Annotated in this window: 54 protein-coding genes and 1 riboswitch (1 of these 55 cut by a window edge); of the genes, 30 read left to right on the top strand and 24 right to left on the bottom strand. The window is 64.7% G+C overall.

Features of this window, described 5'->3' with window-relative positions; genetic code table 11:
* Positions 1 to 184: 184 nt before the first annotated feature.
* The gene (galE, locus tag ACH488_RS03005; protein WP_397322173.1) at positions 185 to 1201 is read right to left on the bottom strand and encodes a UDP-glucose 4-epimerase GalE; all 1017 of its coding nucleotides are present in this window, start codon (positions 1199 to 1201) and stop codon (positions 185 to 187) included.
* A gap of 80 nt (positions 1202 to 1281) precedes the next feature.
* Between galE and ACH488_RS03010 the strand changes: the two genes are divergently transcribed.
* Together ACH488_RS03010 and ACH488_RS03015 are read left to right on the top strand one after the other, a co-directional pair.
* Complete coding sequence (locus ACH488_RS03010; protein ID WP_397322174.1) at positions 1282 to 1908, top strand: TetR/AcrR family transcriptional regulator; 627 nt, start codon at positions 1282 to 1284, stop codon at positions 1906 to 1908.
* 90 nt (positions 1909 to 1998) lie between these two features.
* On the top strand, positions 1999 to 2610 hold the full coding sequence (locus tag ACH488_RS03015) for a hypothetical protein (protein ID WP_397322175.1): 612 nt from the start codon (positions 1999 to 2001) through the stop codon (positions 2608 to 2610).
* 7 nt (positions 2611 to 2617) lie between these two features.
* Here the strand turns inward: ACH488_RS03015 and ACH488_RS03020 are convergent, their stop codons facing one another.
* Positions 2618 to 3460: a hypothetical protein gene (locus tag ACH488_RS03020; protein WP_397322176.1), complete on the bottom strand. Its 843-nt coding sequence runs from the start codon at positions 3458 to 3460 to the stop codon at positions 2618 to 2620.
* A gap of 13 nt (positions 3461 to 3473) precedes the next feature.
* A complete protein-coding gene (gene dapD, locus ACH488_RS03025; protein ID WP_397322177.1) occupies positions 3474 to 4499 on the bottom strand; it encodes a 2,3,4,5-tetrahydropyridine-2,6-dicarboxylate N-succinyltransferase in 1026 nt (341 codons plus the stop codon).
* A gap of 107 nt (positions 4500 to 4606) precedes the next feature.
* Between dapD and dapE the strand changes: the two genes are divergently transcribed.
* On the top strand, positions 4607 to 5731 hold the full coding sequence (dapE, locus tag ACH488_RS03030) for a succinyl-diaminopimelate desuccinylase (RefSeq protein ID WP_397322178.1): 1125 nt from the start codon (positions 4607 to 4609) through the stop codon (positions 5729 to 5731).
* Positions 5732 to 5808: 77 nt separating this feature from the next.
* Here dapE and ACH488_RS03035 read toward each other — a convergent pair whose 3' ends face one another.
* The 4 genes from ACH488_RS03035 to ACH488_RS03050 all read right to left on the bottom strand — a co-directional run bounded on the left by ACH488_RS03035 (position 5809) and on the right by ACH488_RS03050 (position 9175).
* Positions 5809 to 6723 carry an amino acid ABC transporter permease gene (locus ACH488_RS03035; protein ID WP_397322179.1) on the bottom strand — a complete coding sequence of 305 codons (915 nt, stop codon included), beginning with the start codon at positions 6721 to 6723 and terminating at the stop codon, positions 5809 to 5811.
* Positions 6720 to 7370, bottom strand: a complete 651-nt coding sequence (locus ACH488_RS03040; RefSeq protein WP_397322181.1) for an amino acid ABC transporter permease — start codon at positions 7368 to 7370, stop codon at positions 6720 to 6722. Before ACH488_RS03040 ends, ACH488_RS03035 begins: the two co-directional genes overlap by 4 nt.
* A 95-nt stretch (positions 7371 to 7465) precedes the next feature.
* Positions 7466 to 8344 carry a glutamate ABC transporter substrate-binding protein gene (locus ACH488_RS03045; RefSeq protein WP_397322182.1) on the bottom strand — a complete coding sequence of 293 codons (879 nt, stop codon included), beginning with the start codon at positions 8342 to 8344 and terminating at the stop codon, positions 7466 to 7468.
* A gap of 75 nt (positions 8345 to 8419) precedes the next feature.
* Positions 8420 to 9175, bottom strand: a complete 756-nt coding sequence (locus tag ACH488_RS03050) for an amino acid ABC transporter ATP-binding protein (RefSeq protein ID WP_397322184.1) — start codon at positions 9173 to 9175, stop codon at positions 8420 to 8422.
* A gap of 163 nt (positions 9176 to 9338) precedes the next feature.
* Between ACH488_RS03050 and ACH488_RS03055 the strand changes: the two genes are divergently transcribed.
* The 4 genes from ACH488_RS03055 to ACH488_RS03070 all read left to right on the top strand — a co-directional run bounded on the left by ACH488_RS03055 (position 9339) and on the right by ACH488_RS03070 (position 12142).
* On the top strand, positions 9339 to 10172 hold the full coding sequence (locus ACH488_RS03055; protein ID WP_397322186.1) for a TIGR00730 family Rossman fold protein: 834 nt from the start codon (positions 9339 to 9341) through the stop codon (positions 10170 to 10172).
* An 18-nt stretch (positions 10173 to 10190) separates the two neighbouring features.
* Complete coding sequence (locus ACH488_RS03060) at positions 10191 to 10532, top strand: DivIVA domain-containing protein (protein ID WP_397322187.1); 342 nt, start codon at positions 10191 to 10193, stop codon at positions 10530 to 10532.
* Positions 10529 to 11791 carry a hypothetical protein gene (locus ACH488_RS03065; RefSeq protein ID WP_397322188.1) on the top strand — a complete coding sequence of 421 codons (1263 nt, stop codon included), beginning with the start codon at positions 10529 to 10531 and terminating at the stop codon, positions 11789 to 11791. Before ACH488_RS03060 ends, ACH488_RS03065 begins: the two co-directional genes overlap by 4 nt.
* 183 nt (positions 11792 to 11974) lie before the next feature.
* Positions 11975 to 12142: a DUF3117 domain-containing protein gene (locus ACH488_RS03070; RefSeq protein ID WP_064721643.1), complete on the top strand. Its 168-nt coding sequence runs from the start codon at positions 11975 to 11977 to the stop codon at positions 12140 to 12142.
* Between the two features lie 102 nt (positions 12143 to 12244).
* Here the strand turns inward: ACH488_RS03070 and ACH488_RS03075 are convergent, their stop codons facing one another.
* Positions 12245 to 12877: an O-methyltransferase gene (locus ACH488_RS03075; RefSeq protein ID WP_397322190.1), complete on the bottom strand. Its 633-nt coding sequence runs from the start codon at positions 12875 to 12877 to the stop codon at positions 12245 to 12247.
* Between the two features lie 246 nt (positions 12878 to 13123).
* Between ACH488_RS03075 and sigE the strand changes: the two genes are divergently transcribed.
* The 3 genes from sigE to ACH488_RS03090 are packed head-to-tail and all read left to right on the top strand — an operon-like array spanning position 13124 to position 15090.
* Complete coding sequence (sigE, locus tag ACH488_RS03080; protein ID WP_397322191.1) at positions 13124 to 13747, top strand: RNA polymerase sigma factor SigE; 624 nt, start codon at positions 13124 to 13126, stop codon at positions 13745 to 13747.
* A 7-nt stretch (positions 13748 to 13754) separates the two neighbouring features.
* Positions 13755 to 14660, top strand: coding sequence for a hypothetical protein (locus ACH488_RS03085; protein WP_397322192.1), 906 nt, complete (start codon positions 13755 to 13757; stop codon positions 14658 to 14660).
* Between the two features lie 31 nt (positions 14661 to 14691).
* The gene (locus ACH488_RS03090) at positions 14692 to 15090 is read left to right on the top strand and encodes a Sec-independent protein translocase TatB (RefSeq protein ID WP_397322193.1); all 399 of its coding nucleotides are present in this window, start codon (positions 14692 to 14694) and stop codon (positions 15088 to 15090) included.
* Positions 15091 to 15102: 12 nt separating this feature from the next.
* Here ACH488_RS03090 and ACH488_RS03095 read toward each other — a convergent pair whose 3' ends face one another.
* From ACH488_RS03095 to ACH488_RS03105, 3 genes are read right to left on the bottom strand one after another with little or no spacing between them, the layout of a single operon-like run.
* Positions 15103 to 16230, bottom strand: a complete 1128-nt coding sequence (locus ACH488_RS03095; RefSeq protein WP_397322194.1) for an Mrp/NBP35 family ATP-binding protein — start codon at positions 16228 to 16230, stop codon at positions 15103 to 15105.
* Positions 16231 to 16234: 4 nt separating this feature from the next.
* A complete protein-coding gene (locus ACH488_RS03100) occupies positions 16235 to 16963 on the bottom strand; it encodes a DUF1003 domain-containing protein (protein WP_397322195.1) in 729 nt (242 codons plus the stop codon).
* Positions 16944 to 18227, bottom strand: coding sequence for a magnesium transporter MgtE N-terminal domain-containing protein (locus ACH488_RS03105; protein WP_397322197.1), 1284 nt, complete (start codon positions 18225 to 18227; stop codon positions 16944 to 16946). The genes ACH488_RS03100 and ACH488_RS03105 overlap by 20 nt, the downstream gene beginning before the upstream one ends.
* A 76-nt stretch (positions 18228 to 18303) precedes the next feature.
* Here ACH488_RS03105 and ACH488_RS03110 point away from each other — a divergent pair, with 76 nt between their 5' ends.
* Positions 18304 to 19095, top strand: a complete 792-nt coding sequence (locus tag ACH488_RS03110) for a general stress protein (RefSeq protein ID WP_397322198.1) — start codon at positions 18304 to 18306, stop codon at positions 19093 to 19095.
* Positions 19096 to 19158: 63 nt separating this feature from the next.
* Here ACH488_RS03110 and ACH488_RS03115 read toward each other — a convergent pair whose 3' ends face one another.
* Positions 19159 to 20733 carry an aminopeptidase P family protein gene (locus tag ACH488_RS03115; protein ID WP_397322199.1) on the bottom strand — a complete coding sequence of 525 codons (1575 nt, stop codon included), beginning with the start codon at positions 20731 to 20733 and terminating at the stop codon, positions 19159 to 19161.
* A gap of 80 nt (positions 20734 to 20813) precedes the next feature.
* On the opposite strand from ACH488_RS03115, the gene ACH488_RS03120 reads away from it, so the two are divergent.
* Entirely contained in the window at positions 20814 to 21659 is an 846-nt protein-coding gene (locus tag ACH488_RS03120; RefSeq protein WP_397322200.1) for a PHP domain-containing protein, read from the top strand.
* Positions 21660 to 21712: 53 nt separating this feature from the next.
* On the opposite strand, the gene ACH488_RS03125 is transcribed toward ACH488_RS03120, so the two are convergent.
* The 3 genes from ACH488_RS03125 to ACH488_RS03135 all read right to left on the bottom strand — a co-directional run bounded on the left by ACH488_RS03125 (position 21713) and on the right by ACH488_RS03135 (position 26092).
* Complete coding sequence (locus ACH488_RS03125) at positions 21713 to 22636, bottom strand: DNA-methyltransferase (RefSeq protein ID WP_397322202.1); 924 nt, start codon at positions 22634 to 22636, stop codon at positions 21713 to 21715.
* Positions 22637 to 22644: 8 nt separating this feature from the next.
* On the bottom strand, positions 22645 to 24348 hold the full coding sequence (locus ACH488_RS03130) for a DEAD/DEAH box helicase (RefSeq protein WP_397322203.1): 1704 nt from the start codon (positions 24346 to 24348) through the stop codon (positions 22645 to 22647).
* A 277-nt stretch (positions 24349 to 24625) separates the two neighbouring features.
* Positions 24626 to 26092, bottom strand: a complete 1467-nt coding sequence (locus ACH488_RS03135; protein ID WP_397322205.1) for an RNB domain-containing ribonuclease — start codon at positions 26090 to 26092, stop codon at positions 24626 to 24628.
* Between the two features lie 41 nt (positions 26093 to 26133).
* On the opposite strand from ACH488_RS03135, the gene ACH488_RS03140 reads away from it, so the two are divergent.
* Entirely contained in the window at positions 26134 to 26802 is a 669-nt protein-coding gene (locus ACH488_RS03140) for a ferritin-like fold-containing protein (protein ID WP_397322206.1), read from the top strand.
* Here the strand turns inward: ACH488_RS03140 and thiE are convergent.
* On the bottom strand, positions 26799 to 27464 hold the full coding sequence (gene thiE / locus ACH488_RS03145; protein WP_397322208.1) for a thiamine phosphate synthase: 666 nt from the start codon (positions 27462 to 27464) through the stop codon (positions 26799 to 26801). The two genes, ACH488_RS03140 and thiE, sit on opposite strands and share 4 nt — an antisense overlap.
* A gap of 27 nt (positions 27465 to 27491) precedes the next feature.
* A riboswitch (TPP riboswitch) is annotated at positions 27492 to 27611 on the top strand.
* Here thiE and thiO point away from each other — a divergent pair.
* From thiO to ACH488_RS03160, 3 genes are all read left to right on the top strand, one after another.
* Positions 27604 to 28863 carry a glycine oxidase ThiO gene (gene thiO / locus ACH488_RS03150; protein WP_397322209.1) on the top strand — a complete coding sequence of 420 codons (1260 nt, stop codon included), beginning with the start codon at positions 27604 to 27606 and terminating at the stop codon, positions 28861 to 28863. (Overlaps the previous riboswitch by 8 nt.)
* Positions 28860 to 29096: a sulfur carrier protein ThiS gene (thiS, locus tag ACH488_RS03155; RefSeq protein WP_397322210.1), complete on the top strand. Its 237-nt coding sequence runs from the start codon at positions 28860 to 28862 to the stop codon at positions 29094 to 29096. Before thiO ends, thiS begins: the two co-directional genes overlap by 4 nt.
* Before the next feature lie 3 nt (positions 29097 to 29099).
* Complete coding sequence (locus tag ACH488_RS03160; protein ID WP_397322211.1) at positions 29100 to 29897, top strand: thiazole synthase; 798 nt, start codon at positions 29100 to 29102, stop codon at positions 29895 to 29897.
* Positions 29898 to 29971: 74 nt separating this feature from the next.
* On the opposite strand, the gene ACH488_RS03165 is transcribed toward ACH488_RS03160, so the two are convergent.
* Genes ACH488_RS03165 through ACH488_RS03175 form a run of 3 tightly spaced genes read right to left on the bottom strand, consistent with a single transcriptional unit; the run spans position 29972 to position 31319 of the window.
* On the bottom strand, positions 29972 to 30274 hold the full coding sequence (locus ACH488_RS03165) for a hypothetical protein (protein ID WP_397322212.1): 303 nt from the start codon (positions 30272 to 30274) through the stop codon (positions 29972 to 29974).
* A 35-nt stretch (positions 30275 to 30309) separates the two neighbouring features.
* A complete protein-coding gene (locus ACH488_RS03170; protein ID WP_397322213.1) occupies positions 30310 to 30534 on the bottom strand; it encodes a DUF3107 domain-containing protein in 225 nt (74 codons plus the stop codon).
* A 50-nt stretch (positions 30535 to 30584) separates the two neighbouring features.
* On the bottom strand, positions 30585 to 31319 hold the full coding sequence (locus ACH488_RS03175; RefSeq protein ID WP_397322214.1) for a TetR/AcrR family transcriptional regulator: 735 nt from the start codon (positions 31317 to 31319) through the stop codon (positions 30585 to 30587).
* A gap of 6 nt (positions 31320 to 31325) precedes the next feature.
* Here ACH488_RS03175 and moeB point away from each other — a divergent pair, with 6 nt between their 5' ends.
* Positions 31326 to 32525 carry a molybdopterin-synthase adenylyltransferase MoeB gene (gene moeB, locus ACH488_RS03180; protein WP_397322216.1) on the top strand — a complete coding sequence of 400 codons (1200 nt, stop codon included), beginning with the start codon at positions 31326 to 31328 and terminating at the stop codon, positions 32523 to 32525.
* 135 nt (positions 32526 to 32660) lie between these two features.
* Here the strand turns inward: moeB and ACH488_RS03185 are convergent, their stop codons facing one another.
* On the bottom strand, positions 32661 to 33983 hold the full coding sequence (locus ACH488_RS03185) for a glutamyl-tRNA reductase (protein ID WP_397322217.1): 1323 nt from the start codon (positions 33981 to 33983) through the stop codon (positions 32661 to 32663).
* A gap of 158 nt (positions 33984 to 34141) precedes the next feature.
* Here ACH488_RS03185 and hemE point away from each other — a divergent pair, with 158 nt between their 5' ends.
* From hemE to ACH488_RS03235, 10 genes are all read left to right on the top strand, one after another.
* Complete coding sequence (hemE, locus tag ACH488_RS03190) at positions 34142 to 35257, top strand: uroporphyrinogen decarboxylase (RefSeq protein WP_397322218.1); 1116 nt, start codon at positions 34142 to 34144, stop codon at positions 35255 to 35257.
* A 5-nt stretch (positions 35258 to 35262) separates the two neighbouring features.
* Entirely contained in the window at positions 35263 to 36717 is a 1455-nt protein-coding gene (gene hemG, locus ACH488_RS03195; RefSeq protein ID WP_397322219.1) for a protoporphyrinogen oxidase, read from the top strand.
* A 73-nt stretch (positions 36718 to 36790) separates the two neighbouring features.
* The gene (gene hemQ, locus ACH488_RS03200) at positions 36791 to 37492 is read left to right on the top strand and encodes a hydrogen peroxide-dependent heme synthase (RefSeq protein ID WP_397322221.1); all 702 of its coding nucleotides are present in this window, start codon (positions 36791 to 36793) and stop codon (positions 37490 to 37492) included.
* Positions 37489 to 38712 carry a ferrochelatase gene (locus ACH488_RS03205; protein WP_397322222.1) on the top strand — a complete coding sequence of 408 codons (1224 nt, stop codon included), beginning with the start codon at positions 37489 to 37491 and terminating at the stop codon, positions 38710 to 38712. Before hemQ ends, ACH488_RS03205 begins: the two co-directional genes overlap by 4 nt.
* Positions 38709 to 39707, top strand: a complete 999-nt coding sequence (gene hemC / locus ACH488_RS03210; protein WP_397322224.1) for a hydroxymethylbilane synthase — start codon at positions 38709 to 38711, stop codon at positions 39705 to 39707. Before ACH488_RS03205 ends, hemC begins: the two co-directional genes overlap by 4 nt.
* A 4-nt stretch (positions 39708 to 39711) precedes the next feature.
* Positions 39712 to 40572, top strand: a complete 861-nt coding sequence (locus ACH488_RS03215; protein ID WP_397322225.1) for a uroporphyrinogen-III synthase — start codon at positions 39712 to 39714, stop codon at positions 40570 to 40572.
* A complete protein-coding gene (hemB, locus tag ACH488_RS03220; RefSeq protein WP_397322226.1) occupies positions 40569 to 41549 on the top strand; it encodes a porphobilinogen synthase in 981 nt (326 codons plus the stop codon). The genes ACH488_RS03215 and hemB overlap by 4 nt, the downstream gene beginning before the upstream one ends.
* Positions 41549 to 42640, top strand: coding sequence for an LLM class flavin-dependent oxidoreductase (locus tag ACH488_RS03225; protein ID WP_397322227.1), 1092 nt, complete (start codon positions 41549 to 41551; stop codon positions 42638 to 42640). The genes hemB and ACH488_RS03225 overlap by 1 nt, the downstream gene beginning before the upstream one ends.
* Before the next feature lie 53 nt (positions 42641 to 42693).
* Complete coding sequence (gene hemL / locus ACH488_RS03230) at positions 42694 to 44013, top strand: glutamate-1-semialdehyde 2,1-aminomutase (RefSeq protein WP_397322228.1); 1320 nt, start codon at positions 42694 to 42696, stop codon at positions 44011 to 44013.
* A gap of 113 nt (positions 44014 to 44126) precedes the next feature.
* Positions 44127 to 45407 (top strand): glycoside hydrolase family 3 N-terminal domain-containing protein, encoded by a 1281-nt coding sequence (locus ACH488_RS03235; protein ID WP_397322230.1) that lies wholly within the window; start codon positions 44127 to 44129, stop codon positions 45405 to 45407.
* Positions 45408 to 45484: 77 nt separating this feature from the next.
* Here the strand turns inward: ACH488_RS03235 and ACH488_RS03240 are convergent, their stop codons facing one another.
* From ACH488_RS03240 to ACH488_RS03255, 4 genes are all read right to left on the bottom strand, one after another.
* Positions 45485 to 46222, bottom strand: coding sequence for an amino acid ABC transporter ATP-binding protein (locus ACH488_RS03240; RefSeq protein WP_397322231.1), 738 nt, complete (start codon positions 46220 to 46222; stop codon positions 45485 to 45487).
* Positions 46219 to 46983 (bottom strand): amino acid ABC transporter permease, encoded by a 765-nt coding sequence (locus ACH488_RS03245; RefSeq protein WP_397322232.1) that lies wholly within the window; start codon positions 46981 to 46983, stop codon positions 46219 to 46221. Before ACH488_RS03245 ends, ACH488_RS03240 begins: the two co-directional genes overlap by 4 nt.
* Before the next feature lie 12 nt (positions 46984 to 46995).
* Positions 46996 to 47946, bottom strand: a complete 951-nt coding sequence (locus ACH488_RS03250; RefSeq protein WP_397322233.1) for an ABC transporter substrate-binding protein — start codon at positions 47944 to 47946, stop codon at positions 46996 to 46998.
* A gap of 324 nt (positions 47947 to 48270) precedes the next feature.
* The gene (locus ACH488_RS03255) at positions 48271 to 48981 is read right to left on the bottom strand and encodes a 3'-5' exonuclease (RefSeq protein WP_397322235.1); all 711 of its coding nucleotides are present in this window, start codon (positions 48979 to 48981) and stop codon (positions 48271 to 48273) included.
* 65 nt (positions 48982 to 49046) lie between these two features.
* On the opposite strand from ACH488_RS03255, the gene ACH488_RS03260 reads away from it, so the two are divergent.
* The 3 genes in view from ACH488_RS03260 to ACH488_RS03270 are tightly spaced (each overlapping or abutting the next) and all read left to right on the top strand, a layout consistent with a single transcriptional unit that may run on beyond the window.
* Positions 49047 to 49463, top strand: coding sequence for an MGMT family protein (locus tag ACH488_RS03260; RefSeq protein ID WP_397322237.1), 417 nt, complete (start codon positions 49047 to 49049; stop codon positions 49461 to 49463).
* A complete protein-coding gene (locus ACH488_RS03265) occupies positions 49460 to 52852 on the top strand; it encodes an ATP-dependent helicase (protein WP_397322238.1) in 3393 nt (1130 codons plus the stop codon). Before ACH488_RS03260 ends, ACH488_RS03265 begins: the two co-directional genes overlap by 4 nt.
* On the top strand, positions 52849 to 56277 hold the 5' portion of the coding sequence (locus ACH488_RS03270; RefSeq protein WP_397322240.1) for an ATP-dependent helicase. It continues 81 nt past the right edge of the window; 3429 of the gene's 3510 nt are visible here — the first part of the coding sequence; its start codon is at positions 52849 to 52851; the stop codon falls past the right edge of the window. Before ACH488_RS03265 ends, ACH488_RS03270 begins: the two co-directional genes overlap by 4 nt.

Below are 56277 nucleotides of genomic sequence, written 5' to 3' on the forward strand. Positions count from 1 at the left end.
CGGCGCTCCCACCCCCCGCCCAACTTAACGGGGTGTTTCCCCGCGCCCCCCCCCCCCCCGGGGGGGGGGGGGGGCCCCGACGTCGTTAATCGCCGCGGGGCAAAAGGCGCAGAACAAGCATCGCGGGGTCACTTACGGCCCATCAGGCGGCCCGAAATGGGCTCTAAGTGACCCCGCGTTGGTCTTAGGACGCGTTGTACCCGTAGGGGTTGTTCTTCTGCCAACGCCAGTGGTCCTCGCACATCTGGTCCACGGTTTTGGTGGTGGACCAGCCGAGGTCGGCCAGCGCCGAAGAGGCGTCTGCCCAGAAGGCGGGGAGGTCGCCTGCACGGCGCCCGGTGATCTCGTAGGGGATCGGCTGCCCAACGGCCTTCTCGAAGGAGCGCAGGACTTCCAGTACGGAGGAACCCATGCCGGAACCGAGGTTCCAGCGGCGTACTCCGGCGCGGGTGGCGATGTGGTTGAGCGCCGCGACGTGTCCATCGGCGAGGTCCACCACGTGGATGTAGTCGCGCTGGGCAGTGCCGTCCGGGGTGTCGTAGTCGCCACCAAAGACCATGAGTTTCTCGCGGCGGCCCACGGCTACCTGGGCGATGAACGGCACGAGGTTGTTCGGGATGCCCTGGGGGTCTTCGCCGATCCGGCCTGAGGGGTGCGCCCCAACCGGGTTGAAGTAGCGCAGCAGTGCTATATGCCAGCGGTCATCAGCGTTGCCAAGGTCGGAGAGGATGTCCTCGATTTGTTCCTTGGTGCGGCCGTAGGGGTTGTTGGCGCCGATCTCCATTTTTTCGATGTAGGGGATGGGGTTGTGCTCGCCGTAGACGGTGGCCGAGGAGCTGAAGACGATGGAACGGACGTTGTGCTTGTCCATGGCGCGGAGCAGGTTCAGGGTGCCCACAATGTTGTTGTAGTAGTAGGCGAGCGGTTCCTGGACGGACTCACCGACGGCCTTGAGGCCGGCGAAGTGGATCACGGCGTCGATCTGGTGCTGGTCGAACACGGCCTCGACGGCGGGTTCGTCCACCAGGTCCACCTCGTGGAAGGCGGCGGTCTTGCCGGTCAACTCGGTGACCCGGCGCAACGACTCTTCGCTGGAGTTCACGAGGTTGTCGAGGACGACGACGTCGTGGCCGGCTTCCTGGAGGGACAGAACGGTGTGCGAACCGATGTAGCCGGTGCCACCCGTGACAAGAATCTTCATGGTGTCTACGCTATCCGAAAGTAGAGGCACGCCGCTCAGTGTTGAGCGGTGTTGAAGCACGTTCGTGCTAGAAAATACTGGTGCCCAAAATTGTTGATGCCGAAGCCCGGCGCCAGGAAGTCGTCCAAGCAGTGTTCCGCATCATAGCCAGCGACGGCTTGGAAAGGGCGTCCCTCCGGGAAGTAGCCGATGAGGCAGGGCTCGCCGTGGGCTCCGTACGGCACTACTTTTCCAGCAGCGACGAACTCCTCGTGTTCTCTTTTGGAACCGCCATCGACCGCATCACGGCCCGTCTGGAGGCGGCCCTGGATACTGTCCGTGATCACGCCGCAGGCAGCCCGGAGCGCCATGCCTCGGTCCTCAATCTCCTGGGCCAGTTCCTGCCCCTGGACGAGGAATCGGCCGTCGACGCCTGTGTGTGGATGGCGTTCCGGCATGCTGCCCGCATCAACCCCGTGTTTGCCGGCGAAGCAGAACGCAGCCACCGGTCCGTCGCCGCTGTCGTGGGCCAGCTCATTGTCCTCCTGAGCCCGGGGGAGGCCGGAGCGCCGCAGAACCTGGTGACGGAGGCCGAACGGCTGCTCGCCACCCTGGACGGACTGTGCATGCACGCGTTGCTGCAGCCGGAGTGGATGACGGCGGAAATGTGCAGTGACGTGTTGACGGCCCACCTGGCAGTCTTTGACGCCGTTCCAGCCGCCGGCTAGGCCAAAGCGGTTGCGCCTCCGCCGTTAACGTCGCGGCGCTTCGGGAATAGACTGGGACATGTCGGGAACCTGCCCAAGGGAGGAATTCGGATGCACGAGTCAGGCGGCCCGGGGTGGCGCATCACCATGGACACGTCCGGGCCGATGCTCATCGCGTTGTATTTGCGTGATGTAGCCGGACTCGACGGCGCCGGAAAACCGATGCTATCCCATGCTTCTCCCAAGGTCCGCCACGCCGACCACAGCCACCTCACCTCGGACGTTGGCGGCATCAGTGCGTTGAAGACGGAGTGGGAGGCCTGGTGGGAGAAGCTCGTGAAGTCCTATCCGAAACCCGCACTGGAGTTGGCGCCCCCGAGCTTCAAGGCTTTCGGAAATTCCCCTGCCCTCCAGCGCGTCCTGCAAGCCCATTTCGGTTCGGCGCTGGGTTGGGCCACCGACAGGATCGATGAATACGCGGACATGGAGGCTGCCCGAGAAGCGAATGGGATCACGAGCGTCCTCAATGAGATGGTGGAGGACCGGCTGCTGGAAGTTGGCCGGAGCTCACGCGATTTCGACCTCACCATCATCGAGCTGCCGCTCAACGAGCCGCGCGCCTGGTACCTCGAACCCAGCACCATGATCATGAGCCACCGGCTGTTGTCCCAGCCGGATGTGTTCCGCAGTTACGTCCAACCGGTGGTTGAGCTGCTCGCCTGATCCGCCGCTACGTGGTGGGGGCTGAAACCGTGATGGTCACGGTATCCGAAGGCGCCGCCGCGTCGGTCCAGCCGTTGCGCCTCTCCCTGTTCCAAGTGTGCCCGGCAACGTCCACTTGGGTAATGGACAGTTCCTTGGCATTCGCCACGGCCCAGTGCCCGATGGCCCAGGCCTGGGTCCCCGTCACATCCAGATGCACCGAGCGTCCCTCGACGCTGCCCGCCTGGGCGCCGAACGCCGTCGTAAGTTCATTCACGACGGCGGCAGGGTCACCTGCCGCGTCGGGCATCCGGAGTTCGCAACTCAAAGCGGACTCGGAATGGCCCGTCAGTGCAGACGCAAAGGCGCGGCCCATGGACTCATGCTGCGCGTAGGCGCGGGGAAAGGCGGATCGTTGGACGGCCTGGGCAGCCTGGGTTACTTCCATGCTTTCGTAGCCCGGGATCTTGACCAATCCGTCGTAGAAGGCGTTGGCTGCGTAGACCGGGTCCATGACCTGGGCCTCGGTGCCCCAGCCCTGTGATGGCCGCTGTTGGAAGAGGCCACGGGAGTCCGGCCCGGCTTCGTCACCGTAGTTGATGTTCCGCAACCGGGATTCCTGCATGGCCGTGGCAAGGGCGATGCTGGCAGCACGGGGAGGCAGGCCGCGGCGGACGGAGATGGCCGTGATCAGTGATGCGTTGGCGGTTTGGTCGGTGGCGAGTTCGTAACTCCCGGACCCCACCACAGCGACGCAGCGCTCCGAGACGAGGGTCTCGGAGCGCTGCAGCACTGCGACTATTGCGTAGATGGCGCCTGCCACGAGGGCCAAGGCCAACACCGCCACAATGGCGCGGCGCAAGCGGCGCATGGTCTCTCTCCCGCTAGTTGGCGTGCAGTGCCTCGTTCAGTTCCACGGTCTGGCCTGCCCGCGGCAGGACCTCCACACCACCGGTAGTGGAGTTACGGCGGAACAGGAGGTTCGGAACGCCGGAGAGTTCCACTGCCTTGATGATCTTGCTGGTGTCCTCGCCGTTCTCGTCCTTCGGGCCCGGAACGCGGACTCGGGTGCCTGCCGTGACGTACAGGCCGGCTTCGACGACGGAATCGTCGCCGATGCTGATGCCAACGCCGGAGTTGGCGCCGAGCAGCACCCGCTCACCGAGGGCAATCTTTTCCTTGCCGCCACCGGAGAGAGTGCCCATGATGGACGCTCCACCGCCAACGTCCGTGCCGTCCCCCGCCACCACACCTGCGGAAATGCGGCCTTCAACCATGGATGTGCCCAGGGTTCCGGCGTTGAAATTCACGAAGCCTTCGTGCATGACGGTGGTGCCCTCGGCGAGGTGCGCACCCAAGCGGACACGGTCTGCGTCGGCAATGCGAACGCCGGTGGGAACTACGTAGTCCACCATGCGCGGGAACTTGTCCACGCCGTAGACAACCACATTGCCGCGCTTGCGCAGGCGGGCGCGCGTCAGTTCGAAGCCTTCCACGGCTGCAGGGCCGAAGTTGGTCCACACGACGTTGGGGAGCTTTCCGAAGACGCCGTCCAGGTTGATGCTGTTCGGCTTGACCAGGCGGTGCGAAAGCAAGTGCAGGCGGAGGTAGGCGTCGGCGGTGTCTGCCGGGGCGGCGTCCAGGTCGATCTGCGCGAAGACAACCTTCTGCTCCGTGCCGCGGTCGGCGTCCTTGCCTTCGTCGGCAAGGGCGGTGAGGGCCGGGTCGGCGTTTTCAACGTCACGAAGCGTCTCCGCGGCTACGCCCAGCGACGGGGCCGGGTACCAGACGTCCAACACGGTTGCTTCCCCGGAGGCCGAGGTGGCGATCGTGGCGAGGCCGAATCCGTAGGCCGATCGGTCGTTAACGGGCGCGTTTGCGGGCACAGCAGAGGAAGCAGTTTCAGTCATGGGGCCAAGTGTATCGACCACGTGCAGCGCGGCTGAAACCCGTTCCACGGACTGGGAGGTCGCATTTCCCGTCGAAAGGGTGAAAGCCATGGCGTTAAGGTGGAAGGGTGACCCTGAACCCTGCACCTGCCCTCCTTGACCTGCGCCAGGACGTCGCTTTACTGACGGCCGCGCTCATCGACGTGAACAGCGTCTCCGGGAACGAAACCGAACTCGCCGACGCCGTGGAATCCGCCCTGCGTGCCATCACGCAGTACACGGTGGTGCGCGACGGTGACGCTATCATTGCGCGAACTGAACTGGGCTGCTCCGAGCGGGTCATCCTGGCCGGCCATCTGGACACGGTTCCGCTGCCCACCGTGCCGGGCTCGCTGGGGACCGTTCCGGCCACCTGGGAGTCGGGCATCCCGGGCGAGGGGGTGCTCTACGGCCGCGGGACCACGGACATGAAGGGCGGCGTGGCGGTCCAGCTGGCCCTCGCTGCGACACTGTTCGACGGCGGTCGGCAGCCGGACAAGGATGTCACCTTTGTCTTTTACGACCACGAGGAAGTGGAAGCGGTGAAGAGCGGTTTGGGCCGCTTGGTACGCAACCATGGGGATCTGCTGGATGGAGATTTCGCAATCCTCCTGGAACCGACGCACGGAACCGTGGAGGGAGGCTGCAACGGAACCAGCCGTTTCGAAGCCACCACGGTGGGCGAGACGGCCCACTCGGCCCGTGCCTGGATGGGCAGCAACGCGATCCACGCCGCGGCGCCCATCCTCGCCCGGCTCGCCGCGTATGAGCCACGGACCATCAACGTTGACGGCCTGGACTACCGGGAAAGCCTCAACGCCGTGAAGATCAACGGCGGTACTGCCGGCAACGTGATCCCGGACCGCTGCGTGGTGGAGATCAATTACCGCTTCGCACCGGACAAGACACCGGACCAGGCCGAGGCACACGTCCGCGAACTCCTGGAGGGCTTCAACGTCGTCCGCACCGACGCCGCAGCCGGAGCGCGCCCGGGCCTGAACCACCCTGCCGCGGCGTCCTTCGTTGCCGCAGTGGGAGCCGAGCCCAAGCCCAAATACGGCTGGACCGACGTCGCGCGTTTCAGCGAGTTGGGCATTCCGGCGGTGAACTTCGGGCCCGGCGATCCACTGTTGGCGCATAAAGACAACGAACACGTCGACGCCGACGCCATCCGTGAGTGCCTGCGCGCACTGCGGACGTGGCTGGGGCAGTAGACACCTGACAGCTGAAAAACAAGGAGGGGTCCCTAGCCATTGCGGCTGGGGACCCCTCCTTTCTGCCCGAGTGGCTGCTATTTGTTTGGACCCGAAGTATCTTTGTGCTCCGGCGCCGGAACCACATTCTGGGCAACGGGATCGTTGCCGGTGCCTTCAAGGCCCGTGCGGATCGTCGCGGGGGCCACCCCACCCGCCGCTTTCCTGGACCCGCGGCGTTCAATCCAGATGGCGATCCGGGACACCGTGAGGTTGATCAGGATGTAGATGGCGGCACCCACGAAGAACGCGGGGAACAGGAAGTCGGGGCCAAGGAAGTCGGCCATGATCTGGATCTTGCGGAGCAGTTCCTCGTAACCGACGATGTAGCCGAGCGAGGTGTCCTTGAGGAGCACCACGAGTTGGGCCACCAGGGACGGAAGCATCCGCCGGGTAGCTTGCGGGAACTCGATGATCATCCGCGACTGGAAGCTTCGCAGGCCGATCGCCAAACCGGCCTCACGCTGTCCCTTGGGAAGCGACTGGATACCGGCCCGGAGGATCTCCGCGAAGATGGCTGCGTTGTAAAGGACCAGGCCCGCAACGACTGCGACGAACTGGCCGGTGGCGAAAACCAGCAACACGAACAACATCATGAGGACCACGGGCATGCCGCGGAGGAACTCCAGGACAACCTGCGTGGGAACCCGGATCCAGGAAATGAGCGAAATCCGGAGCAGGCAGAGGGCAATCCCGAGGGGGAACGCGATGACGGCGGCCACTGCGGCTGCCACCAGCGTGGACACGATGCCTTGGCCGATCAGGTTCCAGACGTCCGGAGCCATGGGGCCGTAGAAGATTTCCCAACGGTCGGCGTCGAAAATTCCCTGCTGCGCAAGCGTCGTGACCGCCAGGGCAAGGACGCCCAGGATGATCAGGATGCCGGCAGCGGATCCGAGCAGCGAATAGAGGCGGGCCTTGGGGCCGGGGACGTCGTACAGGACCGATGTCATCGGGCAATCGCCACCTTTCGTTCGACGAAGTGCGCAAGGAGACCAAGTGGCACGGTGATCAGCAGGTAGAAGAACGCGACGCCGAGCAGGATCCACAGGACCTGGTCGCCGTAGTCATTGGAGAGCTTGCGGCCGTAGCCGAAGAGTTCAAGGACAAAGAAGGCGCCGGCTACCGAGGAGTTCTTCACCAGGGCGATCACAATGTTGATCAACGGCGGAACCACCGTCCTGAGGGCCTGCGGGAGGACGATGAACCCCAGGACCTGGGTGAAGGTCATTCCGATGCTTCGGGCCGCTTCGGCCTGGCCCACGGGAACGCTGTTCACACCGGAGCGGACGGCTTCGGCGACGAACGCTGCGGTGTACGAGCTCAGGGCAATGATGGCCGCGACCTCGAATTGGTCGAATTTGATGCCAAGCCGGGGAAGGACAATGGCGGAGAAGAAGAAGATGATCGTCAGCGGAGTGTTTCGGGCGACTTCCACGTAGAACATGCTGAAGCCGCGTAGTGCAGCGACAGGCGAAACCCTCATGGCGGCGAGGATGGTGCCCACGACGAGGGCGATGACTCCGGAAATGACGGAGAGATAGAGGGTACGGAGAAATCCGTCCCAGTATTGGGGGAGGCTTGCTATGACGGCGTCCATGGCTTCCTTTGGCTGCAGCTAATCACGGAACAGGGTCCTTGGTTTCAATAACTGCCGCCGCCCTGTGAGGAGCGGCGGCAGTTACCGGACACCGACTAGTAGCGGTTGATGGCAGGAAGTTCAGGCGTGGTCTTGATGACCTTGCCTGCCGTTGCTTCCCAGGCCTTCTTGTAGTCGCCATCCTTCTGGAGGGCTTCCAGCTGGTCGTTGATCCAGTTGCGGAAGGTGGTGTCGTCCTTCTTCAGGCCGATGCCGTAGGGCTCCTTGGTGAAGGTTTCATCCGAGGCGAGCTTGAAGGCGTCCGGTTCCTTATCCACGTAACCGGCCAGGATCACGTTGTCCGTGGTCACGGCGACAACCTGCTTGTTGCGCAGCGGCTCCAGGCATGCGGTGTAGGTAGCGGCCGGAACAACTTCAGCACCGTACTTTTCGGCGATGGTCTTGGCAGGGGTGGATCCGGTCACGGAGCATACCTTCTTGCCCTTGACGTCCTCCGGCTTGGTGATGGAGTTGTCATCCTTGTTCACCAGCAGCGCCTGGCCTGCCTCGTAGTACGGTCCGGCGAAGGAGACCTTTTCCTTGCGGGCGTCGTTGATGGTGTACGTGGCGATGACAAGATCCACACGGCCCTGCTCGATGAACGATTCGCGGTTCTGCGAAACGGTCTCGACCCATTCGATCTTGTCCGCCGGGATGCCCAGCTTGGCTGCAATGGCCTTGCCGATTTCAACGTCGAAACCAACAGGCTTGCCGTCCAGGCCCTTCTGGCCGAAGAGCGGCTGGTCGAACTTGGTGCCGATGGTGATCTTCTGGGCCTTGTTGAGCTTCTCCATGGTGGTGCCGGCTTCAAAGCTCGCCGAGGCAACCGGGGGAGTGGTGGAGCTCCCGCCACCACCGCAGGCGCTGAGCGAGAGGGCCAGCGCAGCTGACGCGGCGACCAGGAGGGACTTCCTCCGGGTGAACAGAGACTTCATGACGTTCCTTTCATTGATAGGCCGCTATACGGCCGGGTGCGTTTCCTTGCAGCCTGGGTGCGGGCCGGCAGGGAGCTAGTGGGTCAGGAGTTTGGACAGGAAGTCCTTGGCGCGGCTGCTCTTCGGATTCGTGAAGAATTCCTCGGGCGCCGCGTCCTCGACGATTTGGCCGTCTGCCATGAACACCACGCGGTCAGCCGCTTTCCGGGCAAATCCCATCTCGTGGGTGACCACGATCATGGTCATGCCTTCCTTGGCGAGCTGGATCATGACGTCCAGGACCTCATTGATCATTTCGGGGTCCAAGGCCGAGGTGGGTTCGTCGAAAAGCATCACCTTGGGCTTCATGGCCAGCGCGCGGGCGATTGCGACACGTTGCTGCTGGCCGCCTGAGAGCTGGGCGGGAAGCTTCGGTGCCTGATGCCCAACGCCTACGCGCTCCAGGAGTGCCATGGCTTCCCGCTCTGCGGTCCCTTTGGCTACGCCCTTGACCTTGATGGGGCCCAGGGTGACGTTCTCCAGGATCGTCTTGTGGGCGAACAGGTTGAAGGACTGAAAGACCATTCCGACGTCGGCTCGCAGGTGGGCGAGTTCCTTGCCTTCTTCGGGAAGCTTCTTTCCGTCGATCGAGATGTCGCCGTCGTCGATCGTTTCCAAACGGTTGATGGCACGGCACAAAGTGGACTTACCGGAACCGGACGGTCCGATGACCACTACAACCTCACCCTTCTTGACCTGAAGGTTGATGTCTTTGAGGACGTGCAATTGACCGTAGTGTTTGTTGACGCTGTTCAGGGAGACGAGCGCATCGCCGGACACTTGAGTAGTCATAGCTCGAATCTAGCGAACAAGTAAGTAAATATGACCACGGTCACGGCAAGTTCTTTCAGATCGTGACTGAACAGAAACCTGCTTTCCAGCGATATATCAGACTGCAATGCAAACACACGGGTCAACGGGCAGTGCACCCCTGCAATAGCGCTAGCCTTGGGCAATGAGTATCAGCCAGCACCCAGTTCCCAGCCCCGACGCGAACGGTCGCGTGGGGAGCAGCGCACCACTTCCATCGCCGGTTGCGCCAGCTAAACACAAAGGCCCACTGGAACTGCGTCGGAAACAGGCTGACACCGGTATGTCCGACCAGCACTTGCTGGACACCAGCGGCGCCGGACAGTTCATTCATACGGACCCGTGGCGCGTGTTGCGCATTCAAAGCGAATTCGTCGAGGGCTTCGGTGCGTTGGCGGACATTGGTCCCGCGGTGAGCGTTTTTGGCTCTGCCCGGACACGCCCCGGAACCGAGTACTACGAGATGGCCGTGGATGTAGGCCGGAAATTGGCTGAAGCCGGGGTGGCTGTCATCACCGGTGGCGGACCGGGTTCCATGGAGGCGGCCAACAAGGGCGCCGTCGAAGGCAATGGCGTCTCAGTGGGCCTCGGTATTGAGCTGCCCTTCGAACAGGGACTGAACCAATGGGTGGACCTGGGTATCAACTTCCGTTATTTCTTCGCCCGGAAAACGATGTTCGTGAAGTACGCGCAAGGCTTCGTGGTCCTCCCCGGCGGACTGGGCACCCTCGACGAGCTCTTCGAGGCCATGGTCCTGGTCCAGACGCGGAAGGTCACGTCGTTCCCGATCGTGCTCCTGGGGGTCCGTTTCTGGGGTCCGATGATCGAATGGATCCGCGACACGCTGGTTGCCGAAGGCATGGTGTCCGAGAAGGACCTGGATCTCATCCAGCTCGTGGACGATCCTGAGGACGCCGTGCATCGGGTGCTCCACGGAACGCCTTTGCCGACGCCCACGGGGGAACAACGCCCGGAGTAGGGATTCCTTTCTGGCACGATGGTCCCTGTGAGCTTTTTCCTCGTGTTTCTCGCAATCGTCCTCGTCGGGGCGGCGTTGTTCTTCGGCGCAGGGATTGTCCGCGGCCGTTCCTTGGGAGCCGGCCTTGACGATCCCACGCCCAATCTGCCTCCGGTCCTCCTTCCAGGCCAGGCCGTCGCCGCCGACGTTGACGAGCTGCGTTTTGCCCTGGGGCTGCGGGGCTACCGCATGGACCAAGTGGACCAAGTGCTCGACGAGCTCCGCGACCAGTTGCTCGCCAAAGACCGTGAGATAGAGCGGCTCAAGGGCCTCCTGCGCACAGATCCGGACGGCGATGGATCTGTGCGGGCGGCGCAATGAGTCTCCCCCTCCCGCCTGCGCCCGCCGCGGAGGGTGCCACAGCCCGTCTCGGCAAGGTCGTGTTGCGGGCCGGCAACCGGGTTGCCGGCTGGCCGTGGTGGGTCCAGGTGGCCTTGGTGTACGTGGCCGCACGGTTCGTCAGTGCAGCGATCTTTGCGGCCGCCGCGATCCACCAAGGGACCAATCCGTGGTTCCCCCCGGCACCGGATTACTGGAAGTTCATCACCATTTGGGACGGTCGCTGGTATCAGCAGGCCGCCGACAACGGCTACCCGTCGGAGCTGCCTGTTGACCAGAACGGCGTGGTCAAGGAAAACGCCTGGGCGTTCTACGCGCTGTTCCCCTTCCTGGCGCGGGGCCTTGGCGCTATCACCGGACTTGGCACACTGCAGTCCCTGACCGCGATCGCGATGGTCGCGGGGTTGTTTGCCGCTTTGGTGATTTTTAAGCTGTTCAGGGAAGTGACGGGCCGGCGTGCCGCCATGTGGGGTGTGGTCTTCGTTTCCACGTTTCCCATCTCTCCGATCCTCCAGGTCCCCTACGCGGAATCGTTGAACCTGCTCTTGCTGGCCGCTTCGCTCCTGCTGGTGGTGCGGCGCCGCTACGTTGCGGCCATCCCCGTGGTGGTCCTCATGTGCTTCTCGCGGCCAACGGGTGTTCCCTTTGCCGCGATGCTTGGGCTGCTCCTGGTGTGGCGGCTATGGCAGCGGTTCGGTCCAACACGGCAAAGCGACGCGGCCTCGTCGAAAGGGTCGCTGTGGTCCCTGGCTGTCCTGGTGTGCTTCACCGGCGCTGCCGCGCTGGCCTGGCCGGTGATTGCCTGGGCCGTGACGGGCGATCCCGCAGCGTACACCCGTACTGAGACCGCTTGGCGGGGCGATGAACTGGTGCCCTTCAAGCCGTGGTTTGATACGGGACGCATGCTCTTCGGCCCTGTCCTGGGCGTCCTTGCCCCGTTCGTCTTTGCCGGCCTCTTTGTGCTGGCCATGATGTCGAAGCCCGTCCGGTCCTTGGGAATGGAACTGCGGCTTTGGTGCGCGTGCTACATGGGCTACCTGTTGGTATTCCTGCACCCGCAAACCAGTACGTTCCGGATGCTGCTGCCCCTTTTTCCGTTGGCCCTGGGGGCCGCACTGCTTTCTAAATCAAAGGCATACCGCGGCACCGTTGTGGTCATGTTCCTGCTCCTCCAGATCGTCTGGGTGGTGTGGCTTTGGGCCTGGGCCCAATTGCCCGGCGGCGGGGACTACCCGCCGTGAATTAGTCCATTGATTCGCTACGGGCGGGTAAGTACGGGATAATGGAATACGAGCAAGGACAAAAGCACCGAAAAGTGCCCGGCCAAGGCGGCCTCCCAAGCGTTGCCGCCGGCTGCAATTGCGACGCGGATCCAGCCCGGCCGGGTTGGGCGTGACTTGGGACAAATGGAGGGGATTTTCCTAATGGCGGCTATGAAACCACGTACTGGCGACGGCCCTATGGAAGTGACCAAAGAGGGACGCAGCCTGATTATGCGTGTGCCGCTCGAAGGCGGTGGGCGGCTTGTCGTCGAGCTCAATGCCGCCGAAGCGGAGAACCTCAAGGAATGCCTTGTGGGCGTTACCGAATAGATGCACCAAACAAGGCCCGGCGCATGCCGGGCCTTGTTTTTGTTTAAGCATGGTCAGTTTGTTTTTGCCGGGCGGTAATCAACGCCCCAAAAAGCCGAATTGCTATTTTTTGACGGCCACTAGCAGGCCGTCGCCGGTGGGAAGCATGGACGAGACCAGGCGGTCGTCATCGCGAATGGTTTTCCCGACCTGTCGCAGGACTGCGGTGGTGGCCTCGCGTGCAGCGGGATTGGAGACCTTGTCCTTGTCCAAGGCATCGTTGATTACCAAGGTGCCCCGGGACTTGAGGAGCCGCACGGCTTGGTCCACGTAACGCGGGAAATTCGGCTTATCCGCATCGATGAAGACCAGGTCATAGGCGTTGTCGGTCAGCCGGGGGAGAACATCGGCGGCCCGGCCGGAGATGGTGCGGATCCGGTTTGCCGGGGATCCGGATTCCAGGAAGGCCTCACGGGCGGCCTTGAGGTGTTCGACGTCGACGTCGATGGTGGTCAGCACAGCTTGCGGCCCCAGCCCGCGCAGGAGGCAAACACCGGAAACGCCAGCGCCCGAGCCAACTTCCACCACTGTCTGCGCTTTTGATGCCGCGGCCAGGACCGTCAGGACGGCTCCCACGCCCGGGCTGACCGGGCTGACGCCCAGTTCAAAGGACCGTTCGCGGGCACGCAGCAAGACCTCGTCCTCAGCAGGCAGGTTTTCTGCATAGGACCAGCTGGTTGACTTGTCGGCACTCATGAAGGGATCCGCTTTCCGCGTGGAGGGGTTTTCCCTACCAGACTACTGTGTTCCGGCCTGTAAACCCGGCGGTCGTGGTCCGGTGCAGGCTGTGTCCGGGCAGGAGGCCGGGCCCGGATTACGCCGCGTGGGAAATGTGTAGCCCGATCAGGAAATTCCCAGACAACCCTGACATGATATTTATCCGTTCACCACGCGTTGGGCGGCACCGGACTCCGGTGAACCACAGTTTGAGGGGAGTGGACGATGCCGGCATCGCATGCTGCGCCAGTCCAAACATCGGAAAGCCACGAGGCCACTGCTGAATGGGTCATGCCCAGCTGGGAGGAAGTGGTCACCAACCACTCCGCCAAGGTGTACCGCCTCGCCTATCGCCTGACCGGCAACAAGTTCGACGCCGAAGACCTCACCCAGGAAGTCTTCGTCCGGGTCTTCCGCTCGCTGGAGAACTTCAAGCCCGGGACCCTGGACGGTTGGTTGCACCGCATCACCACCAACCTGTTCCTGGACCAGGCCCGTCGCAAGAGCCGCATCCGCTTCGATGCCCTTGCCGAAGACGCTGAATCGCGGCTTCCCGGCCGTGAGCCGGGACCCGAACAGAGCTTCGAGCACAACAACCTGGACCTTGATGTGCAGCGCGCCCTGGAGGAATTGCCGCCGGACTTCCGCGCCGCCGTCGTCCTGTGCGATCTTGAAGGCTTGTCCTACGACGAGGTGGCCGAGGCGCTGGGCGTGAAGCTGGGCACCGTCAGGTCCCGGATCCACCGCGGCCGGACCATGCTGCGCGAGAAGCTCGCCCACCGCGACCCGAGGTCGGCGGGGGCACGCAAGCCGCGCTTGAAGATGCCCCGCATCGCCGGCATCCTCTAGGCAGTCGATGCCCGAACGCCACTCGGTACCGGGGCCCCCGCCCCGGCGCAAAATCGCTGACCTTCGCCATTCCCGGAACCCCGGGCACCTGGACCAATGCACGGATTGCCGCCTGGCACTCAGGCGTGAGCAGCAATATCTGGAGCGCCTGCGGGACTCCGCTGTGCCCCAAGCCAGCGAGGACCTAACGCAGCGGCTCCTGCAGCGGACGCAGCACCTGGCCAGCGAGTCCGATTCACCTTTCGATGACCTGCGGCCGGCCACCACCGGCTGGAGGGGGCTGCGCATTGCCGGTGTCGCGGCCGGCACACTGGCCGTGAGCGCCGGTGCGTTGGCGGTGTCCGCCTACGCTGTGGCCGGGGATCCCCTGCCGGCGGCACATGCTGCGGTCGGCGGCAACGTCGCTTCGGTTGCAGGGGCCGTGACGGGTGGTCCCGCGGAACTGATGGTGGAGCAAGGGGCGAAGACCGTCCAGGCGGTCAGCCTGGGGCCGGACCAGCTCGCATCGCTTCGTGAACAAGGCTGGGCTTGCCCGGAGCTGTCGGCGATGGGTTTCCAGGTGACATCGGCGGAGGCGACGTTCCACAACGGGCACCCCGCGGTGGAGCTTAAGCTGGAAAGCAACGGACATCACGCCACCGTCCTGGAAGAGCACCTGCCCACGGCATCCCAGCCAACAACCGCCCAGCTCACCCTGACCCAGGGAAGTCCTTGGGGTGCTGTCTACCGGACTTCAGTGGGGATCCTCAGTTATTCCTCGGACCTGCCGGCGGAGATGGCGGATGACGCCGTCCCCGAACTGGTCCGTGCCGCCGATGCCATGGCGGCCAGTTCGGAAGTGCCAGCCGCGGAGACGTGGTCCGACAGGCTGCTGCGCGGCCTCAGGACCTTGCTGCGCCCTGCTGGTTTATGAGCGGCTTCACAGACAAGGTAATCTTCGTAGCGTGTTTGGAATCAACGGCCCGGAGTTCATAGTCCTCCTCATTATCGGCGTACTCGTCATCGGTCCCAGCCGTTTGCCCGAATACACTCAGAAGCTTGCCAACCTGGTGAAGGAAGTACGCCGGATGGCTTCCGGGGCCAGGGAGCAAATCAAGGAAGAAGTCGGCATCGACATCGATGAAGTCGACTGGAAGAAGTACGACCCCCGCCAGTACGATCCCCGCAGGATCATCAAGGACGCGCTCTTCGAAGAGGATTCCAAGCCCTTGAGCGCAGGGGCTCCCGCCGCAGCTGCCGCCGTAGCGGCCGCGACTGCTGAGGCGAAGCCCCAAGCACCAGCCCGCGTCATTGAGCGCCTGGCCGAGGGCGAAGCCGCCCCGTTCGACACCGAGGCCACCTGACGAAGCAATTCGTCAGCGGGGCTGAATTCCAAGCGGCATTCCCGCGAGTCCACGCGGACGGGCTGCGAGCTTCCCGGCAATGTCCTGCAAGGCTTTTGCGGCAGCGGTCTGCGCTCCAGCAAGGACTACCGGCTTGCCCTCGTCGCCGCCTTCCCGCAGCCGGATGTCCAAGGGAATCTGGCCCAGCAGGGGAACGTCGGCACCGACGGCAACGCTCAGCCGCTCAGCGAGTGCAGCGCCGCCGCCACTTCCGAACAGTTCCATGCGGCCGCCGTCGGGCATTTCCAGGAAGGACATGTTCTCGATGACACCGGCCACCTTCTGTCCCGTTTGGGTGGCGATGGTGCCGGCCCGTTCAGCGACGTCGGCCGCGGCCGCCTGCGGTGTGGTGACCACGAGGATTTCCGCGTTCGGCAGGAGTTGCGCCACGGAGATCGCGATATCCCCGGTTCCCGGAGGCAAATCCAGGAACAAGGCGTCGAGGTCGCCAAAGTAGACATCCGTGAGGAATTGTTCCAGGGCGCGGTGCAGCATCGGCCCCCGCCAGGCGACGGGCTGGTTTCCCGCCACGAACATGCCGATTGAGATGACCTTCACGCCGAAAGCCACCGGGGGAAGGATCATGTCGTCAACCTGCGTTGGCTTCTGGGTGATGCCCATCAGGGCCGGCACGGAGAAGCCATGGACGTCCGCGTCGACAATGCCTACGCGGAGGCCTTGCGCGGCCAGCGCGCTGGCCAGGTTGACCGTGACGGAGGACTTGCCCACGCCGCCCTTGCCGCTGGCCACGGCGTAGACCTTGGTGAGGGACTCCGGTTTGGTGAAAGGGATGCCGCGCTGCCCACCGGGACCACGGAGCTGTTCCTTGAGGGCATCCCGCTGTTCCGGTGTCATGACCTTGAGCTCCACCTCGACGCCGGTGACTCCCTCCACGCTGGAGAGGGCCGCAGTGGCATCGCCGGTGATGGTTTCCCGCAGCGGGCAGCCGGCGATCGTCAGCAGGACCACCACGTGGACCACGCCGTCGCCGCCGGCAGAGACGGACTCGACCATTCCCAACTCGGTGATGGGACGCCGGAGTTCAGGGTCGATGACAGTCGCCAGGGCAGCATGAAGCGACTCGGTGGATGCGGTACTCATGGGGTCAGGCTCGGCTCTCGGGGTGTTCAGGTGCTGATTTGCTGCTGGAGTGCTGCGGGCCGGTCCGTTGCGGGCGGACCTTGGGGATTTGCTGGGTCCGGGGTCCGCGCGACTTGTCACGCTTTTCCTTCAGCTTCTCTTTCACCCGTTCGCGTGGCGACTCGCCGTCCTCCGCGGCGGCTTCGCCTTCCCGCAGTTCCTCCTGGGCATCGATGATGTCCTCGAGGAGGCTGCGGAGCTCGGCACGGACGTAGTCCCGCGTGGCTACCTCGCGCAGCGCGATGCGCAACGAAGCGAGTTCGCGGGTCAGGTACTCGGTGTCGGAGAGGTTCCGTTCGGCCCGCTGGCGATCCTGCTGCAGCGAGACGCGGTCCCGGTCATCCTGCCGGTTTTGGGCGAGGAGCAACAGGGGAGCTGCGTAGGACGCCTGCAGGGAAAGCATCAACGTCAGCAGCGTGAAGCCCAGCTCCATGCGGTCGAACTGCCAGTCCGTGGGTGCGAACGTGTTCCAGGCCAGCCAAAACACACAGAAGATGGTCATGTAGACCAGGAACTGCGGCGTTCCCATGAAACGGGCGAACCCCTCCGTGGCGTTTCCGAACGCATCCGGATTGGGGGAGAACTTCGGCAGGATGCGTTGTCGGCCGCTCAGGGGTGTGTCCAGGCTGCTTTCCGAACGTCCCGAAGACTTGGTTGAACGGGTGGCGTTGTTATCAGCCAATGCGGCCTCCAAGTTTCCTTACAGGGGCGTCGTCCTCGTGGGCGCGCCAGTCATCCGGCAACAGGTGATCCAGCACGTCATCAACAGTCACCGCCCCCACAAGACGGCCGTCGTCGTCGACGACGGGAAGCGAGTTGAGGTTGTACGTGGCCAGGGTCCGGGCTACTTCGCTGATATGGGCCTGGTCCGAGAGCGGCTCCAGGTTCTTGTCCACCAGGTTGCCCAGGGGTTCAGGCGGAGGAAAGCGCAGGAGTTGCTGGATGTGCACGACGCCCAGGAAACGGCCGGTGGGCGTCTCCAGCGGCGGACGGGCAATGAAGATGGAGGACGCCAGGGCGGGAGAGAGTTCCTCGCGGCGAACGTGCGCCAGGGCTTCGGCCACCGTTGCCTCGGGTGGCAGGATTACCGGAACGGGCGTCATCAGGCCACCGGCGGTGTCCTCGTCGTATTCCAGGAGTCGGCGGACGTCCTCGGCTTCCTGGGGCTCCATGAGCTGAAGCAGTTCCTCGGCCTGTGCGGAGGGGAGTTCGGCCAAGAGGTCGGCGGCGTCGTCCGGGTCCATTTCTTCCAGAACATCTGCGGCACGCTCAACGTCCAGGGCGGAAAGGATCTCCACCTGGTCGTCTTCCGGGAGTTCCTGGAGGACGTCGGCAAGGCGTTCGTCCTGCAGTTCGCTGGCCACCTCGAAGCGGCGCTTGTCGCTCATTTCCTGCAGCGCTTCCGCGAAGTCGGCCGGCTTGAGGTCCTCGTGCGTCGCAACGAACTGGGTTGCGGCCTGGGGTTCGTTGCGGGCGCCCGTTTGTGCGTCGGCCCAGTCAATGATGAGGGTTTCGTTGCGGCGCAACCTGCTTAACGGGGACAGCGAGTGCCCGCGGCGGACGAAGAGCTTGCTGACGAACCAGTCCTTGGAACGGTGCTGGTCCATGGCGATGTCCTCGATGGTGGCGTCACCGCTGCCATCGGCCAAGGTCACGCGGCGGTCGAACATTTCCGCCACCACCAAGGTTTCGGCGCCGCGTTGCTCGAACCGGCGAAGGTTCACCAGGCCCGTGCAGATGATCTGGGTCTGGTCGATCGAGGTAATGCGGGTCATGGGTACGAAAACGCGCTTCTTGCCCGGAACTTCAACCACGATGCCCACCACGTGGGGTGCTCCGCGTGTTCCCCTCGCGAGCACCACCACATCACGCAATCGGCCCAGACGGTCGCCCAAGGGGTCGAAGACATCCAAACCGAGCAGGCGCGCGACAAAGACGCGTGAGGGATGTGTGCTCATGTTTACAGGCTACCGAGTCTGCTCTCTTTTAGCTGAATTCCAGCCTCCACACATCTCCATGCGACACAATGGGGCTATGTCTAACATTTTTGGTGGTCCAAAAGCCGTTGAGGAATCCCGGAGCGTCCCCCAAGGAGACACCGTGGGCTCATACACCTCCTACCTGGATGCCCAGAAGGCGGTGGACTATTTGGCCGACCAGCAGTTCCCTGTGCAGCTGGTGTCCATTGTTGGCAACGACCTCAAAATGGTGGAGCGGGTCACCGGCCGGCTCAGCTACCCCAGGGTTGCCCTTTCGGGTGCTTTGAGCGGCATGTGGTTTGGCTTGTTCGTTGGCGTCATGCTCTCCTTCTTTACGCCTGGTGGCGGTCCGTTCTCCATCATCACCTCGGTGCTGATGGGTGCGGCTTTCTTCATGTTGTTCGGCATCGTCACCTACGCCACGCAACGTGGAAAGCGCGACTTCACCTCAACCAGCCAGGTGGTTGCCACCAACTATGACGTGATCGTCGCCTTCGAAGCGGCCCACGAGGCACGGCGACTCCTCCAGCAGCTGCCTATGAACCCGTCGCAGGCGGCCACCGGGCAATCCGGCAACTACAACCCCCAGAACACTCCGTTCCAGCAGCCCGGGCAGGAGCCCGAGCGACCGTCCACTTGGAACGACCCCTATGGCCAACGTGCGCCGCAGCCGGGCGAACCGGAACCGCGTCCTGCCCAACCCGCGCAGAACCCTGCGCCTTCACCCATGCGCTACCCGGACCTCCCAGACGGCCGTCCGCAGTACGGCGTCCGTGTCACGGAGGGGCAGAATGCGCCGGAACAGGGCGGGCAGCAGAACAGCAACGGCGATCCCGCCAAGCAGTAGCAGCCAAGCACACAAGGAAGGCCACCGGATATCCGGTGGCCTTCCTTGTGTGCGGCGGAGTTCCTAGCTTTCGGTCTCCCGGTAGATACCGGCCATCCAGGACTCGACGTCATCAGCCTTGCGGGGCAGCGCGGCGCTCAGGTTCACGGGACCATCCGCCGTCATGAGGATGTCATCCTCGATCCGGACGCCGATGCCGCGGTATTCGGCAGGGATCGCCAGGTCCTCTTCCTTGAAGTACAGGCCCGGTTCAATGGTGAACACCATTCCTTCGGCCAGCACGCCGTCCAGGTAGAGTTCGCGCTTGGCCTGGGCGCAGTCGTGGACATCCAGGCCAAGGTGGTGGCTGGTGCCGTGCGGCATCCACCGGCGGTGCTGCTGGCCCTCGGGGCTGATGGCCTCTTCGACCGACACGGGCAGCAGGCCCCACTCAGCGAGCCGCTCGGCCAGTACCGTGGTGGCCGCCGTATGGATCTCACGGAACTTCACACCCGGCCGCGCCGCTGCGAACCCGGCATCGGCGGCGTCGAGCACGGCCTCGTATACCTTGCGCTGGATGTCGGAGAATGTGCCGTTGGCCGGCAAGGTACGCGTGACGTCGGCTGTGTAGAGGGAATCGGCTTCAACACCGGCGTCGAGCAGGAGGAGGTCCCCGGCGTCGACCGTTCCGGTATTGCGGTTCCAGTGCAGGACTGTCGCGTTGTTGCCTGACGCGGCGATGGTGTCGTAGCCGAGTTCGTTGCCCTCTTCGCGGGCGCGGGCAAAGAAGGCACCTTCCACCACGCGTTCGCCGCGCTTGTGGGTCAACGCGCGGGGGAGGGCACGGACGACATCGGCAAAGCCCTCAACCGTAGCGGCCACGGCGATCCGCATCTGCTCGATCTCCCACTCGTCCTTGACCAGGCGGAGTTCGGAGAGGGCTTCGCTGAGTTTCTCGTCCAGGGCATCGAGTTCGCCCAGGTCCAGGTTCTCCGGATCCTTGGCGGTGTTGTAGCGGGCAGTGTCCACCAGGGCGTCGATGTTCTCATCCACCTTGCGGACCAGCCGGATGGAGATGCCGCCGATTTCGGGTGCGCCGACGTTCTTGGTGATGGCCATTTCGAGTTCGTCGATGTGCGCGGTGGGCAGGCCCAGGCGGGCTTCGAATTCGGCGAGGGTGGGACGGGCCCCAATCCAGAACTCGCCCGCGCGTGAGTCGGCATAGAACTGTTCGGTATCCCGGCCGGCGAGCGGACGGAAGTAGAGCGTGGCGGTGTGGTGTCCGCCGTCGTCGCCCTTGCCCTCGGCCACCGGCTCAAGGATCAGGACAGCGTCCGGCTCGTGGTCAAGGCCAAGGCCGGTAAGGTGCGCGAAGCCCGAGTGCGGGCGGAAGCGGTAATCGCAGTCGTTGGAGCGGACCTTCAAAGGTCCGGCCGGGACTACGAGCCGTTCGCCCTTGAACAGTTCGGAAATGGCACGACGGCGGCGCGCGGCGTGGTCGGCAACGGCGTCGCGCGCAGGGGTCACCTGCGGGGCGGGTGCCCAGTTGCTGGCCATGAACGCCTTGAAGGCATCGGAAGTGGGCCGCTGGGAGCGGTTGTTGACGCGCTCCTGCAACGGCTGGGACACAGAGTTCTGGGTGTTTTCGGCATCGTTCACCGTTACATCGTCCCACCAGTTCCGTGAGGAGGCCAACGGCGCAACCGGCCAAGCAAGCCCGCATCCCATAGGCTGGGAAAGTGAGGATAGACCTGCATGCGCACTCGAATGTTTCAGACGGAACAGAGACTCCGGCCGGGGTCATGGAATCGGCCGCGGAGGCGGGCCTCGACGCGGTGGCGTTGACGGACCACGACTCCACCGACGGCTGGGCGCAGGCGGCGGCCGCCGCCCGGGCGAAAGGTGTGGCGTTTGTTCCCGGCATGGAGATCTCGTGCCGGACTGAACTGGGCATCAGCGTGCACTTGCTGAGTTACTTGCACGATCCTGCACATCCCGGTCTCCTGGAGGAGATCAACAAGTCCCGCGATGCCAGGCTCACCCGTGCCGAGCGCATGGTGACGTTGTTGTCCGAGGACTATCCGCTCACCTGGGACGACGTGATCCACCATGTGGCACCAGGAGCCACCGTGGGCCGTCCGCATATCGCCGACGCCCTCGTGGCCGCCGGGGTGGTGGCAGACCGATCGGAAGCCTTCGCCTCCATCCTCACCTCGCATTCGCGCTACTTCGTCCAGCACTACGCACCCGACCCGGCCATCGCCGTCGAACTGGTCAGGGCGGCGGGCGGCGTGCCTGTCTTTGCGCATCCCGTAGCGGCGTCACGCGGCCGCATCGTGGGGGAACAGACATACCGGGAAATGATCGACGCCGGGCTGCTGGGCCTCGAGATCGACCACCGGGACAACCCGGAAGAGGGCCGGGCCTTCCTCCGCAGGCTGGCGGCCAGGCATGACCTGCTCATCACGGGTTCCTCCGACTACCACGGCACGGGCAAACCAAACCTGTTGGGCGAAAATGTCACGGACCCGGGCGTTCTGGCACGGATCGAGGAGCTGGCCACGGGCTGCACGGTGGTCCGCTGACGGACCTTTAGGTGCCCGCGTCCGTGGTGGTGACGCGGCTTGCCGGCCCGCTGTCAGCCATTGCCGCGCAGATGATCGCCGACGCTGTGCAGGCCTTCGTCCAGGGAGCCGCCTGAACCCTCCGGGAACAGCGCCTTGCTGCCCAGACGTTTGCGCATGACCTCGATCGCCTGCTCGTTCTGGTCCACGCACACGAACTTGCGCCCCATCTTGGCGGCTACGGCGCCGAGGGTTCCGGAGCCGGCAAAAAAGTCCAGGCACCAGTCACCTTTGCGGCTGGAGGCGGCAACCACGCGGCGGATCAGGCCCTCGGGCTTCTGGGTGGGATAACCGGTCTTTTCGCGGCCAGTGGGGGAGACGATGGTGTGCCACCAGACGTCGGTGGGAAGCTTGCCGCGCTCGCGTTTGGCCGGGGTGACCAGGCCGGGAGCCATGTACGGTTCACGGTCCACTTCTTCGTTGTCGAAGTGGTACTTCGTGGGGTTCTTGACGTACACCAGGATGTTGTCGTGCTTGGTGGGCCAGCGGTTCTTGGCCCGTGCGCCGTAGTCGTAGGCCCAAATGATTTCGTTCAGGAAGCATTCGCGGCCGAAGATCGCATCCAGCATCACCTTGGCGTAGTGCACCTCGCGGTAGTCCAGGTGGAGGTAGAGCGTGCCGTCGTCGGCAAGGAGCCGCCACGCCTCCACGAGCTTGGGTTCCAGGAAGGACCAGTAGTCGCTGAAGGCGTCGTCGTAGCTGTGAAGGGCACCCTTGATGGTGTCGTAGGAGCGGCCCTTGAAGCCCACGCGGTCGCCGTCGCCGTCGGCGTTGCGGACCATGCGGGTTTCCTGGCGGCGCTGGACCCTGCCCGTGTTGAACGGCGGGTCCACGTAGATAAGTGTGAAGGCGCCGTCCGGCAGCGTGGGGAGGAAGTCCGCGTTATCCGCGTGCACCACCAGGTTGCTGCCGTCCGGCGCCCAAACAGTTCCAGCCATCTGCCGTGTCAGGCCTCGGTGTTGGCCGGCGTGGTGCCGGACGCGTCGCCGGACACCACTTCGCCGTTGCGGCGGCGCGTGCGTGTACGGCGCGTCCGTGCGGGCTTCTCCGAGGCGCTGTCTGCTTCGTTGCCTGCCGGGGCGCTGGTGGACGTCTCGCCGTTTGAAGTACGACGGCGGCGGGTGCGGTTGCGTCCACCCTCGCCCTTGGTTTCGGCCGACGCGGCATCGCCGGACTTGCCTTCGCTGGACTTGCCTTCGCTGGACTTGCCGGAGCGGCTGCGGTTCCGGCCACCATCGCGGCCTTGGCTGCGGGAACGGGAGTTCTTCTTGCCGGTCTCGCCGAGGTCCTCAAGGACTTCAGCGTCGACGCCGGCCAGCGTCCGCTTGGCGCGGGGCAAGCGGCCCTTGGTGCCCTCGGGAATGTCCAGGTCCGTGTACAGGTGCGGCGAGGAGGAGTAGGTTTCCACCGGCTCGGGAACGTTGAGTCCCAGTGCCTTGTTGATCAAGGCCCAGCGGGGTACTTCATCCCAATCCACGAAGGTCACGGCGGTGCCCTTGTTGCCTGCGCGGCCGGTGCGGCCAACGCGGTGGAGGTAGATCTTCTCGTCTTCAACGCACTGGTAGTTGATCACGTGGGTGACGTCTTCCACGTCGATGCCACGGGCGGCAACGTCCGTTGCCACGAGTACGTCCACTTTGTTGTTGCGGAAGGCACGCAGTGCCTGTTCCCGGGCGCCCTGTCCCAGGTCACCGTGGATGGCAGCGGCGGCGAAGCCGCGGTCCACGAGTTCCTCGGCAACCTTCGCGGCGGTGCGCTTGGTCTTGGTGAAAATGACCGTGCGGCCGCGTCCCTTGGCCTGGAGGATGCGGGCTACCACCTCGGTCTTGTCCATGCTGTGCGCACGGTAGATCAGTTGGCGGATGTCCCGCTTGGTCAGGCCCTCATCGTTGGGGTCCGCTGCCCGGATGTGCGTCGGCTGCGTCATGTAGCGGCGCGCCATGGCGATCACGGGGCCAGGCATCGTTGCGGAGAACAGCAGGGTCTGGCGTACTGCCGGAGTGCCGGCGATGAGCGTTTCAACGTCCGGCAGGAAGCCGAGGTCCAGCATCTCGTCGGCCTCGTCCAGGACCACCATCTTGACGTTCTTCAGGCTGAGGTGGCGCTGCTTGTAGAGGTCGATCAGGCGGCCGGGGGTACCAACGATGACCTCGACGCCCTTCTGCAAGGCTTCGATCTGGGGCTCATAGGCACGGCCGCCATAGATGGTGGCGATCCGGGCGTTGCGCTTCCGGGAAGCCGTCTGGAGGTCGTTGGCCACCTGGACTGCGAGTTCACGCGTCGGCACGATCACCAAGGCCTGGGGTGCGCCCGGAACTGCCAGCTTGGCGTATCCGGGATCGTCCTGGCCTTCGATCCGCTGCAGGACCGGGATGCCGAAGCCGAGGGTCTTGCCCGTACCGGTCTTGGCCTGGCCGATGATGTCGTGGCCACCGAGCGCCACAGGCAGCGTCATGGCCTGGATGGGGAAGGGGTGGGTAATCCCGGCATCGGAGAGGGACTCCACAATGTCCGCGCGCACATTGAAGTCGGCGAACGATTTTTCTTCGATCTCGTGGGGCGTCTCGTCCGAGGTGATCGTTTCCTCGGGTTCGATTGATTCGGTTCCGGTGGAGTCCGTCAGGACTTCATGGGTGTGCAATTCACTCACAGGGAGTTTCCTTATTCATTTGGGCATTGGCGCTGCATGCTCAACGGCGGCGGCGAAGCCGTACCGGAGCACGAACGGGCGCGCAAGCAATTCCAGTGGAAGCCGATCGCGGGCTATCTAAGTACTGGCACTGGTGACCAGCGGGCACATCTCAAGATCGCGTAGGGGCGGGCTTGTTGAGTTCAAAAATTAACTGAATCAACGACCGGGCATCCATTACTACAGGCCAAGTCTATCCTCTGGCCGCCCCAAACCCCGGATCGGCACCGTGGCGGCGTCACGCGACCAGGGCGAAACGGATTTCCCTGCTGGCAATATCGGCTTTCACCAGCCTCACCCTGACCTGGGTACCGGACTCAAGCTCACCGTCGCAGCGGGCCGTGATGGCCGGTACCTGGATCTGGATGGTGCCGTAGGGTCCGTTGCCGTTCCCGTTGCCGTTTCCGTTGGATGGTTTGGATCCTGAGATCACCACGGCATCGAATTCTTCGCCGATGTGGTTGGCCACCAGGGCAGCCTCCACCGTGTCCAGGGCCAGGCGTTCCAGCTTCCCGGCCAGTTGGTCCGAGGACGCCATGATCTCCGGGAGCGTCGGCAGTGCTTCGCGGGCCCATTGCGGGATGTCGTGTCCGCCGCTCAGCGCTTCGCAGATCACCAGGACAAAGCGGTCGATCAGGCGGCGAAGCGGAGCGGTGGTGTGTGCATACGGCGCCCCGATGGCCGATTGGATGACGTCCTCCGGGACTTCGCCATCGAAGGGCGTGTACCCGGCGCCCCGGAACAGCGTGCCTGCCGAGTGCAGGATGGCCAGTTGCTTGGGATCGGAGGCATCAAGGGTCCGCAGGTACTCGCCGTAGGTGATGTCCCCGTCCCACGGTTTGCCCAGGGCCTGGGTTTGCCGCTTGAAATGCAGCAAGGAGCGCTCGTCCGGCGCGGGCATGGTGCGCAGGATCCCTACCTTGCCGTCGAGCATCATGCGGGCCGCGGCCATGCCCGTCATGAGGGAGATCTGGGCGTTCCAATCCTCCACGGGAAGCGAAGGGGCAGCCACGATTCGGTATCCGCCACCACCTGTTGCCTGGACAATCTCCTGCTCAGGCATGTTGAGGCTGGCACCACCGCGCTTGCGTTCCAGCTCCACGCGTTTCAGTCCAACCTCCTTCAGCAGTTGGAGGACGGGAAGGGCCGAGCCGGAATCGATCTGCTCCTGGGCACCCTTGTAGCTCAGCTTCGCGCGGCTCCGCACCGTGGCGCGCGCGACAGAGACGGAGACGACGTCCGCCTGCGCGTCGAGGTCGAAGTCCCACACGTACGCGCCGCAATCCTGCCCTGCCAGCAGGCTGCCGGCATGCTCGCTGATCACCTCCGGGTGCAGGGGAATCCGGCCGTCGGGAGCGTAGAAGGTCTGGCCGCGCCGCCTGGTTTCCGCGTCCAAGGCTCCATCGGGAACAACAAAGGAGGGGACGTCCGCAATGGCGTAAAGAACTTTGTAGCCCTCGCCTGCGCGGTCGATGAAAAGGGCCTGGTCCAAGTCGGTTGAGGTGGCGGGATCAATGGTGACAAAGGGAACGTCGAGCAAATCCCGGGCGGGTAGTTGATGGTGTTCAACGGCCGCTCGTGCCTCCGCCAACGCTTCGCCGGGGTACTCCGCGGGCAGTTCCAGCTCGGTCCTGAGCGCGGCCAAGGACTCCGCGAGCTGGTCGGAAGAATCGTCGACGTTGGGCGCTATCCGATGATGTGACACGAAAGTCAGACTAGCCCGAATTCGACGGATAGTCTTGGAACATGGGCACCTCCACCGGCCGCAACGACTCCCCGGGACAGCTCGCCGCCGGGCTGCTGGGTGCCATGGCCTACGGGGAGTTATCCGCCTTTGGGCGGTTGTCCTCCGACTCCCGTATGGCACCGACGCTTCGCGAACGGGCCATGCTGGCCAAGATCGCTGTTGGCGCCTTCGGAAACTACGCCGTGATCAGTGGCCGGCTCACCGAAATGGGGAACGATCCAGAGGATGCCATGCTCCCGTTCCAGGGCTCCTTCGACCATTTCCACGAGCGGACCCCACCCGGTGACTGGTTCGAGTCGGTGACGAAGGCCTATGTCATAGACACCGTCTCGGCGGACTTTTACCGAACTGTCGCCGGGTTCCTCGATTCCGGGATCCAGCATTTCGTCCAGCAGGTCTGCTCGGCCGACCAGGCTACGGAGGCCCTGCGGATCCTGCTGCGCCGGGCACTGCGGGATGCCCCCCGGCTGGCTTCGCGGCTCTCGCTTTGGGGCCGCAGGATTGTGGGGGAGGCCCTCACCCAGGCCCAGCGGGTAGGCCTGGAGCACCCGGACCTTGGACCACTGCTGCGCGATGGACGCGGATCCCGTGCCGCAGTCCATCAGCTCACCGCCGAGCTGGCCGAACGGCACGGGCGCCGCATGACGGGGCTTGGGTTGACGGCCTAGGCCGCGTCGAGCGCCGCAAGCAGTGCCCGCGCGGCCGCCGTCGGGTCCGCCGCCTCGGTGATGGCGCGGACCACCACGATGCGGCTGGCGCCGGCGGCAACCACTTGCTCCACGTTTTCAAGGTCCACGCCGCCGATGGCGAACCAGGGCAGGTCCACCCCGGCTTGTTTTACGGCTTCCGCAGCATATGTGACCAGGTCCAGCCCCACAGCAGCGCGGCCCGGCTTTGTGGGCGTGGCCCAGAGGGGTCCTACGCAGAAGTAGTCCAGGCCACCCGTACCCCGGGAAGCAGCCACAGCCGCGTCCACCTGCTCAGGCGAGTGGGTGGAAAGGCCGATTGTTTCCCCGTCCGGGAGCAGCTCACGGGCCGCCCCCAAAGGGATGTCCTTTTGGCCGATGTGGAACACCGGAGCCCCGGAAATACGGGCAACATCGGCACGGTCGTTGACGGCCCAGAGGCGTCCGTGGCGGCTGGCAACCTTGTTCAGGACCTCCAGCAGTTCCAGTTCTTCGGCAGCCTCGAGCGTCTTGTCGCGGAGCTGGATGATATCCACTCCGCCCTCGAACGCGGCGTCCACAAAGTCTTCGAAATCGTCCTGCCGCCGGCGGGCGTCGGTGCACAAATACAGGCGGGCAGGGGAAAGGAGATCAGGCTGGGTCATGCAAACCAGAGTAGTTCCTCTAAACTGGGCACGTACTGCGGGAGCCGCGACGATCGACTTTATGACCGTCCGGCTGAGAGGGCTTCAGCGCCGACCGCTTGACCTGATCCGGCTAGTACCGGCGTAGGGAAGGGAATCCATGGCAGAAGCCATTCACGCAGATGTCGCCGTCATCGGGGGCGGCGTCATTGGACTCGGGATTGCGCATGAGGCGCGACGCGTGGGCCGTTCAGTGGTCCTTATCGACCCGGCACCGGCAAGCGGAGCAACGTTTGCCGCCGCCGGCATGCTGGCGCCCGTCAGCGAGCTCCACTACCAGGAGGAAGACCTCCTGGAACTCATGCTGGAATCGTCGCGGCGCTGGCCGGCTTTCGTGGACAGCCTCGCCGCGTCGAGGGAAGCGGCCGGATACCGCACGACGGCGACCCTCGCCGTGGGTGCCGACGCCGCCGACCGCCGTGCGCTCGCGGACCTCCGGGCAGTCCAGGTGGCTGCGGGACTCCAGGTGGAGCCACTCCTGCTGAGGGATGCCCGTGGGCGCGAGCCACTGTTGAGTCCCCAAATTTCCTGCGCGTTCCACATTCCGGCCGACCACCAGGTGGATCCGCGCAAGCTTGCAGCGTGCCTCCTGGCGGGTCTGGCTGCCCACCGTCCCGCCGACACCAGCTGGATCGAGGGGACCGAAGACGGGTTCCACGTTCGGGAACCGGCCGTCAGCCTGCTCTGGGCCGGAGGACGCGTAGGCGGCGTTGAACTCAGCGGCGGTGGGCGGGTCCTGGCCAAGGAAACTGTCCTTGCCAATGGCCTGGATGCTGCGACCATCAGCAGCCTCCCGGAGCAGCTCCATCTCCCGTTGCGGCCGGTCTACGGGGATATCCTCAGGCTGCGCGTCCCGGAGTCACTGCAACCCCTCGTCACCTCCACTGTCCGCGGAATGGTGAGGGGTGTGCCGGTCTATATCGTCCCCCGTGAGGACGGGACCGTGGTGATAGGGGCCACCCAGCGTGAAGACGGGTTGTCCAGCAGCTCCAACGCCGTCTCGGCCGGGGGCGTCTACCAGCTCCTGCGCGATGCCCAGGTCCTTGTCCCCGCCGTCGCCGAACTGGAGCTCCTCGAAACGACCGCCCGGGCAAGGCCGGGAACACCGGACAATGCCCCGCTGCTGGGACGCGTGGCGGGCGCCGGCGGAGAGGTCCAGGGCCTCATCGTCGCCACGGGCTTCTTCCGGCACGGAGTTCTCCTGACTCCCGCGGCCGCGGCAATCGTGGGCGGCTTGATAACGGGCTCGGCCGATCCCCGGTGGACGCGCTTCAGGCCGGACCGCTTTGGGCCGCCGGGAAGTGCACCCGCCATCCATACCTCGGCGCACACAAGACCATTCACCAAGGAATCAGCATGAACATCAAACTCAACGGGGCCCACCACTCAGTAGTGGACGGGGCCTCCGTCAGCACCCTGGTCACGTCCGTCACCGGCCGTGAACTGGACCACCGCGGACAGGCGGCCGACGGCGGCAAGCTGGGTGTCGCCGTCGCACGCAACTCCGAAGTAGTGCCGCGCAGCCAGTGGGCCGCAACGGACCTCGCTGAAGGCGATGAACTGGAACTCGTTACCGCCGTCCAAGGAGGCTGAACCATGACCACAACAAGCATCGAAACCCGGATCGACCCCTTGGTCATTGACGGTGTTGAACTGACCTCCCGCCTCATCATGGGAACGGGAGGCGCCCCCAGCCTCGAAGGCCTGGGAGCCGCACTCCTGGCCTCCGGGACGGAACTGACCACCGTGGCCATGCGGCGTTACTCTCCGGCAGAGGCCGGTTCGCTCTTCCAACTCCTGGTGGACAACAACATCCGGGTGCTGCCCAACACCGCAGGCTGCTTCACTGCCAAGGACGCGGTGCTGACCGCTGAACTGGCACGCGAGGCGTTGGAGACCGACTGGGTCAAGCTTGAGGTCATCGCTGACGAACACACCCTTCTTCCCGACGCGGTGGAACTCGTGGAGGCCACGGAACAATTGGTGAACCGGGGCTTCAAGGTGTTCGCCTACACCAACGACGATCCCGTGTTGGCCCTGCGCCTGGAGAACCTTGGCGCCACAGCCGTCATGCCGCTCGGCGCGCCGATCGGAACGGGCCTGGGTATCCTCAACCCGCACAATATCGAGGTCATCGTCTCCCGCGCTTCTGTCCCAGTGGTCCTGGACGCTGGTATCGGCACGGCCTCCGACGCGGCGCTTGCCATGGAGCTGGGGTGTGACGCTGTCCTCCTGGCCACCGCTGTGACCCGGGCCCAGAACCCGGCCCTGATGGGCGAGGCGTTCAAACACGCAGTCCTGTCCGGCCGGTTCGCCCGCCAGGCCGGACGGATTCCACGCCGGGAGCACGCCTTGGCGTCCTCAGCCATGGAGGGCCGCGCAGAGTTCCTCTGACCCTTAAACAGTCGTGGCCACCACCTTTTAGGGCGGTGGCCACAGCTGTTTAACGCCGGTGGTCAGGGACCTGCCTAGAGACGCAGGGCCTTGGTCAGGGCCGTGGTGTCCCGCGAAGTACGCGTACGGCCCAGGTAGACCACCGCGCCTGCGGCAGCTGCCGTACCCAGCACGATGGGCAGCACATAGGGAATCCACGTCAGCCCAGGCTGGTAGCCGAGGCCGGCCGCGATGAAAGCCACCCAGGCCAGTGCGCCGATGCCCAACGACAATCCGGCCGGCAAGGCAATGCCGTACTTGCCGTGCCGTTTGTCATTTGCCCACACCAGGAAACCGGTGGCGACAGTCGCAAACGCAACAACGACGAGTGAAAGCATGGGGACTCCTTAGCGGCAGTAGTCAGGGCAAAGTGTCAGAGTGCGCCGAAGCCCACGCGCCGGACTTCCTCGGCGCCGATTTCGACGTAGCCCAGGACGCTGCCCGGAACGATCACCTGGCGGCCCTTGTCGTCCGTCAACCGCAACTCCGAACCCTTGGAGAGGGCGTCTGCAACCAGCTTGGCTACGGCGTCAGCATCCAATGCGGATTCGAGCACAATTTCACGGCCGACGTTCTGAATGCCGATCTTTACTTCCACAGCAAGGCCTCCAAGCCAATCAAGAATTAGGTCAGTCCTTTATTTGTAGCCTAGGACTCTTTGGGGAATCGACTGATTCCGCGCCAAGCTAAACGATAGATCAGATCGCTGGCCACATCGAGGTCCAGGTTTCCGTCCGTTTCGAGCCAGTACCGTGCGCTGACCTGGGCCATTCCGGCCAGGCCGCGGCCCAGCAGTTGCGCTTCGAGTGGGGGGAGCTTGGTGTCTTCGGCAATGACATGGGCCACGGCATCCGCAAAGGTCTTGTTGAACGTTTCCAGGCGGGAACTGACATCGGGATCGTTGATCAGGTCCGACTCGAAGACCAACCGGTGCGCTTGGTCATCGTCCGCAATGAACTTGTAGTAGGCGCGCATGACGGCCTTGACGCGCTCTTTGTTGTCCGTGGTGGAATTCAGCGCGGTGAGCATCAGTTCCGTCAGGGCGGCCAAGTGGCTGTCCAGCAGGGCCATGTACAGCTCCCGCTTTGACGGGAAGTGCTGGTACAGCACCGGCTTGCTGACATGCGCAGTCTCGGCGATCTCATCCATGGCTGCTCCGTGGAAGCCGTTGGACACGAAGACTTCCAAGGCAGCGTTGAGCAATTGCGCACGGCGTTCGTCCCGCGGCAACCTTGCTGAACGCGGCGAACCAGTCCGTTCCTGCTTTGCTGGTGCCCCATCGTTTGCCCGTGCGCCGTCAGCCACAGTCTGCCGCCTTTCCTTTGCAGTTATGACCACTGTACCGGTGGGTAATATGACCGGGCGGCATCGGCAGGCATACATTGGGGTATGGCCTCAATTCTTGCTGCCCACCCTGCGCCCGCGGTCCTGCCGCCCCTCGTTGAACCTGCCGCCGGACTGTCGCCGGCCGAGGTGGAACGGTACTCCCGGCATCTCATCATTCCGGAAATTGGAGCCGTGGGCCAACGCAGGCTTAAGAATGCGAAAGTTCTTGTCATAGGCGCCGGTGGCCTCGGTTCGCCGGCCCTGCTGTATTTGGCCGCAGCAGGCGTCGGTACGTTGGGAATTGTCGATGACGACGTGGTGGACCTCAGCAATTTGCAACGCCAGGTGATCCACGGAGTCAAGGACGTCGGAATCCCCAAAATCGAATCGGCGCGCAATGCCATTGCGGAGCTCAATCCGCTGGTCAAGGTGGTGCTGCACAATGACCGCCTTGATTCCTCGAATGCCTTGGACCTCTTTGCGCAATACGACCTCATTCTGGATGGCGCGGACAATTTCGCAACCAGGTACCTCGTTAATGACGCCGCCGCGATCTTGGGCAAGCCTTATGTGTGGGGTTCCATTTTCCGGTTCGACGGACAGGTAAGCGTCTTTTGGGGCGAGCACGGACCTACCTACCGCGACCTGTACCCTGAAGCGCCGCCAGCGGGCTCCGTGCCGTCCTGCGGTGAAGGCGGCGTCTTCGGCATGCTCTGTGCAGCCGTTGGCTCGCTCATGGTCACCGAGGCAGTCAAGCTGATTACCGGCGTCGGGCGTTCGCTCCTGGGCCGCGTCGCGCTCTTCGACGCCCTGGGCGGCAGCTGGCGCGAGATCAAGGTGTCCAAGGACCCGGAAGCCGAGCCGATCACCGAACTGACCGACTACGAGGCTTTCTGCGGTGTTACTCCTCCGGCACCCACTGACCAGGCGCACACGGTGACGGCCACGGAATTGGCGCAGATGCTGGCCGAACGCGCAGCAGGGGAGCGGGACTTCGACCTGGTGGATGTCCGGGAGTCCGGCGAATACAGCATCGTCAACATCGACGGCGCCGTACTGATCCCGCAGGGCCGCATCCTCTCGGGCGAAGCCTGGGTGGACCTGCCGCAGAACCGGGACATCGTGTTCCACTGCAAGGCAGGAACACGCTCCGCAACAGTCCTGGAGGCTGCCCGCAAAGCCGGGTACGACCGCGTCAGCCATCTCGACGGCGGTATCCTCGCCTGGGTTCGGGACGTCGAGCCGGAGAAGCCCGTTTACTGAGCATTGCCGGCGTTCGCCGTGCCTCCGGGCGGGGTCATGACGGAACTCCAACGCCACTTGCCCAACGAAGAGTTGGTGGCCTGATTCCGGACAACCCGGGCAGGGCGGGACCCTGTTAAGGCGCTTTCGGAACGTTCAGGCGCTTTCGGAACGCAGCTGCTGGTGGTCCACGGGACACTCAGCCGCAGCGGGTGCGGCCTGCGGCTGCTCCACCTGGATTCCGTACAGGGCTTCCAGCGCGGCCACGTAATCATCCTGCTGGCCGTTGGCGGCCAATTCGCGGGCGCGGACCGTGGGAACGTGGAGGAGTTGCTTGACCATCCGGCGCAGGGCAAACTCCACTTCCTCGGCTGCGGCCGTGCAACCGTGACGGGCGCGGACTTTTTCCATCTCGGAGTCGAGCACGTTCATGGTGTGGCGGCGGAGGGCGACAATGGCCGAATCGATGGAACGCGATTCACGTTCGGCTTCGAAAGCCTGGGCTGCTCCGCTGACAATCGCACTGGCCTGGGACAGGGATTCGGCCTGTTCCTGGGGTGCTGCGAGACGGACCGATTCCAGCGTCAGGAGTTCCACGCCATCGAGTTCACCCACAGCGGGATCAAAGTCATGGGTGAGGGCGAGGTCGATGGCGATAAGCGTCTTGCCGGATGAGGCACGGACCTTGGCGAGGTCGGCGGCTTCCACGCGGGTGTCCGAGCCGCTGCAGCCGATCATGACGTCAGCCGCCGCGACAGCAGCGGGGAGGGTGTCGGCGTCGAGCGCTGTTCCACCCCGGGTGGCCACGAAGCCCTCGGCGCGGCCGGAAGACGAGTAGACCGAAACGTCGGTGCAACCACGTTCGCGGAGCAGGGACATGGTGGCGCCGGCGTAGGCTCCGGTACCGAAGACCACCACCTTCTTGGCTGTCCAGTCGTCTGTATCGGAAAGATCCGTCGCGAGGTCGAGGGCCACGGAGACGATCGAGAGCCCACGCGATCCAAGAGCAGTCTGTGCTCCCACGTCCTTGGCGGTCTTGGAGGCGGCCTGGAACAGCCGGACAAGGCCTGAACTTGCGGTGCCTTCCTGCTGGGCGGTGATCAGGGCGCGGCGGACTTGCCCTGCGATCTCGCGCTCGCCCACCACTGCCGAGTCAAGGCCCGCGCTCACTGCGAACAGATGGCGCGTGACGTCGGGGCCGGCATGGGTGCTGAAGGAACGGGAGACGAGTTGCTCGTTGAGGCCACTGAGTTCGCTGATCTGCGAGACGAGGGCCGAGCGTGCGGCTTCGACGTCAGCACCATGGCTGGTTTCGCCGTAAATTTCGTAGCGGTTGCAGGTAGCCAGGACTACGGCGCCGGACACGACGGGGGATCCGGTGAGCGCAGCGGAGGCAAGACCGGATGAACCGTTGCTCAACTGAGCGACGGTCTCAAGATCGATGTCGGCGTGTGTAGCCACCAATGAGAAAAGAACCACAGCAACCCAATCATAGCTTTTTCGTAGCCCGGTAGAACAATGTACCGCCGTGGCGATCCACACCATCGCAGGTGACTCCCGCCACTGTGGGGCCCATCGCTTGCAACGTGACAGCCTGTCGTTATCTTTTGCCCCGGATTTTCGGCACAATCGAAGGCATGACTTCTAGCGCGGCAGCATCCAACAATACGGCCCTCAACGCCCCTGCGGGCAAGCTTGGCCCCGGGCACCCGTTGAATGACGGCCGTACCTCGGACTCGCCGCTCATTACCGCCTGCCGCGGCGGCACGCCGTCCCGCAGGCCGGTGTGGTTCATGCGCCAAGCCGGCCGTTCGCTGCCCGAGTACCTGAAGGTCCGCGAAGGTGTGGCCATGCTGGACTCGTGCCTGCGGCCGGAACTCGCCGCCGAGATCACACTGCAGCCCGTCCGCCGCCACGACGTTGACGCCGGCATCTTCTTCTCGGACATCGTGATTCCGCTCAAGCTCGCCGGCGTGGGCGTGGACATTGTTCCCGGCGTGGGTCCGGTCCTGGACAAGCCGGTCAGGACGGCCGAGGATGTCGCGGCCCTTCCGGAGCTGACCTGGGAGGCCCTGGAGCCCATCCGCGAAGCCGTCCGCCTGACCGTCGCCGAACTGGGCAAGACCCCGTTGATCGGTTTTGCCGGCGCGCCGTTCACCCTTGCCGCCTACATGGTTGAAGGCCGCCCGTCCCGTGACCACCTCGGCCCGCGGACCATGATGCACGCGGATCCCGAGACCTGGCAGGCGTTGGCGAACTGGGCCGCCGACGCCTCGGGCCTGTTCCTGCAGGCCCAGCTCGAGGCCGGCGCATCCGCCGGACAGTTGTTCGATTCCTGGGCCGGCTCCTTGGGCTTGGCCGATTATTCCAAGTTCGTCGCTCCGGCATCCGCCCGGGCGCTGGACCACGTCAGGGGACTGGGTGCGCCGCTGGTGCACTTCGGCACCGGAACATCCGAACTCCTGGTGGCCATGCGGGACGTTGGCGTGGACGTGGTTGGCGTGGACTACCGACTGCCGCTTGACGAGGCCAACCGCCGCCTCGGTGGCACGGTCCCCTTGCAGGGCAACATTGATCCTGCCCTTCTCTCTGCGCCGTGGGAGATCCTGGAAGCCCACGTCCGCGAGGTCATCGAGGCGGGCTCGCACGCGCCCGGCCATGTGCTGAACCTGGGCCACGGTGTTCCGCCCGAAACCGACCCCACCGTTCTGACCCGGGTGGTGGAACTTATCCACTCCATCCCCGCCAAGTAGCAACCATGCGCGGGGGACACGCTAAATCCCAGGGCCCTTCCGCCCTCGTGGTTGGCGGCGGGATCTCAGGCCTGGTGGCCGCGAGGGAACTTGCCATGGCGGGCACTGCAGTCACCGTCCTTGAAGCTACGGGTTCGTGGGGTGGCTGCGTTGGTGGGCATACGGTGGCCGGCTTGTCGTTGGACAGTGGAGCCGAGTCCTTCGCCACGCGTTCCACGGCCGTGGCGGATCTTGCGCGGGAGCTTGGCCTGGAGTCGCGGATAGTCGCTCCGCATCCCGGGGGAGCCTGGGTGCAACTGCCCGAGGGCGCCCGTGAACTCCCCAAGACCGGTGTGCTGGGAATTCCCGCGAATCCGTGGGATCCCGAGGTTAGGCGCTCCCTGGGTTTCGCAGGGGCACTCCGTGCCTCCCTTGACCGCTGGATTCCCGCCTCGGTTGGAACTTCTTCCGATGTCACCAGCGTTTCGGACTTGGTCCGTGCCCGCATGGGCAAGACCGTCCTCGAACGGCTGGTCGCGCCGGTGGTGGGCGGCGTGCACTCGGCAGACCCCGCGCTGCTGGACGTGGATATGGTGGCCCCGGGCCTGCGAGCCGCACTCCGGAAGCATGGTTCGTTGGCCGCAGCCGTGGCCAGCCAGCGCCAAGCCGCCCGCGGGACGGGTTCCGTGCCCGCCAAGGCTGGTTCCGCCGTCGGAGGCCTGGCCGGTGGGATGCACACGTTGGTGGGTGCGCTGGTCAAGGACCTCCGGGAACGCGGCGTGGACTTGCTCAACGACAAGCGCGTGGACTCCGCCCGGCAGACGTCCCACGGTTGGCAGGTCACCGTGGGTGGGGAGGCGTACGACGCCGATCGGCTGGTGGTCGCGCTCGATGGCCCGGCCGCCGTTGGGTTGCTGGAGGATTCATTGCCCGGCCTGGCTGACCTGCGCCCTGGACCCGGCCCACTGGTCAGCCTGGTGACGCTCGTGGTGGATCTTCCGGAACTGGATGGACGGCCAAGGGGCACGGGAATCCTGGTGGCACCGCAGACCGCGGGAATCCGCGCGAAAGCCCTCACCCATGCCACGGCGAAATGGGACTGGCTGGCCGAGGAGGCCGGCCCTGGAACGCACGTGGTGCGTCTCTCGTACGGCCGGCTGGAGGACTCCGGGGCGCCGGAGGCGGTGCTGGATGACGAGGTCCTGTTGTCGGCGGCCCTGGAGGACGCCTCAGCACTTCTCACGGTTCCGGTGTCCCGGACAGACATCCTCGATTGGGATGTGGTGCGCTGGTCGGGCGCCCTGCCGTTTGCCGCCGTCGGTCATAAACAGCGCGTAGCGCAGGTGCGCAAAGTGGTTGGCTCGGCCGACGGATTGACGGTGGTTGGCGGCTGGCTGGCCGGCAACGGCCTCGCCGCGGTGGTTGCGGACACGCGCGCGCAGGTGGCACCCCTGCGGGCCGAGGACACCACTGTTACGTGATTTATGTCACTTCTACGCCTTGTAGAACAATTCCGTTTCGACTTAGCGGCCCGCGCGGGGCAAACTTGAAACCATGAGCCACACTTCTGCCGAATCTGTCACTAAAACTTCTGAAAACGAAGAACAGTTCTTCACGCTCTGGACCGTCTTCAAGCGCTCAGCCGACGTCCAGCGCAGCGGCGATGCCGCGCAGGAATTCGAAGCACTGGTCGAAAAGCTCGCGGTGGATGGCGTGGTCCTGCGGGGCAGCTACGACGTATCCGCCATGCGCTCGGACGCGGACATCATGGTGTGGCTCCACGGTGCCAAGCCCGAAGACCTCCAGGCTGCGGTCCGCTCCATCCGTCGCAGCAAGCTGTTCGCCGGCACGGAGATCGTTTGGTCGGCCATGGGCGTCCACCGCGAGGCCGAGTTCGCCAAGAGCCACGTTCCTGCCTATGCCCGTGGCGTCGAGCCCAGCACGTGGCTCTGCGTCTACCCGTTCGTCCGCTCCTACGAGTGGTATCTCCTGCCCGCCGAAGAGCGGGGCAAGATGCTCCGCGACCACGGCCTCCTGGGCCGCGAATTCCCGCAGGTCATTTCCAACACCGTGTCCTCGTTCGCGCTGGGGGACTGGGAGTGGATCCTCGGCCTTGAGGCGCCCGAACTGGTTGACTTGGTGGACCTGATGCGCCACCTGCGCGCCACCGACGCCCGTAACCACGTGCGCGAAGAGATTCCCTTCTACACCGGCCGCCGCGTCACGGCTGCCGAGATCGCCGAGGTCCTCGCATGAGCGGGCTGTCCGTCTCCACCGAACTGAACCAGGTCACCGAACGCGGCCGCCAGGAAGCGAAGCACTACGACGCCGTCCTGCTCGCATCCTTCGGTGGACCCGAAGGCCAGCAAGACGTCATTCCCTTCCTGCGCAACGTCACCCGTGGGCGCGGCATCCCCGACGAGCGCCTGGAAGAGGTCTCGCACCACTACCGTGCCTTTGGCGGCATCAGCCCCATCAACCAGCAGAACCGCGAGTTGAAGGCGGCCATTGAAGCTGAACTCGCCAAGCGCGGCATCGAACTGCCGGTACTGTGGGGCAACCGCAACTGGGACCCGTACATCGCCCCCGTCTTGCAGGACGCTTACGACGCCGGCCACCGCCGGATCCTGATGCTCACCACCAGCATCTACTCCTGTTACTCCAGCTGCCGCCAGTACCGCGAAGATATCGGCATCGCCCTGACGGAAACAGGCTTGGACGGAAAACTGGAAGTGGACAAGATCCGCCAGTACTTCGACCACCCCGGAGTGGTACAGCCATTCCTGGAAGGAACGGCCGCCGGCCTCGAGGAAATCCGTGCCAGGCTTTCCGCTGCAGGCGTTGCCGATCCCGACTCCGGCATCCGCGTCCTGTTCGCCACGCACTCCATCCCCACCAGGGACGCGGAGGCCGCAGGCCGCTCCGAGGACGAGCCCCGCGAATTCGCGGAAGGTTCCGCCTATGCCGCCCAGCACCTCGCCAACGCCAAGGCCATCATGGACGTCGTGGCTCCGAACGTCGCTTGGGACCTCGTTTACCAGTCGCGTTCCGGAGCGCCCCACATCCCTTGGCTCGAACCGGACATCAATGACCACCTTGAGGAAATCGCGCCCGAGGGTGTCCGCGGTGTGGTCATCGTTCCCCTGGGCTTTGTCAGCGACCACATGGAGGTCGCCTGGGACCTGGACACGGAAGCCTTGGAAACCTGCAAGAACCTGGGCATCGAAGCCACCCGCGTTCCCACGCCGGGAACGCACGCCGCTTTTGTGTCCGGACTGGTGGACCTGATCTGCGAACGCACCCTTGAAAACAACATCGCAGACCGTCCGCATGTGACGGATCTCGGACCTTGGTACGACGTGTGCCGTCCCAATTGCTGCGAAAACTTCCGCGGGGCCAAGCCGGTCATCGCCGAGGTAGGCTCCAGCATTGGCACCGGACATGAGGCCTACCCCGCCCCGGAGGCCAGCAAGTGACAGTTCGCATCGGCACCAGGGCCAGCAAACTGGCCCTGACGCAGACCCAGCAGACGGCGGACCGCTTGGCCGCCGTCGGGGGCTTCCCCGTGGAGTTGGTCCACATCCGGACCGAAGGCGATGTCAGGACCGGATCGCTGTCCCAGATGGGTGGCACCGGGGTCTTCGTTGCCGCGCTGCGCGACGCCTTGCTCATTGAGAGTTGCGACGTGGCCGTGCACTCCCTCAAGGACCTCCCCACCGGGGCAGCCGTTGGATTGAGCATCGCCGCTACGCCGCCGCGCGTGGATGTGCGGGACGTCCTGTGCGCACGGGACGGATTGACGCTGGCGGAACTTCCCGGCGGCGCCAAGGTGGGCACCGGATCACCGCGGCGTGCAGCGCAGCTTCGTGCCGCCCGCCCGGACATCGAGGTTCTGGATATCCGCGGCAACGTGGACACCCGCCTCAACCGGGTATCCGGGCTGCCCGGCAACGCCGTGGACGAGGTGGTGGAGGGCAAATCGAACGACCTCGACGCCGTAGTCCTCGCCGCCGCAGGACTCGAGCGCATGGGGCGGCTGGATACGGTTTCCGAATTCTTCGATACCTCCGTGATGCTGCCTGCCCCGGGCCAAGGCGCCCTTGCCATTGAGTGCCGCACGCCCGACGCGCCCCAGCGTGATGGTTCCGTGGATGGTGGCAACGTGGTGCTGGCCCAGGCCCTGGCGGCGTTGAACGACGACGACACCCGGCTTGCGGTCACGGCCGAACGTGCCGTTTTGGCCAGGCTTGAGGCCGGATGCGCCGCCCCCGTGGGTGCCTACGCGTACCGCAAGGGCAGCATGTTGCACCTGGAAGCCGTGGTCTGCGCCGTGGACGGGACCCGTACAGTGCGCGAAAAGAAAGCCACCGACGGCCTGACCGAGGTAGGAGCCACCCTGCTCGGCATCGAGGTTGCCGAACAGCTGCTCGCGGCCGGTGCCGCTGAAATTGCGGACCTTGCTGCCTCCTGAACCCATGGCTGCTGCGGGCTTGCAGGGTCGGCGTGTCCTGATCACCAGGAGCGCCGACCGTGCCCGCACGCTTGCGGCCCTGCTGAGGAGCAAGGGGGCCATACCGTTGGTCCTGCCCCTCATCGACTTTGAGCAGGCCACCGATCAGGCCTCCCTGGATTCTGCCTTGGACACGCTCGCCGCCGGCGGCTACGAGTGGCTGGTGGTCAGCAGTACCACCACGCTCCGTGTGCTGATCGGGAAGGCAGCCGAGCGCGGCACAACTGCTTCACAACTGGTGCCTGCCGGTACGAAAGTGGCCACCGTTGGTTTGTCATCACAACGGGCACTCGAAGCCGCCGGGCTGCGCGTTGACCTTTGCCCCACTGGTGAGCAGTCCGCCGAAGGCCTCCTCGAGCTGTGGGACGCGCCAAACGCACGGATCTTCCTGCCCCAAGCGGACATCGCCTCACCGAACCTGCGGGAGGGGCTGGCAGCCATGGGTGCCACCGTTGACGCAGTTACTGCCTATCACACGGTCGAGTACCCGGCCCATGATTCGCGGCGGCTGACAGCGGAGCTGCCTGCCGCCGTCGGACTTTCCGATGACGGGCTCCCGCCGCAACTGACGGCTGAAGCCGCGAAGGCGCGGCTCGGCGCCGGGGCGTTGGACGCGATCGTCGCTGCCTCCCCGAGTGCGGTGCGCCGGATCGCCCAAGCCCTGCTGCCGCTTGGGGCCTGCCGCCTGGTTGCGATCGGCCGCCCCACCGCCGCCGAGGCCGCCCGGATTGGCCTGCCTGTGGCGGCAACTGCCAAGGAACCCACACCGGCGGGCATTGCAACCGCCCTGGAAACCATCTTCGCCAACGAAGGGAACCCCCAATGAGTTTTCCAAACCACCGTCCCCGCCGCTTGCGCACCACCCCCGCCATGCGACGCCTCACGGCCGAGAACCGCCTGGCGCCGGCCGACCTGATCCTTCCCGCGTTCATCCGGGAAGGACTCACGGAAGCCAGTCCCATCACCTCGATGCCCGGAGTGGTCCAGCACACCACCGACACCCTCAAGCGGGCGGCCGCAGAGGCCGTGGAATTGGGCGTTGGCGGCATCATGCTGTTCGGCGTTCCTGCGGTTCGCGATGCCCGCGGTACGGCGTCCCTGGACCCGGACGGCGTCTTAAACAAGGCGATTCGGGATGTCAAAGCCGAAGTGGGCGACGACCTCGTGATCATGGGCGACGTCTGCCTCGATGAGTTCACGGACCATGGACACTGCGGAGTCCTGGATGCCAACGGCTACGTGGACAACGATGCCACGTTGGAGATCTACGGGCAGATGGCCGTTGCGCAGGCGGAGGCCGGCGCGCACGTGCTGGGCCCCTCCGGAATGATGGACGGCCAGATCGCCGTGATCCGGCAGGCGTTGGAGGAATCCGGCCACAAGAACACAGCCATCCTGGCCTACGCAGCCAAGTACGCCTCCGCCTTCTACGGTCCTTTCCGGGAAGCCGTCGACTCCCAGCTCAAGGGTGACCGCCGCACCTACCAGATGGACGCCGCGAACCGACGCGAAGCGATTCTGGAAGTGGAACTGGACCTTGAAGAAGGAGCCGACATGGTCATGGTGAAGCCTGCCATGAGCTACCTCGACATCCTTGCCGATGTAGCAGCCATGAGTCCGGTGCCCGTCTCGGCCTACCAAATCTCCGGTGAGTACGCCATGATCGAAGCGGCCGCCGCGAACGGCTGGATCGACCGGCGTGGGGCCATCACGGAATCCGTGCTCGGCATCAAGCGGGCCGGTGCCGATACCGTGCTGACCTACTGGGCCTCCGAACTGGCAGGCTGGCTGAAGGAGTCCTGATGACCCTCACACCGTCCGATCCCACGGCGCCGGTTGGTGCCGGACGCATCCTCCTGGGCCTGAACACTTTTGGCGACGCCGGGCTCGATGCCGAGGGAAATCCCAAGGAACACGCCCAGGTCCTGCGCGAGCTTCTGGAGGAAGCCAAGCTGGCCGACGCTGTCGGAATCCATGCGTTTGGGGTGGGGGAGCACCACCGCCGTGATTTCGCGGTGTCAGCACCTGAGGTCTTCCTGGCGGCGGCCGCCGCAGTGACGTCGAGGATCCGCCTGGGAACTGCCGTGACCGTGTTGAGCTCGGACGACCCCATCCGGGTGTTTCAGCGCTTTGCCACGGTTGATGCCCTTTCCAACGGACGCGCAGAAGTGATGCTCGGCAGGGGATCGTTCGTCGAATCGTTCCCACTGTTCGGCCTCGATTTGGCCGATTACGAGGTCCTGTTCGAGGAAAAGCTGGACCTCTTCCACAAAGTCCGCGCGCAGAAGCCCGTGCACTGGGAAGGGCGCACCCGACCCAACGTCAACGGACTCCAGGTCTACCCCCGCCTGCAGCACCACCTGCTGCCGGCCTGGATCGGGGTGGGCGGGACTCCCGAATCCGTGGTGCGGTGCGCCGAATACGGCTACCCGATTATCTTTGCCATCATTGGCGGAGAGCCGCGGCGATTCGCGCCGCTGGTGAACCTCTACCGGGACGCCATGGCCAGATACGGCCACCCCATGCGGCAGATCGCAACGCATTCTCCCGGTTTCATTGCCGACACCGATGAAGCCGCCCGCGAGGAGCTGTTCCCGCATTGGCTCGAACAACGCAACCGGATCGGAGCCGAGCGAGGCTGGGGACCGGGCAACCGGGGGGAGTTCGACGCCATGTGCGGCCCCGAAGGCGCACTGTACGTGGGTTCGCCCGAAACCGTGGCCCGGAAGATCGCCCTGCTCAAGAGCAACCTCGGCGTGGACCGGTTCGACCTCAAGTACAGCAACGGAACACTGCCGCACCAGTCCATGCTGCGCTGCATCGAGTTGTACGGGACCGAAGTTGCGCCCCGTGTAGCCGAACTCCTGGACGACGCGGAAGCAGACGCCGGCTGACGCCTGGCGCCGATCCAGCAGGCAGCTCCATCATCACTGAAAGAATAGGAACCATGACTTCAAACACCCCTGTGTCCGACCAGCTGTTCGACCGCGCCCAGTCCCTGATGCCCGGCGGGGTCAACTCGCCGGTCCGTGCTTTTGGCTCCGTGGGCGGAACACCGAAGTTCATGGTCTCGGCCAACGGCGCCTACCTCACCGATGCAGATGGCAAGGAATACGTGGACCTGGTCTGCTCGTGGGGTCCTGCCCTCCTGGGCCATGCGCACCCGGCAGTGCTGGATGCTGTGCACGCGGCAGTGGACCGTGGCCTCTCTTTCGGCGCTTCCACTCCGGATGAGGCCAACCTGGCCGCCCTCGTCAAGGAACGGGTGTCCGCCGTCCAGCGCCTCCGCATGGTTTCCACCGGCACTGAGGCGACCATGACGGCCGTCCGCCTGGCCCGCGGTTTCACCGGCCGCAACCTCATCATCAAGTTCGCCGGCTGCTACCACGGCCACTTGGACGGCCTCCTGGCGTCCGCCGGTTCAGGGGTGGCCACTCTTGCCCTGCCCGGCTCGGCCGGCGTCACGGCCGCGGCCGCCGCGGAGACCCTGGTCCTGCCCTACAACGATCTCGCCGCCGTTGAAGAGGCCTTTGCCGCGCACGGCAGCCACATCGCCGCTGTGATCACGGAGGCAGCACCGGCCAACATGGGCGTCGTTACTCCGGCCGAAGGCTTCAACGCAGGATTGTCCCGGATTACCAAGGAACACGGCGCCCTCCTGATCCTGGACGAAGTCCTGACCGGCTTCCGCACCGGCTACGCCGGATACTGGGGCCTGACCGGACGCCAGGAGGGTTGGGCACCGGACCTGCTCACCTTTGGCAAGGTGATTGGTGGCGGCATGCCGACGGCGGCCCTTGGCGGCCGCGCGGATGTCATGGACTACCTGGCACCGTTGGGCCCCGTTTACCAGGCCGGAACGTTGTCCGGGAACCCCGTTGCCATGGCGGCCGGTGTTGCCACGCTGACCCACGCAACACCCGAGGTCTATGCCCACGTTGATGCGCGCTCCCTGGAACTCTCCGCGGCCCTTTCGTCTGCGTTGGACGCCGCCGGAGTGGACCACTCCATCCAACGGGCAGGAAACCTGTTCTCTGTCTCCTTCGGCACCTCGGCCAACGGAGTCCACAACTACGCCGACGCGCAGGCCCAGGAAGCCTTCCGCTACGCGCCTTTCTTCCACTCCATGCTGGACTCCGGCGTGTACCTGCCGCCGTCCGTCTTTGAGGCCTGGTTCCTGTCCGCGGCTCACGATGACGCCGCGATGAACCGCATTTTCGACGCGCTTCCGGCCGCAGCCAAGGCTGCTGCCGCCGCCCAAGCCTAGGCCAGGACTTCGGCGCCTTCGAAAGTTGCAGGCAGCAGCTTTCGAAGGCGCCGTTTGCGTAGGCGGGGTAGGCTCGTAGGGGAAACCCAACCCCAACGAATCAACGGTTTACCATGCGTACCACCAAGACCATTGCATCGCTCAGCACCACACTTGCGGCGGCAGGAGTCATCGCAGTAATGGCCTCAGGATGCACCGTCAGTGGCGGCAATCCCGCCCCAGCGGAATCACCCGGTCCCTCATCGACGTCTCCGGCCCCGCCCACTGGTTCAGCCGCCGCCGCACCGTCGGACGCGGCTCCGTCCCCGCAGCCGACCCCCTCCGCAGCGGCGGTATCGCCCCCGGCAACCCAGGACGCAGCTGCCCGGCAGCTCTCTGCCCTGAGCCTCGAGCAGCGGGCAGGGCAGTTGTTCATGGTCGCGGCCAAGGCAACGGGCCCCGACCCCGGGACCATGGAGGCATTGGGCAAGTACCACGTGGGAAATGTCTACCTGAGCGGACGCAGTAAAGCCGGAGCAGCCGCGACGGCGGCCGTGGTGGCTTCCTTGAAGGCCACGGTCTCGCCGGCTACCACCGGGAACCTTCCGTTGTTCGTAGCCACGGACCAGGAGGGCGGCACCGTGCAGGTTCTCTCCGGGCCCGGGTTCTCCGCCATACCGTCGGCCGTGGCCCAGTCCGGGCTCGGGCCCGACAAGCTGCGTTCCAGCGCGGCCTTGTGGGGGAGAGAACTGCGAAGCGCCGGGGTCAACGTGGACCTGGCCCCTGTCCTTGACACGGTAAAGAGCGCGGAGTTTGCTCCATCCAACGGTCCGATCGGACGCTTCCAGCGCCAGTACGGCTACACACCGGAGCAAGTGTCTGTGCTCGGGAACGCCTTTGCCCAAGGCTTGGCCGATGCCGGAGTGGCGCCCGTCGTGAAGCACTATCCCGGACTGGGCCGGGTGGTTCCCAACACGGATGTCAGCAAGGACGTGCGGGATACAGAAACTACCCGTACGGACCCCGCTTTGGCGCCGTTCAACGCAGCCATCCGTGGCGGTGCCCAGTGGGTCATGTTGTCCAACGCCTACTACGACCGCATCGACCCCGCCAACATTGCGCCGTTTTCCCCGGTGGTGATGGAATCGATGCTTCGGACGGACGCAGGGTTCAAAGGAATCATCCTCTCCGATGACATGTGCAGTGCCGCGCAGCTGGAACCATGGACCAGTGCAGAGCGGGCCACCAACTTCTTTGGCGCCGGTGGCACCATGATGGTTTGCGCGGACCCTGCGCGGATCCCGGAAATGCACCAGGCCGTAGTTCAGAAGGCACAGACGGATCCCGCGTTCCGGGCCAAGGTGGATGCCGCAGCCCTGGCTGTGCTGCAGGTCAAGGCCACGGCCAAGCCTTAAACGGCAAATCCCCGGCCTCCGCTGGTCCGTGGGGACCGCCGCGGAGGCCGGGGATTCGCTGTGTGCGTCGGCTGCGTCTAGAGCACGTCCGAGAGGAAGCCCTGCAGGCGTTCCGTCCGTGGATCAGTGAAGAGCTGTTCCGGTGGACCGGACTCCACAACGACGCCGGCATCCATGAAGGTCACCACATCCGAGACGTTCCGGGAGAACCCCATCTCGTGGGTCACCACCACCATGGTCATGCCGCCCTGGGCCAGGTCCGTCATGAGGGCCAGGACGCCCTTGACGAGCTCCGGGTCCAAAGCCGACGTGGCCTCGTCGAAGAACATCACTTCCGGCTTCATGGCCAAGGCGCGTGCGATCGCAACGCGCTGCTGCTGTCCACCGGAGAGGTTGGCAGGACGCGTGTCTGCCTTGTGCTTCAACCCCACCAGGTCCAGTTGGTTCAGCGCTTCTTCGCGGGCCTGGTCCTTGGACATGCCGCGGAGCTTGCGCAGTGCCAGGGTGATGTTCTCGGCCACTGTCTTGTGCGGAAAGAGGTTGAACTGCTGGAACACCATGCCGATGCGGCGCCGGAGTTCATCCGGATTGTCCTTCAGGACGGACTTTCCATCGAGCAGGATGTCTCCCTGGTCCGGCTCGATGAGCCGGTTCATGACGCGCAACAAGGTCGACTTGCCGGAACCGGACGGGCCAATGACGGACGCAGTGGTGCCCTTTTCGACGTGCAGGTCGATGCCACGGAGGACATGGTTGCTGCCGAACGAAAGGTGGATGTTCTTTGCCGTCAGTGATCCTGATGCGAAATCGCTCATGCCTGGGCTCCCTTCCCGACGACTGCCGCGGCATCGTCCGGTTCCTTCTTTTCCGGCCGGCCTGAACGCAGGCGGGCGTCAATCCAGTTCACGAAGTGCGTCAACGGAATCGTGAGCACCAGGTAGAACACAGCTGCAGCAACGTAGGGGGAGAGGTTTCCGGTGGTAGCCGCCGCATCCTTGCCGATCTGGAAGATTTCGCGTTCAGAGGCCAGCAGGCCCAGGAGGAATACCAGGGAGGATTCCTTGATCAACGCGATGAACTGGTTGACGAGCGCGGGAAGAACCCGTCGGATGCCCTGGGGAACCACTACCAGGCGCATGGATGCGCCGTAGCCGAACCCCAGGGCACGCGAAGCTTCCAACTGGCCTTTGTCTACGCTCTGGATACCTGAGCGGAAGATCTCGCCGATGTAGGCGCCGGACATCAGCGACAACGCGGCGATGGCCATTGGATAGGGACTCGTGGAGCCCGTCAGTTCGCGGATGATGGGACCGAAACCGAAGCCAATCACCAGGATGGTCAGGACCGGCGGCAGGCCACGCAGGATGTCAGTGTAGACACGGGCGATCCAGCGGGCCACTGGGTTCCGGGAAATCCCCATGAGGGCAAGTGCCATGCCCAGCAGTGTCCCGATGATGCCTGAGATGACTGCGAGAACCAAGGTGTTCGGCAGGCCGACGGCGAACATCTTGGGGATGACTTCGCCCATCGCCTCCCAGTCAAGGAAGGTGTCAGAGAGTTGCTTGAGGATATCCACGGAACCTCCGGTTTACTTGGCCGGGAGCTGGACGGCCTTGCTGCCCGGCTTCCAACCCTGCGGGGTCTGCTCTGCGGCAGTCTGGCGGTCCTTGTACCACTCGGAGGTGAGCTTGGTCCAGGTGCCATCCGCGATCACTGCGTCCAGGCCGGAGTTCAGGGCGTCGATGAGGGCCTTGTTGTCCTTGTTCACGGCGTAGGCGGTGAAGTTCTGGGTGTTGACCACCTTTTCGGCAATCTTGGTGTTGTCGCCTTCCTTGACCTGGCCTTCAGCCTGCTGGGACGGAGCAACCCAGGCGTCGATCTGGCCGTTCTTCACGTTGCCGTAAACGGTGTTGTAGTCGGGGAAACGGACCGGCTCAAGGCCGAGCGTGTTGGTGACATAGTCGTCCTGGACAGTGCCCTGGACGACGCCGATGCGAACGCCATCCTTGAGGTCGGCGAAGCCGGTGACCTTGGCGTCGCTCTTGGTAACGACGGCCATGTAGCCGAAGTCATAGCCGTTGGTGAACGCGACCGTTTTGCGGCGCGCGTCCGTGGTGGAGATCGAGGAGGATCCGACGTCGAACTGCTTGTTCGCCACCTGCGAGAGCAGGGCCGAGAAATCGGTGGACGCGAACTCGACCTTGAGGCCCAGCTTGTCGCCAATGGCGCGAAGGAGCTCGTTGTCGTAGCCCGTGAACTTGCCGGACGGATCAATGAAGATGTTCGGCGGAGCGTCGGAGAGGGTGCCAACGCGGAGGGTGCCGTCGGTGATGAGGCCAAGCTTGGACTTGTCGATCTTGTCGATCGGCGTGACATCGGCGGTGGTGTACTTGTCCAGTGTCTGCTGGTCGCTGCCGGCGAGGGCGTCCGTAGCTGAGCTGCTGGGCTGGGAGGAACCTCCGCCACAAGCTGCGAGGGAGATCACCAGGGCTGCTGCAACGGGGGCAGCAGCCAGCCACTTGGGGGCTTTGAATTTCATGAAGAAATCACTTTCATCGATGGTCACGGAGACGTTACGCGGTGGGCGGGGAACGTGGCAGCGCCTGGATCTTGGCTGCCTTAGCAGACTTCAACCCGCCAAACTTAATTATGTCACCACGCCGCCAGGAGGCCGTGAATCGAACAAGTGATTGCTTGAATTCACTTGTGCCGAATATAAGCACCGATGATTGCTGTGTTGGCCCCGGTGTGTTCACGCTGTGGGCCAGTCTGGGAAATCGGCGCCGGTTCGCGGCGTGTTCCGGAGTTCCCGAAAATCATGTGACTTGCGTCGCAAGTCTTAACCTGCCCGCTGGGCTCCGGTCTAGAACCCGCCGCGGCTGGCGTCCTCCGGCGGGAGGACCGGCCACTCGCCTTCGATGACTGCCGTGGGCTTGCTCCGCCGCAGGTATTGCTGGAAGTCAGCAGCCTGCGAGGCAGCCCAGTCCACTTGCAAATGGTGCAGCTTGGAAGCAGGCATGTGCAACTTGGGGAATTTGCCGGCCATGGCATCCAGGACCCTGAGTGTGGCCAACGCGTCCGCGGCCGACGTATGGGCGTTGTCCAGGTCCACGCCATATTCCTCGCACAGGGCGGTAAGCGTCCGCTTGCCTTTCCTGAAGCGGTCTACCTGCTTGTTCATGACGTACGGATCCAGCACCGGGAAGCGGCTCAACTGGGGCACGCCGTGGCGTGCCGACTCCGCTGCGAGGACCGTGAAGTCGTAGCTGGCGTTGAATGCGATAACCGGGGTGCCGGCGTCGAAAAGCTCCTGGAGGACGGTGGCGACTTCCCTGGTGACGTCTGCTGCGGGCCGCCCCTCCGCGCGCGCTTTCGCAGTGGTGATGCCGTGCACCTCACTGGCCTCGACCGGAATCTCCACGCCAGGATCTGCCAACCATTCGTGTTCCTTGATCAGCTCGCCATGTTCGTCAACAACAGTGATGGATGCTGTGACAATGCGGGCGGAGCGGGAATTCTTCCCCGTCGTCTCAAGATCGAATGCTGCACGGGGAAGGGTATTCCAGGAACTCATGGTTTCAAGCTACCGGCTGGCTCCGACACTATTGGGCACGACACTCCTGCAGCTAGGCTGATCACATGCGGATGGAGTACGTAACGGCGGTTCTCGCCGTGGTGGACCTCATTCCGCCGGGTGCCGCGGTTTCCTACGGCGACATCGCAGAGCTCCTGGGAGCAGGTGGTCCACGGCAGGTTGGGGCTGTGATGAGCCACTATGGCAGTTCCGTTTGCTGGTGGCGGGTCCTGCGGGCCAACGGCGAAGCTCCGCCCGGGCATGAGTCGGAAGCGTTGCGGCACTACCTTGAGGAGTCCACTCCGCTGCACGGCGCGCATGCGGAATTCCTGCGGACCGGTGAGGGGCGCTGGCGGGTAGACCTCGCCTCTGCGAGGTGGTCGCCCACGGAGTCCGATTTCGACCACCTTGATGTGATCTCGGACCAGTTGGAGCGTCAGCTCCATATTTTGTCGGTGCCCGATGATGAAATGACTGTGTGACCGCAACAGCTTCCAAGAACCGGGGGACCCCGGCCTCACTGCGCCTGCTTCCACCGCGCGAAGTCCACTTCGAGGCACCGGCATTGTCCGCGGACCAGCAGGCAGTCGTGTCCTTGGGCCGGGGGAGCGGCCCGGTCCTGGTGCCCGGCGGACCGGGGACGGGCAAGTCCACCGTGCTCGTCGAGGCGGCGGTGCGGCGGGTCATGGAGGACGGGCTGGATCCGGAAAACATCCTCATCCTCGCTCCCGGAAGGCATGCCGCCGCGGCGCTGCGGGACACTTTCACGGGACGGCTCGCCCGCAGTTTAAGTACGACGCCGGCGCGCACCTGGGCGTCGTATGCCTTCGATGTCATCCGGCGCGCCAAAGCGGAAGGTATCCTGCCGCTGCCGCGGCAACCAAAGCTCCTGTCCGGTCCGGAGCAGGACCTCATTATCAAGGAGTTGCTTGAAGGGCACCTCCGGCCCGGCTTCGAGCTGCCCTGGCCGGACGATTTGTCGGCCGCTCTTCCCACCCGGGGCTTCCGGCACGAGATCCGGCAGCTGTTCGACCGCATCATCGAATCCGGCCGAACAGCCGAGGATTTGGCGGCACTTGCCGGCGATTGCGGGCGGCCCGACTGGATTGCCGCCGCGGAACTCTACCGCGAGTACAGGGACGTGCTGGACTTGCGCATGCCTGAGGCCTTCGACCCCGCGGGAATCATCACTACCGCGCGCCAGATTTTCCAGGATTCGCCGGCGTTCCTCGCCGCCGAGCGTGAACGGCTCCACCTGATCCTGGTGGACGACGCCCAGGAGTCCAACCCGGCGGTTTTCGAACTCCTCGCCGATATCGGTGAGAACAAGGACATCGTGGTGACGTACTCGCCGGATACCGTCGTCCAGGGTTTCCGTGGGGCGCGCCCGGACCTGGTGGCTGATCTACCGTCGCTCGTGGGCGGTCCCCTCGAAAATGTCCTGGTGCGCCCACTCGGGATCACCCATCGGCATGCTGTTCATGTCGCGGAAGCGTGGCACCGGGTCGCTTCGCGGATTTCGCAACGGTCCGGTGGCCGGCTGGCGCGCCGCCTTGATCAGCCGAGCACTGCTCAGCCGACCACTGAAAAACCGACCACAGCCCAGTCGGCCACTGCTCAGTCGACCACCGCCCCGCCGGCCACAGCCCAGCCGGCCACTGCCCAGCCCCCAACCGCCGGAGCCGGCACGGTGGAAGGCCATATTCTCCCGTCGACCGTCCACGAACACCGGTATGTTGCCCAACGCATCCTGGAAGCCCAGTTGCGGGACGGCAGGGAGCTCAGCCACATCGCGGTGATCGTCCGCAATGGCGGGCAGATTTCGCAACTGCAGCGGTATCTGAGCGGCCAAGGGATACCCGTGCGCGTGCCGGTAGCTGACTCCGCCGTGCGGGACGAGGTTGCCGTTCGCCCACTCCTGCAGGCCTTCGCCGTGGTCCTCGATCCCGCCACGCTCACCCCTGAAGCGGCTGTCTCCCTTCTGACCTCGCGTCTTGGCGGTGCCTCCGCCATCGAGCTGCGGCGGCTTCGGCAATCCCTGCGACGCGAAGAGCTGCAAGGCGGCGGGGGCCGTTCCAGCGATGCCCTTTTGGTGGAAGCCCTGCTGCAACCGGGCTCTCTCGCCACGTTGGGCATGGAGGCCAGTGCGGCCCGCCGCCTCGCCCGGATGCTGGCAGCGGGAACTGCTGCCGTCAAAGAACCCGGAGCGAATGCTGAATCCGTCCTGTGGGCGTTGTGGCACGCCACAGGCCTCGCTTCGCGATGGTCGGAAGCAGCGCTTGAGGGCGGCAACGCCGGGGCCCGGGCAGACCGGGACCTCGACGCCATGATGGCCCTGTTCCATACGGCGGAGCGGTTCGTTGACCAGTTGCCTGGGTCCGGGCCCGAACAATTCCTGGAGTACTTGCTGAACCAGGAATTGCCCATGGATACGCTCGCCGCCCGTGCCCAGCTTGAAGAATGCGTTGAGTTGTTGACGCCGGCCAGTGCTGCCGGCCGCGAATGGCCCGTGGTCATCGTCGCCGGGCTCCAGGAGGGCGTCTGGCCCAACACCCGCCTTCGCGGCGAGTTGCTGGGCAGCACGCTTTATGCGGATGCCGTGGAGCACGGCGTGGAGTACTCCCTGGGACGGGGGCCCTTGAGCAGGCTCCGCGATATCCGTTACGACGAACTCCGGTCCTTCTCCACTGCGGTATCCCGTGCCCGCGAAGTCCTCATCTGCACGGCTGTCTCGTCCGAAGACGAGCAGCCTTCAGCGTTCCTGGACTACGCAGCACCGCTGCCGCCCGGGGAATTCCAGCGGGAGTACACGCCCGTGGACCGGCCCATGACGCTTCGGGCGCTCGTGGCCGAACTCCGGCAGCATGCCCAGGCAGCGGAACCTGGCGTGGGTGAACCGCACCTGGCACAGGACGCCGCGCGCGTCCTGGCGCAGCTCGCGGCGGCCCAACCGCCTGCTCCGGGTGCGCATCCGGATTCGTGGTGGGGACTGGCCCCACTGAGTTCGGAGGAGGCGATCGTTCCCGCCGGTGGGACCGTCAGTGTCTCCCCGTCTAAGGTCGAAGCCGTCCACAAGTCTCCCCTCGACTGGTTCGTCCAGGCTGCCGGCGGGGAAGCTGCCACCGATTTCGCCCGCAGCCTCGGTACCCTGGTCCACGGCATCGCACAGGAGTTCCCGGAGGCATCGGGGGCCGAATATGTCGCTGAGCTTGTCCGCAGGTGGCCAACCTTGGGCATGAAGGACAACTGGGAGGGCAAGCTCGACTTCCAGCGGGCCGAACTCATGGTCAGGAAGTTGGCGCAGTACGTGCTGGTCATGAGGAGCGAAGGCAGGTCCTTGGTGGGCGTCGAGCATGACTTCGAGGTTCGGCTTCCGGACCTCAGCGTCCCGGTCGAGGAGAACGATTCCGCGGTGCCTGCTGTTCGCCATGCCGTTCTGCGGGGCCAGGTGGACCGCTTGGAGATCGACGCCGAGGGCCGCCTGGTCATCGTCGACTTGAAGACGGGCAAACGCCAGCCGGGCAAAGCGGAGGTAGCCCGGCACCCTCAACTCGGGGCCTATCAGGCTGCGGTGCTGATGGGGGCCTTCCAGGACCGGGAAGGAGTGGCGGATGACGGGTCGCTGGCACCCGGCGGAGCAGTCCTCGCACAACTCGGCACCAAAACAAAGACGCCGGTGGTCCAGCAACAGGAGGCGCTGGACAGCAATGACAATTGGGCTGAGCCCATGGTCACCGAGGCATCGCACCTGATGGCGGGGGCCACGTTCGAGGCCAGGCACGATCCCGGCAAGAGTGGACATGGCGGCCACGGCTGCCGATTGCCCGATGTGTGTCCACTGTGCGCCCGAGGAAAGCAGGTAACGGAATGACGCTCGAACTCCTGGACGGAGCAGGTTTCTCCAGGGCCGGTGGCATCGGTGACCCCGTGGAACAGCTTCCGGTTCTTTTTTCGCCGGACGAGCTCGCCGGAATCCTCGGTGAAAAGAACCGGCCTACGGCGGAGCAAGCATCCATCATCGAGTCGCCGCTTGCCCCCCGGTTGGTGATTGCCGGCGCCGGTTCCGGCAAGACCGCCACCATGGCCGACCGCGTGGTGTGGCTCGTAGCCAACGGCTGGGTTCGCCCGGAGGAAGTTCTTGGCGTCACCTTCACCCGGAAGGCCGCTGGAGAGTTGGCCAGCCGGATACGTGCGAAGCTCGCAACACTCCAGCGCATTGCGGCGGCCGACGACGGTCGGATCGGTTTTCCCCCCGGCCTCGCCGAGGCCGACGAGCTTGAGCCGAAGGTTTCCACCTACCACTCGTACGCCAGCGGACTTGTGTCCGATCACGGCCTGCGACTTGGGATCGAACGGGACGTCGTGCTCCTGGGTGGCGCACAGTCGTGGCAGTTGGCCAGCGAGGTTGTAGAAGCCTACGACGGTGAATTCGAGCACTTTACGGCCGCCAAGTCCACATTGGTCAACGCCGTTATCCAGTTGGCCGGAGAATGTGCCGAGCACTTGCAGGAACCTGCCGCGGTCCGCGAGTGGATTCTGGACCGCGTGTCCGGTTTTGAGCAGCTTCCTTATGTTGCCGGCGCGGCAAAAAATCCAACGCAGGCGGCCAAGGACCTTTCTTCGATGCTCCGTACCCGCGCGAGCGTGGCCGACATGGTGGTCCGCTACCAGCAGGCCAAACGCCAACGCGGCGTCTTGGACTTCGGTGACCTCGTTGCACTGGCGGCGCGGATCGCCAGTGACATTCCACAGGCGGCCACGACGGAGCGGGCACGCTACAAGGTGGTTTTGCTGGACGAGTTCCAGGACACCTCGCACGCACAGCTTGTCTTGTTCTCCCGCCTCTTCGGCAATGGACATGCTGTGACTGCGGTGGGAGACCCGAACCAGTCCATCTATGGCTTTCGCGGTGCGTCTGCCGGCCAGTTGTTCCACTTCGTTCAGGAATTCCCTGTGCGCATCACGGACCCGCTGTCCGGTGCCGCTTCATTTGCCGTCGCACCCACCTCCTTCCTGACGACGGCATGGCGCAATGGCCGCACCATCCTGGAGGCAGCAAACACCATCGCCGCGCCGTTGAACAAGGCTGCGGTTACGGGAGGTCCGGCAGGCGATCGGGAGATGTCCGCCGTCGTGCAGGTTCCTTCGCTGGTGCCCAGCCCTGTTGCTGCCGAAGGCAGCGTGGTGCTCGGCCGGTTCGGTACCGACGAAGACGAAGCCGCAGTGATCGCGAAGGATATCCGACGCTACCGGCGGACCGTGTTCGAGGAGGAAAAGGACGGTAGCCCGGTCAAGCCCACCATGGCAGTACTGTGCCGGCGGCGGGCCCAAATGGAACCCCTTCGCCGTGAGTTCGAGCTCCAGGGGATTGACTACCAGATTGTGGGCTTGGGCGGCCTCCTTGATACCCCTGAAATCGTGGACCTGGTGGCCACGCTCAGGGTCTTGGCGGATCCGGGTCGCTCCGACTCCTTGATGCGCCTGCTGGCCGGCGCCCGTTGGCGCATTGGTCCGGCTGACCTCATGGCGTTGGGGGACTGGTCCAAATACCTTGCCCGCAGGCGCTCCAACCCGGATGTCCACACCGCCTATCCCGACGATGACGAAGACCCTGATGCTGTGGTGGTCGAGAGTGACATCACCGACGCGGCCAGTTTGGTGGAAGCCTTGGACTTCCTGCCGCGGCCAGGGTGGACCTCGGGCCACGGCCGCTCGCTGACCGCCGTGGCCTTGCAACGCTTGCAAAAATTGTCTGCCGAATTACGTTCGTTGCGCAGCTACATCGGTGATGACCTCACCACGCTCCTCGGCGAAGTGGAACGTGCCATGCTCCTGGATATCGAGGTCGCCGCCAAACCGGGAACCAGCGTCCATCAGGCGCGCCGCAACCTGGATGCCTTCCAGGATGCTGCCGCCGGCTTCCTGCAGACCTCACAACGCATCGACCTCCTGGCGTTCCTGTCTTGGTTGGAGGCCGCTGCCTCGGAGGAGGGTGGCCTGGATGCAGCGCCCGTCGAGGCCAACCGGGAGGCTGTCCAATTGCTGACGGTCCATGCTTCCAAAGGGCTGGAATGGGACGTGGTGTTTGTCCCCGGCCTCAACGCAGGAGCCTTCCCCAGCAGCAGGGACTCGCGGTGGAGCAGCGGGGCGGCGGCGTTGCCTTGGCCGCTCAGGGGCGACCACGCCGACCTTCCCCAGTGGGACCTGGACCAGCCGGACCAAAAGGGGTGGCTGGACGCTGAAAAGGTGTTCAAATCGGACGTCCAGCACCATGGTGAGGCCGAGGAACGCAGGCTCGCGTATGTGGCATACACCCGGGCAAAGTTTGTTCTCTGGGTCTCAAGCGCGGCGTGGAACGGCTCAAGGGCAGGAATTGCGGAGATGTCCGCCTTCCTGTCTGAACTGGGGCCGCTGGCCAAGGGCAACGGCCCGGCCACCATCCACCCCGAGTCCGTTGCGGAGGAGTCCCTGCCAGATTCCAGCCCGCTCACCGCAACAGTTGAGGTGGCGCTCTATCCCTACGATCCCTTGGAGGGGCCGTCGGATCCGCGCACCGGCAACAGGCTGAGGCTGGTTCCCGGCCGGCGTGTCGGTATGGACCTCGCGGCCTCCGCTGTCCTCGCGCACCTGGATGAGCCAGCAACGGAGAGCTCCAGCGTAGACCCGAACAGCAGGGCTGGCCGCTGGGCCCAGGAAGCACAACTCCTGCTGGACCGGCAACGGCAATCCAACGCCCACAGCGACGTCCATTTGCCGAGCCACATTTCAGCCTCGCTTTTTGTGGATCTGGGGGCAGACCCTGCCGCCGTGCTCGGCCAGCTCCGCAGGCCGGTGCCCCGTGAACCGGGCATCTCGGCCCGGAAGGGGACTGCCTTCCATGCATGGGTCGAGGAATATTTTGGCACCACGGGCATGCTTGATCTCGATGAGGCTCCCGGGCAGGACGCGCATATCGATGAGGCCTACGGACTTGATCAGATGGTTGAAGCCTTCAAACAGTCCGAGTGGGCCAACCGTGCGCCGGCGTTCGTGGAAGTTCCCGTCGAGACAAAAATCGGGGACGTGGTGGTCCGTGGCCGGATTGACGCTGTGTTCCGTGACGCCGACGGTCGCTGGCAACTGATCGACTGGAAAACCGGCCGTCGGCCCGCAGGCAAGCAATTGGCTACCCGGGCTGTGCAGTTGGCCGTCTACCGGCTGGCCTGGTCACGGCTTAAGGGCGTACCGCTGGAAGATGTCAGCGCAGCTTTCTACTACGTCGCTGAAGACGCGGTGGTCCGTCCGCACGACCTTGGG

The sequence above is a fragment of the Paenarthrobacter sp. NPDC018779 genome (assembly GCF_044391085.1).
GTDB lineage: Bacteria > Actinomycetota > Actinomycetes > Actinomycetales > Micrococcaceae > Arthrobacter.

Excerpts from the sequence above, each read along its gene's own strand:
- galE (WP_397322173.1), bottom strand. The coding sequence starts at position 1,201 with ATGAAGATTCTTGTCACGGGTGGCACCGGCTACATCGGTTCGCACACC.
- ACH488_RS03015 (WP_397322175.1), top strand. The coding sequence starts at position 1,999 with ATGCACGAGTCAGGCGGCCCGGGGTGGCGCATCACCATGGACACGTCC.
- ACH488_RS03020 (WP_397322176.1), bottom strand. The coding sequence starts at position 3,460 with ATGCGCCGCTTGCGCCGCGCCATTGTGGCGGTGTTGGCCTTGGCCCTC.
- dapD (WP_397322177.1), bottom strand. The coding sequence starts at position 4,499 with ATGACTGAAACTGCTTCCTCTGCTGTGCCCGCAAACGCGCCCGTTAAC.
- ACH488_RS03035 (WP_397322179.1), bottom strand. The coding sequence starts at position 6,723 with ATGACATCGGTCCTGTACGACGTCCCCGGCCCCAAGGCCCGCCTCTAT.
- ACH488_RS03040 (WP_397322181.1), bottom strand. The coding sequence starts at position 7,370 with ATGGACGCCGTCATAGCAAGCCTCCCCCAATACTGGGACGGATTTCTC.
- ACH488_RS03045 (WP_397322182.1), bottom strand. The coding sequence starts at position 8,344 with ATGAAGTCTCTGTTCACCCGGAGGAAGTCCCTCCTGGTCGCCGCGTCA.
- ACH488_RS03050 (WP_397322184.1), bottom strand. The coding sequence starts at position 9,175 with ATGACTACTCAAGTGTCCGGCGATGCGCTCGTCTCCCTGAACAGCGTC.
- ACH488_RS03055 (WP_397322186.1), top strand. The coding sequence starts at position 9,339 with ATGAGTATCAGCCAGCACCCAGTTCCCAGCCCCGACGCGAACGGTCGC.
- ACH488_RS03060 (WP_397322187.1), top strand. The coding sequence starts at position 10,191 with ATGGTCCCTGTGAGCTTTTTCCTCGTGTTTCTCGCAATCGTCCTCGTC.
- ACH488_RS03065 (WP_397322188.1), top strand. The coding sequence starts at position 10,529 with ATGAGTCTCCCCCTCCCGCCTGCGCCCGCCGCGGAGGGTGCCACAGCC.
- ACH488_RS03070 (WP_064721643.1), top strand. The coding sequence starts at position 11,975 with ATGGCGGCTATGAAACCACGTACTGGCGACGGCCCTATGGAAGTGACC.
- ACH488_RS03075 (WP_397322190.1), bottom strand. The coding sequence starts at position 12,877 with ATGAGTGCCGACAAGTCAACCAGCTGGTCCTATGCAGAAAACCTGCCT.
- sigE (WP_397322191.1), top strand. The coding sequence starts at position 13,124 with ATGCCGGCATCGCATGCTGCGCCAGTCCAAACATCGGAAAGCCACGAG.
- ACH488_RS03085 (WP_397322192.1), top strand. The coding sequence starts at position 13,755 with ATGCCCGAACGCCACTCGGTACCGGGGCCCCCGCCCCGGCGCAAAATC.
- ACH488_RS03095 (WP_397322194.1), bottom strand. The coding sequence starts at position 16,230 with ATGAGTACCGCATCCACCGAGTCGCTTCATGCTGCCCTGGCGACTGTC.
- ACH488_RS03105 (WP_397322197.1), bottom strand. The coding sequence starts at position 18,227 with ATGAGCACACATCCCTCACGCGTCTTTGTCGCGCGCCTGCTCGGTTTG.
- ACH488_RS03110 (WP_397322198.1), top strand. The coding sequence starts at position 18,304 with ATGTCTAACATTTTTGGTGGTCCAAAAGCCGTTGAGGAATCCCGGAGC.
- ACH488_RS03125 (WP_397322202.1), bottom strand. The coding sequence starts at position 22,636 with ATGGCTGGAACTGTTTGGGCGCCGGACGGCAGCAACCTGGTGGTGCAC.
- ACH488_RS03140 (WP_397322206.1), top strand. The coding sequence starts at position 26,134 with ATGGGCACCTCCACCGGCCGCAACGACTCCCCGGGACAGCTCGCCGCC.
- thiE (WP_397322208.1), bottom strand. The coding sequence starts at position 27,464 with ATGACCCAGCCTGATCTCCTTTCCCCTGCCCGCCTGTATTTGTGCACC.
- thiO (WP_397322209.1), top strand. The coding sequence starts at position 27,604 with ATGGCAGAAGCCATTCACGCAGATGTCGCCGTCATCGGGGGCGGCGTC.
- thiS (WP_397322210.1), top strand. The coding sequence starts at position 28,860 with ATGAACATCAAACTCAACGGGGCCCACCACTCAGTAGTGGACGGGGCC.
- ACH488_RS03160 (WP_397322211.1), top strand. The coding sequence starts at position 29,100 with ATGACCACAACAAGCATCGAAACCCGGATCGACCCCTTGGTCATTGAC.
- ACH488_RS03165 (WP_397322212.1), bottom strand. The coding sequence starts at position 30,274 with ATGCTTTCACTCGTCGTTGTTGCGTTTGCGACTGTCGCCACCGGTTTC.
- ACH488_RS03175 (WP_397322214.1), bottom strand. The coding sequence starts at position 31,319 with ATGTATGCCTGCCGATGCCGCCCGGTCATATTACCCACCGGTACAGTG.
- moeB (WP_397322216.1), top strand. The coding sequence starts at position 31,326 with ATGGCCTCAATTCTTGCTGCCCACCCTGCGCCCGCGGTCCTGCCGCCC.
- hemE (WP_397322218.1), top strand. The coding sequence starts at position 34,142 with ATGACTTCTAGCGCGGCAGCATCCAACAATACGGCCCTCAACGCCCCT.
- hemG (WP_397322219.1), top strand. The coding sequence starts at position 35,263 with ATGCGCGGGGGACACGCTAAATCCCAGGGCCCTTCCGCCCTCGTGGTT.
- hemQ (WP_397322221.1), top strand. The coding sequence starts at position 36,791 with ATGAGCCACACTTCTGCCGAATCTGTCACTAAAACTTCTGAAAACGAA.
- ACH488_RS03205 (WP_397322222.1), top strand. The coding sequence starts at position 37,489 with ATGAGCGGGCTGTCCGTCTCCACCGAACTGAACCAGGTCACCGAACGC.
- ACH488_RS03215 (WP_397322225.1), top strand. The coding sequence starts at position 39,712 with ATGGCTGCTGCGGGCTTGCAGGGTCGGCGTGTCCTGATCACCAGGAGC.
- hemB (WP_397322226.1), top strand. The coding sequence starts at position 40,569 with ATGAGTTTTCCAAACCACCGTCCCCGCCGCTTGCGCACCACCCCCGCC.
- ACH488_RS03225 (WP_397322227.1), top strand. The coding sequence starts at position 41,549 with ATGACCCTCACACCGTCCGATCCCACGGCGCCGGTTGGTGCCGGACGC.
- hemL (WP_397322228.1), top strand. The coding sequence starts at position 42,694 with ATGACTTCAAACACCCCTGTGTCCGACCAGCTGTTCGACCGCGCCCAG.
- ACH488_RS03235 (WP_397322230.1), top strand. The coding sequence starts at position 44,127 with ATGCGTACCACCAAGACCATTGCATCGCTCAGCACCACACTTGCGGCG.
- ACH488_RS03240 (WP_397322231.1), bottom strand. The coding sequence starts at position 46,222 with ATGAGCGATTTCGCATCAGGATCACTGACGGCAAAGAACATCCACCTT.
- ACH488_RS03250 (WP_397322233.1), bottom strand. The coding sequence starts at position 47,946 with ATGAAATTCAAAGCCCCCAAGTGGCTGGCTGCTGCCCCCGTTGCAGCA.
- ACH488_RS03255 (WP_397322235.1), bottom strand. The coding sequence starts at position 48,981 with ATGAGTTCCTGGAATACCCTTCCCCGTGCAGCATTCGATCTTGAGACG.
- ACH488_RS03260 (WP_397322237.1), top strand. The coding sequence starts at position 49,047 with ATGCGGATGGAGTACGTAACGGCGGTTCTCGCCGTGGTGGACCTCATT.